This is a genomic window from Paracoccus sp. KR1-242, from assembly GCF_049446195.1.
In the GTDB taxonomy this organism is placed as follows: Bacteria; Pseudomonadota; Alphaproteobacteria; order Rhodobacterales; family Rhodobacteraceae; genus Paracoccus; species Paracoccus broussonetiae.
The window spans coordinates 1-54,181 of sequence record NZ_JBMSED010000004.1 but is presented as its reverse complement, the minus strand read 5'-3'; the positions used below and the strand labels follow the sequence as shown (position 1 = coordinate 54,181).

Genomic DNA, 54,181 nt, shown 5'->3' with positions numbered 1-54,181 from the left:
TTCCTCAAGCCCCTTGTTGACGTCTTCTTCCTTGGGACGGATATCAGCCTGCTTAGCGGCGAACGAACGCAGGCGTTCATCGATCAGCGCCTTTTCGGCCGCGGCGGGTTCAGCGTCCGGCGCACGCAGAAGCTGCATGAATCTCACGCGCTGGTCGATCTCGTAGCGGGTGACGGCCGAGTCGTTGACATAGACAACCGGCTTGAACAGACCGCTGCCCGACTGGGCCGAAGCCGGATGCGTGCCGAAGCCGGGCACGAAGACCGTTCCCGCCAGCATTGCGGCCACGGAGGCCCCCAGAAGAATTCGCCGCATCAGCTCCCTCGCCGTTTGGTTTCGCCGGACCTTATCGCAGGCAGGCGCGACGCGCCACCGTTCCCGGACCGGACTGTTGTTTGCCGAAGCCACCCAGCCGGACGCCAAGGTCAAGGCTGGTATCCTCGCGCAGCGTTTCGGACGAGCTGAAGCGGCGCTTCACCGACATTTCGACCGTGACGCATTCGTTGCGGTATTCCAGCCCCAGCTCGGCCTTCTGGGCGCGGTTCTCGGCAAAATCATATCGCGTTTCCGCGCTGGCCCACCAGCCATCCCGAATCTGCCAGCCCGCGACGGCCGTCAGTTCCGAGACATCTTCCATCCGGTCCTCGCGCGGGTCGGAATCCATCCACAGATACCCGGCTGAAACCTGCAGCCCCGGTTTCAGCCAACCCAGCCGCAATTCGTTCCTGCTCATCGTGAAGCTGTCGTCGAACAGCGCGCGGTTCACCAGCGCCAGCCCGTTCGTGCCGGAATAGTTGGCCGAAAGCAGCCAGTCCGAGCGTTTCCCGCCCAGCGGCCCGGTGCCGTCGAAGGCGCTGTCGGGTTGCGAACGCAGGACGCGTCCCGCCGTCACCCCAAGCTGCCAGCCCGTCGGATCGATCCGCGTCCAGCTGACGCCAAGGTTCGCGCGAAGGCCGGATTCGCGGGCGTCCCAGCCGGGGAAACGGTCCAGCGAATAAAGGTTGCCCTCGTCGAATTCGATCAGGCGGCTGTCCTCGTTCGGAACCTCGTCCTCGGCATCGCGCTCGGGCGACCAGATAAGCTGGGCGACCGGCTCGATGATTTGCGTCACGCCGCCCGCGTGGCGGGCCAGGGGCCAGCGCAGCTCGGCCGCCAGCGTCGGGTCGGCGCGCGCGACGAAGTCTTCGTAGCGGCTGTCCTGGTTGATGGTATAGAAATCCGTGTTCAGCTGCGTCTCGACCGTGCCGACCACGCCGCCCGGCAGGATCTCGTTGCGCTGCCAGTCCAGCATGACCGAGGCGCGCGCCATGTCGCGACCGATGATATCCTCGTTCGATTGGCGGCGATGGGCGTGCATCGACCATTCAAGACTGGCGATGCCGCCGATGCGATCGGGCTGCCAGCGCCGTTCCCACAAGGCATCGGCCACGACCGAGGGGGTGATGTCGTCGGGTTCGTCGTCGCGCAGGGATTCGTAATTGCCGATCCGCGCAATGACCATGCGGTCGCGCTTGACCCGGTCCAGCGTCAGCCCGCTCCACAACCGGTCGGCATCGGTGATGTCGTAATCCAGAAGATAGGCGCGGTTCGTCGCCATCTGCAGTTGCACACCCAGCTGATAGCCGCGCGGCAGTTCGAACCGGGCAGCGCCGAACAGATAGCCGCGGGTTTCGCCAGGCTCGATATCGTCGCGGCTGAGCGCGCCGTTCCACTCCATCTCGCCATTCGAATAGGCCTGACGATAGCGCAGCTCCAGCGTCGTGGTGCGGCTGGCGGCGACATAGGGCGTGACCGTCAGGTCGGCATGGTCGCCCAGCGTGATGAAATAGGGCAGCTTGATCCCGACGCCCAGGCTGGAGGTCGTGCGGAACTGCGGGCGCAGGAAGCCGGTCATCCGCTCAACCGTGGGGTCGGGTGCGGTCAGCGACGGCAGGCTTGCCAAGGGCACGCCAAAGGCGCGGAACTGCGGCTGGTCGAAATGCAGCATCTTGGTTTGCGCATCATGGGTGATGCGGCGCGCGCGGATTTCCCATAGCGGCACCGGGTCCGAGGCGCAGACATTGCAGCTTGAGGCCACGACATTGTCCATCGTGGTGATGCGGCCTTCCTGTTCGCGTCGCATCTCGCGCGAGGCAAGCTGCAACTCTCGGGCCAGGACCAGACGCGCGCCGCGCAGGATCCCGTCCTGAAGATTCGGGTCAAGCTGCGCGCTGTCGGCGATGACGATGGTTTCGTCACGCGTGCCGCGCCGGTCGGGCTGGGTCAGATGGATCGGCCCTTCGATGATGGCCCCGCCGTTCTGGCCGTCATAGATCACGCGCGAAGCGATCAGCCTGGTGCCTTGATACCAGATCACGACCCCACCCGAGGCGGTCAGCTGCTTGTTCCCGTCCAGAGTCACGTTATCCGCCAGCACCGTCGCCGCCGTCCCGCGTTGGGGCGCGTTGACGCTGGGCGCGATCCGCACCTGTTGGCTGGGGCTCGCGACCGAGGAAACCTGCGTCGCCTCGGTCCCGTCGGCCATGCGGGTATTGCCATCGGGCGACTCGGTCGGGGCCAGCGCGGGGCCCTGGTCCTTGTCGGTCCAGAACCCCTCGTTGCCGTCATAGGCGGGCAGGGTCTGGCCATCGGCCATCAGGCTTTGCGCCAGCGCCGGAGCGGTGGTCAGCGTCGGGCCGATGCCCGCACAGGCGGCGACGATCAGGGCCGCGCGCCGGGCGGGATGCGCGCCGCACCCCTTGGAAACCTTACGCGCAGCCATCAGCCATCCTCCAGACGCAGAAGTGCCCCCAGCGCGAAAAGCAGGGCCACTATGGGGGGCGCCCAACCGGCCAAGGCCGCCGGGATTTCGCCGTTCTCGCCCAGCACTTGCGCCAGATTGCGCAGGAAGAACAGCCCGATCCCGCAGCCAAAGGCGCCCAGCACCAGCATCCCCATCTTGCGCCCGCGCATGTGTCGCATGGTGAAGACCGCGGCGATCGCCACCATGGCCGCCATCAGCAGGGGACGGGCCAGTTCCATCTGGAACCAGACCCTGTGCCGCTGGGCGGAAAAGCCCGCGCGTTCAAGCCCGTTGATGAAGGCGGGCAATTGCCAGACCGGCACGGCCTCGGGGCGGCCGAAGCTGTCGCGGATGCGCGCGGCGGTCAGGTCGGTCGGCAGGTTCATGGTCTGGATCGTGCGCGCCGTCGCCTCGGGGTTGGGATCGGTCAGGGGCCATTCCTTGACGTCGTTCAGCAACCAGGCACCGCGCTGCAGATGCGCCTCGGCGGCGTCGATGCGGCGGATCGGGCCTTGATCGGGGGCAAAGACCATGAAGGTCGCGTCGTAAAGCGTCGTCGCCTCGGGGTTGGCGCGAGTAGCGCGGATCACGACCTGGCCCAGTGTCTCGGTCCCGTCGGCGGCACGGCTGCGCAGGGCCTGGCGCAGCCAGACTCCGCTGTCGCCCAGGCTGACCGTCTGGCCGCCGTCGCTGCGGATGCGCGTGACCGCATCGTCATAGCGTTTGGTCGTGGCTGCGACGACCGGGTTCATGATCGCGACCGCAAGGATTCCGGCCAGCGCCGCCGCGACTGCCGGGGCGGCCAGAACGCGGATGCCCGACCGGCCCGACGCGCGGATCGCCACCAGTTCCGAACTGCGCGACAGGTTCAGGAACAGCGCGATCCCCGCCAGCACCGTGATGAGCGGCAGGATCGAATAGAAGCTGGAGGCGATGTTCAGCGCCGACAGGCCCGCGGCGCCGCTCAGCCCGATTCCCTCGCCCGAGAAGCGGCGGATCTGCTCGACGATGTCGATCAGGAACAGGATCGCGGCAAAGATCGCCGCGATCATCAGCAACGTGCGCAGGAAACGGCGGGCGACATAGGCGGACAGGATCACGTCGCGGTCTCCGGCCTTGGGGTTCGGCGCAGGCGGCGCGGCCGGGCCGCGATCCACAGGATGCCCGCGCAGATCAACCCCCCGATCAGCGGCGGCAGATAGATCAGCGGCCAGCGCGAGGCGTCCTGCGCAACCTGGTTTTCGGCCGCGGTGCTAAGGAACTGGACCACGATCAGCGCGACCACCGCCCAGATCACCTGACGCCAGACGCCAAAACGGCTGAAGCCGCCCAGAAGCAGCATGGCAAAGCCCAGCATCGCTGCGATCGGCGATTGCAGCGGCTTTGCCAGGCGTTCATGCGCCTCGGCCAATGCCTTGTCGGCGGTCGATTGCGTATCGGCCAGAAGCTGGGGGTCGGGGTTCAGCAGGCGCATGGTGGAATAGGCCCGCAGGTCGCGCTTGCGCGCCTCGTCGCTTTGGACAAGCGATGCGAGGTCATAGGCCAGCTCGTCGAAGCGGGTAATGGAAAGCTGTTGGCGATCCGCCTGCACGCGCAGCGTCTGGGCCATGCCGTGCATCAGGACCAGTCGCGGGCCGGCTTCGGTCTTCACGACCAGCGCCTCGGTCGCGGTATAGGTGGTCTGGTTCTGGGGATCGCGCGCATCCTCAAGAAAGAAATCCTCAAGCCTGCCATCCGAGGCGATGTCGCGAATATACAGCGTGACACCCTTGACCGGATACTGAAATGCCCCGGCGCGCAGGAATTGCGCGGTGACGTTCTGGGCAATCTCGGCCTGTCGGTCGGCCATCCGTCCCCGCGCCATGGGCACGACGGCGTGGACCAGCAGCGCCACCATCAGCGCGACCAGCACGCCGAAGACCAGGACAGGGCGCGCCAGCCGCCAGGGCGACATGCCCGCGGCCTGCATCGCCACCAGTTCGGATTCCGAAGAAAGGCGGTTCGTACCATAGGCCGATGCAGTGAAGGCCGCAATCGGCAGCACCACCGAAATCACCAGAGGCAGGGTCAGCGCCGTGAACTCCAGCACCACCAGTGCGGTCTGCCCATCCGAGATCAGCTGCTCGAAAAGCGAGACGGCGCGGTTGATCCAGTAGACCGACACGAGCACCAGCGCAAAGAACCCGAAAAGGGTCATGAATTGCGACAGGATATAGCGGTCGATCCGGGCCATGGAACTTTCACTGTAGTGCTGCGGATTTGCTTAACCCTTGGATCGCGTTTGTGAAAGCCCCGGCTCTGGTCAAGGTGCCCCTTGCCGACTAGTTTCCGCTCAGACGGATCAATGCGAGGGAGCAGCCTGATGGCCCAACCGGTCGAAATCTCTTTCACTTCAATGGAGAGCGCGGATCTGGCCGCACATGGGGGGCGCATCGCCATTCTCGTGCCGCCAACCGGAAGATTGCCTGCGGGCCTGCCGCGGATCCTGCGCACGGCCCTGATCCGGGCCATCCAGTCCGAAACGTGGAAAGAGGTGAAACCCGGCGGTTCGCTGGAAATCGCCTTTCCCGCGGGGATTCAGGCCGATGCGATCCAGCTGGTCGCACTGCCCTGGCGCACCGATGCGCTGACCGCGCGCAAGGCGGGTGCCGCCATCGGCGCGAAGCTGGGCAAGAAGGATGCTCTGGTCGTGGCCAGCAACCATCCGCAGGGTGCAGAGATCGCCCTGGGCCTTGCGCTGCGCGCATATGACTTCGACGCCTACAAGACGAAGAAGTCCTCCACGGAGGGCAGCGAGGGCACGGATGTCGATTCGGAGCCGGCGGATGACTCCGTGGCAAAGGGCAAGCGCGGCCGCGTCGCCTTCCTGCATGCCGATCCCGAGACCATTGCGCGCAAGGCGACCGAAGGCGCAGCCCTGGCCGAGGGCGTCCATTTCACCCGCGATCTGGTCAGCGAACCCGCGAACGTCCTGACGACCAGCGATTTCGCGGATCGTCTGCTGGCGATGGGCGAGCTTGGGCTGGACGTCGAGGTTCTGGACGAGCCGGAACTTGAAAGCCTTGGAATGCGCGCGCTTCTGGGCGTCGGGCAGGGGTCGGAAAGCCCCTCGAAGGTGGTGGTGATGCGTTGGAACGGCGGCGGCGACGAAGCGCCGCTGGCGCTGGTTGGCAAGGGCGTCGTCTTCGATACCGGCGGCATCTCGATCAAGCCCGCTGCGGGAATGGAAGAGATGACGATGGACATGGGCGGGGCGGGCGTCGTGGCGGGTGTCATGCGCACGCTGGCCCTGCGCCGTGCCAAGGCGAACGTGGTCGGGCTGGTCGGGCTGGTCGAAAACATGCCCGACGGCAAGGCACAGCGTCCGGGCGACATCGTGAAGTCCATGAAGGGCGACACGATCGAGGTCATCAACACCGACGCCGAGGGGCGTCTCGTGCTGGCCGATGTCCTCTGGTACGCGCAGGAGCGCTTCAAGCCCAAGGCGATGGTCAACCTTGCGACGCTGACCGGGGCCGTCATCGTGGCGCTGGGCCATGAGAACGCCGGAGTCTTCTCGAACAACGACGGTTTCGCCGACCAGCTTCTGGGCGCGGCCAAGGCCGAGGGCGAGGGCGCATGGCGCCTGCCGCTGTCCCCGGCCTATGACGAGCTGATGAACTCGCGTCTGGCCGACATGAAGAACTCGGGCGGACGGGCCGCAGGTTCGATCACGGCGGCGCAGTTCCTGCAGCGCTTCGTGAAAAAGGACGTGCCGTGGATCCATCTGGATATCGCGGGGGTGGCCTTGCCGCCGGCTGCGACGGCGATGGCGCCCAAGGGGGCCAGCGGCTGGGGTGTCGCCACGCTGAACCGTCTGGTCCGCGACCGGTTCGAGGCCAAGGCCTGATGGGCTCGGCCCTGTTCTATCACCTGACCCGTTCGGGGCCCGCGCAACTTTTGCCGATGCTGATCGGCAAGAGTCTGCAGGCCGGGTGGCGGGTCGAGGTGCGGGGCGGGGACCGGGCCCGCCAGGCCGGGCTGGACGAGACCCTGTGGCAGGGCGATGGCTTCCTGCCGCACGGCCTTGCCGGCGGGGTGCATGATCCGCGCCAGCCGGTGCTGCTGACGGTCGCGGGGCAACCTGCGACCAACGCGCCCCGCTGCCTGATCGCGCTGGACGGCGCGCCAGTCGGCGGGCAGGAATGCAACGACCTGGACCGGGTGTGCATCATCTTCGACGGGAACGACCCCGAGGCGCTGGACACCGCGCGCGCCCAGTGGCGCGAGTTCAAGGCCGCAGGCGTCGCCGCCGAATATTGGTCCGAGGCTGATGGCCGATGGGAGCGCAAGCAATAGCGCCGCCCTTGGTCCTTATCGTTCAAGGATCAGCAGGTTTCCCTCGATGCTGACCCTTGCGAAGCGCGACAGGTAGGACATTCCCATCAGCGACTGGTCAAGGTCCGAGCGCAGGACCAGCGCGGGCACGCGCGCGTCGTGGATGCTGCCGATTTCGACCGAATCCAGCATGACGGTCGCTGTCTCGATCACGCCATTCGCGGTCCGCGCCTGACCGGCATAGCCAAGACGCGCGGGATCTATGCCGACCTTGCGGGCGTCGTTCTGTCCCAGCGCCAAAGTCGTCGCGCCGGTATCGACGATAAACCGCAGCGGCGTTCCGTTCACCTGGGCGGTCAGATGGAAATGGCCATCCTCGCTCAGCGGAACCTCGATTCGCTCGTCCCCGACGAAGCGGGCCTCGGACAGGACGCTGCGTCGAATGTCACCCCACAGGCCCGCGACCGCGATCACGCCCAGAAAGATCATGCCCCAGGCCGCCGCCAACCGCAGCGTGCGCCCCGGCCGTGTCCGCAGCTCGACCAGCAGGAAGCCCCCGACCGCGACAAGCAGCAGCATGAGATAGGCAAAGCGCATGAACCCGTCATTCATCAGACCAGACCCGATCCCTTGAGGCCGTCGATCACGAACTGGATCGACAGCGCCGCCAGAAGCATTCCGAACAGCCGCGTCACCACCATCGTGCCCGTCCGCCCCAGCAGCCGGGCGATCGGCGCGGCCAGCGCGAACAGCACCGCGACGATCGCCAGCACCGCCACCATCACCAGAAGGATCGTCAGGGTGTGGGCCGCGCTGGGGTTCTGGTTCACCAGCAGGATCATGCTGGCCAGCGCACCGGGACCGGCCAGCAGCGGCGTCGCCAGCGGAAAGACAGAAGGATCATTATGATCCTCGCGGGCCGGATCTTCGCGCGTCTGCCCTTCGCGCCGTTCGGTCCGGCGCTCGAACAGCATGTCAAGCGCGGTCAGGAACAGCAGCGCGCCACCCGCGATGCGAAACGCGGGCAGCGAGATGCCGATGCCCAACAGGATTGCATCGCCCGCAAGTCCGAAAAGCGTCAGCAGAGACGCGGCGATGGCCAGCGCGCGCCACCCGATTCGCCGCTGTCTTGCGGGGGTCATGCCTTGCGTCAACGCAATGAAAAGCGGCACCAGACCGATCGGGTCGATGACGACGAAAAGGGTCACGAAGGCGCTGATGGTCTGTGTCATGTCCATGGGTTAGCCCAGTATGTCGCGGAAGCACGCGACTGTGAAGCCGGACCCCCGAGGTCCGTGATCACGCGTTTGGGGCTTTCGCGGCGGTTCGGTGCGCCCTATATCAGTGGCAGTCTATGCTATGCACGGCAGCGATATGTCGTGCCACGGAGGTAAACACATGCACGCACCTTCCCCCATGGCGCTGTTGCTCATCGCGATCGTCGTTCTTGTCCTTTTCGGACGTGGCAAAGTCTCGTCCCTTATGGGCGAGGTCGGCAAGGGAATCACGGCCTTCAAGAAAGGCGTCAAGGATGGCGCTGAAGAGGAAAAGGCCGAAGCCAAGGAGCTGGAGCTGAATTCGGTCGACGAGATCGCCCAAGCCCGTGCCGAGCTGGCCGCCGAGCGCGCCAAGCTTGAGGCCGAGCGTGCCCGCATGACCGCTGATGCGGGTCTGCGCGACGTCACGCCCGCCGATCAGACCAAACTCTGATCCGGCGCGATACGAACGGCCATGCTTGATGTCGGCTGGAGCGAGCTTCTGCTGATCAGCGTTGTGGCGCTGATCGTCATTGGTCCCGAGGATCTGCCAAAGCTGTTCCACACGCTGGGACGGCTGACTGCGCGTGCCAGGGGCATGGCGCGGGAATTCACCAGTGCAATGGAGGACGCTGCCAAGTCCTCTGGTCTTGAAGAGGCCAGCAAGGCGCTGAAAGACGTGAATTCGCTGACCTCGAAGCGGGCGCTGGGTCTGGACGCGCTGGAGCGCGCGACCGAGCGTTTCGAAAAATGGGATCCGCTGAACCCGCGGGAGCAGTCGGGCAAGGCCTCGGCCGTTCCCGATCCGTCGGCACCGTCGGCGCCGAAGAACTTCCCCGAAGTTTCGGATCCGGCCAAGGCGGCCACCGCCGAAGCCGCATTGCCCGATCCGCCCGGTGTGAAGGCCCCCCTGCCTGCCGATGATGCGGGCAGCGATACGGCGGGCGGCAAACGGCGCCTGCACGCGGTCCGACGCTCGGATCTCGATCAATAGAACGAAAGGCTGCCGCGTGGCGACGAAATCTGCCAAGCAGGATGATATCGAAGATTCCTCTGCCCCCCTGATCGAACATCTGGCCGAGCTGCGCACGCGGCTGATCTGGTCGGTCCTGGCCTTCGTCGTGGCCATGATCGTCTGCTATTTCGTCTGGAACCCGATCTTCGACTTCCTGACCCAGCCGATCTGCTATGCGCTGGAAAAGCGCGGCCAGACCTGCGGCCTGATCCTGCTGAAACTGCAGGAGGGCTTCTTCGTCGCCATGCGCATCGCCTTTTTCGGCGGCTTCGTGCTGGCTTTCCCGGTGGTGGGCTACCAGCTTTGGCGCTTTGTCGCGCCGGGGCTGTATCGCAAGGAAAAGAATGCGCTGCTGCCTTTCCTGATCGCATCGCCGGTGATGTTCATCATCGGCGCGGCTTTCGCCTATTACGTCATCCTGCCCTGGGCCTTCGACTTCTTCCTGGGCTTCCAGCAGGGGCCTCTGGCATTGCCGGATGACCCGACAGGAGCTGCGGCGACGGCCGCAGGAGCGGCGACACAGGCCAAAGCGGGCGAGCCTTGGGCCGGGATCGTGTTCCAGGGTTCGGTCGAGGAATACCTGACACTGACGACCAAGTTCATCCTGGCCTTCGGTCTGTCCTTCCAGTTGCCGGTCGCCCTGACCCTGATGGGCAAGGCGGGGCTGGTCTCGTCCGAGGGGCTGGCCAGCGTCCGCCGCTATGCGGTGATCGTGATCCTGATCCTCGCGGCGATGGTCACACCGCCCGATGTCATCAGTCAGGTCGTGCTGTTCACCGTGATCTATGGCCTGTACGAAATCTCGATCTACCTAGTCCGTCGCATCGAGAAGAAGCGCGAGCTGGAAGAACAGGAAGCCGATGTCGAGTAATCTTCTGGTTCGCATCGCCGAGGCCTTGGAACGCATGGCCCCGGCGCCTGCACCCGCGCCCAGCTTTTCCGAAGCCACCGCCTATATCTGGCAGCCCGACCCCGACCGGCTGGTTCCGGTGGACGAGGTCAGCCGCGTGGATCTGGTCCAGCTGATCGGCATTGATCGGTCCCGGGACACATTGCTGGCCAACACGCTGCAATTCGCACGGGGTCACGCGGCAAACAACGCGCTGCTTTGGGGCTCGCGCGGGATGGGGAAGTCCTCGCTCGTCAAGGCCGTCCATGCCGAGGCCGTGCGTCAGGGGCTGCCGCTGATCCTGGTCGAGATCGCGCGCGAGGATCTGGGATCGGTCGGGCGGCTGCTCGCGATCCTTGGGCAAGCGCAGGACAAGCGCTTTGTGCTGTTCTCGGATGACTTGTCCTTCAGCCATGACGATACGCAGTACAAATCGCTCAAGGCGGTGCTGGATGGCGGCATTTCCGGGCGGCCGGCGAACGTCATCCTGTATGCGACCTCGAACCGGCGGCACCTGATGCCGCGCGACATGATCGACAACGAGCGCTCGACCGCGATCCATCCGGGCGAGGCGGTCGAGGAGAAGGTCTCGCTGTCGGACCGTTTCGGGCTGTGGCTGGGCTTCCATCCCTGCTCGCAGGACGAATATCTGGCGATGGTACGCGGCTATTGCGACGCTTATGGCGTTTCTGTCGCCGAGGACCAGTTGCGGGCCGAAGCGATCGAGTGGCAGGCCACGCGTGGCTCGCGCTCGGGGCGGGTGGCCTGGCAATTCTTCACCGATCTGGCCGGTCGGCAAGGCATCGCGGTCTGACGAAATCCGTCACGGCGATTCGAAATTGCCTTGGCGAAAGACGCGCTTTCCCTGCTCAATCCGAAAAACAAGCAGAGCCAACGGCTCTGCCCAATTTTCATGCACTGTGCCATAAACCTAATTGTGTCCGACAAATTCAGGATTGGAACAAGCGTTCGATTGAATTGAATTGGTGAAGTTCCGAAGCCAGTCGGCGAATTGACGCCGGCACGCTGCGTAATTATCGACAGCTTGGCGAAGGTCTGGAATATACTTCGAAAATCACGACCGGGTGAGAACCGCTCCCAGCCTCACCCGGTCTGGCCATACAAACAACATGGCAATCGTTACTTGGCGGGATAAAACTGCCCCGAAAGTCGTAATGTTGAAACCTGACTTTTTGGTGAAGTTTTTCAGCGTTTCCTGCATTCGTGGCGCGAGTTCGCCGTGCTTAATGCAAGCTATTGGATGGTGCTCAACTTTGAATTGCAGCCCATTAATAAACTCCATCTATGGGCTTGCAACTCCGGCCTCGATTCGGTGAACTTGCCTTGCGTCGGATTTGTCCGGGCAAGAATGACCGAGGTGATTGAATTGGCTGAGTCGGGCAAAAAGAAAACATCCGGGGACGATAAGGTTCTGCCCCGCGCCAGTGATGCCGAAGACAAGATTGCCAAGCGTCTAGCCCGACAAGCCGAGAAGCGTAGCGAGCGCGAGGCTGAGCGCGCCCAACGTCAGGCGCAACGCCAGGCGGAACGAGAGGCGCGCCGTGCCGCCCGCGCAAAGCCGGAGGCGGCAAGGACCGTTTCCGACGCGCCGACCAAGGCCAGCAAGGCGATCCGTGTCGACGCCGCGACGCGGGATCGGGGCAAGAAGTCCGCGCAGTCAGAGAAGGCTCCGAAAACGGAACCGCTCGCGCCTCAACGCTTCAACATCCTTATTGTCGCGCAGCACGGACGCCTTGCCCGTGAAGCGTCCTTGTTTGCCGCCAGCCTGCGGCGGAACGCGCCGGACTGGAAGGGGCGTCTGATCGTGGCCGAGCCCCGCCCGGAGGGCGCCTGGGCGGGCATGGCGACACTTCTGGATCCGAACGAGCGCAAGGCGCTGGAAGGCTTCGGCGCCGAGATTTTGCCCTTTACCGCCCGGCATTTCGGCGCGGCCTATCCCCATGGCAACAAGATCGAGGCGCTGGAGCTGCTTCCCGCGGGCGAGCCGTTTGTCTTCTTCGACAGTGACACCATCGTCACCGGGCGGCTGGATCGTGTCGGCTTCGACTTCTCGCGCCCGTCCGCGTCGATGCGTCGCACGGGGACATGGCCCGAGCCGCCGCTTTACGGCCCCGATTTCAACGCGATCTGGAAGTCACTCTATGATCGTTTCGGGCTTGAATTTGCGGGTTCGCTGGATCTTGACCACCACGACAACCACTGGGAGCGGTATCTGTATTTCAACGCGGGCTGGTTCTTCGGGCCTGATCCGCAGGAATTCGGTCGGCGTTTCCTGGAATGGTCTCAGCAGGTGCGCGACGCCCCGGGCGAGGCGCTGGCGTGCCAAAGCCTGGACCCCTGGCTGGATCAGGTGGTGCTGCCGCTGGTTATCCATTCGCTTGGGGGCGGCAGGCCGGGTCCCGCACTGGCGGGACTGGATGGCGATGTGACCTGCCATTACCGCAACCTGTCGCTGCTTTACGCGCGTGAGGCCGAGGATACGGTGGCAATGGTCGAGGAGCTGATCGCCGATCCGATGATCGCCCCGCTTTTTGCGCAGGACGACGCCGCGAACCGGCTTGTGCGGGACGGAGAAGGGCGTGGCGTGATCCGGCCGATGTTCCCGCAGGCCGCAGACCAGCCTGAACAGCCGATCCGCCATCAGTTGAAGCGCGCGGGCCTGTGGTTTCGCTGATAGGGGGTGGGTCCCGGCGTAGGCCGGGACCGCTTCACGTCCTGGCCTAGCGGCTCAGGGCTTCGTCGCAGCGGGCGCAGGTGCCCGCGTGCTTGTGGGTTCCGACATCCGGCAGGATCTTCCAGCAACGCTGGCATTTCTCGCCATCTGCGGCCTCGAAGACCACGCCCACACCCGCCACGTCGGGCAGGCGGAAGGCTTCGCCCGGCGCGGGGTCCGCGGTCAGGCTCAGGTCCGAGGTGATGCAGATATCGGTGAAGGCGACCGATTTCAGCGCCTTCAGTTCCTCGGCATCCTCGACATGGACGACCGGCGCGGCTTCAAGGCTGGCCCCGATGGTCTTGTCGCTGCGCTTGATCTCCAGCGCGGCGGTGACGACGCGACGGGTGCGGCGGATCGCCTCCCACTTGCGGGCCAGGGGCTCGTTCAGCCAGTCCGCAGGCGTCACCGGGAAGTCGTGCAGATGCACGCTGTCATCCTCGGACGGGAAGCGGCTCAGCCAGACATCTTCCATGGTGAAGGGCAGGATCGGCGCCAGCCAGGTCACGAGGCGCTGGAACAGGATATCCAGCACGGTGCGGGCCGAACGGCGGCGCAGGCTGTCCGGCGCGTCGCAGTAAAGCGCATCCTTGCGAATGTCGAAATAGAAGCTCGACAGATCCACGGTTGCGAACTGGAACACGGTCTGGAAGACGCCCTGGAAGTCATAGGCGTCATAGCCCTTGCGCAGCTGGTGGTCGATCTGCGCCAGGCGGTGCAGCACCCATTGCTCCAGCTCGGGCATGTCCTTGACCTCGACCCGCTCGGCATCCGAGAAGCCGTCAAGGTTGCCCAGAACGAAGCGCAGGGTGTTGCGCAGGCGACGATAGCTGTCTGCCGTGCCCTTCAGGATCTCTTTCCCGATGCGCAGGTCGGTGGTGTAGTCGGACTGCGCAACCCACAGGCGCAGGATGTCCGCGCCATATTCCTTGATGACATCGGCGGGCGCGACGGTATTCCCCAGCGATTTGGACATTTTCATGCCCTTTTCGTCCAGCGTGAAGCCGTGGGTCAGCACACCCTTGTAGGGGGCGCGGCCCTTGGTCGCGCAGGCCTGCAGCAGCGAGGAATGGAACCAGCCGCGATGCTGGTCGGTGCCTTCCAGATACAGGTCCGCGATTCCGTCGGGCGAGCCATCGGCCCGGTCGCGGATCACGAAAGCATGGGTCGAGCCGGAATCGAACCACACATCCAGCACGTCCATGACCTGATCATAGGCCTCGGGATCGGCCACGCCGTCCAGCATCTTTGCCTTGAAATCGGCGTGATACCAGACGTCTGCGCCGTCCTTCTCGAAAGCTTCGATGACACGGTCATTGACGCGCTGGTCGCGCAGCAGGAAATCGGCATCGTCCGGGCGCGCGCCCTTTTTCACGAAGCAGGTCAGCGGCACGCCCCAGGCGCGTTGACGCGACAGCACCCAGTCCGGGCGGTTCTCGACCATGGAATACAGTCGGTTGCGCCCGGTCTGCGGCGTCCAGCGCACCAGCTTGTCGATCGAGGTCAGCGCGCGCGAGCGGATCGTATCGCCGTACTCGCCCATGCCGTCTTCCAGCTTGCGGTCGATGGCGGCGAACCATTGCGGCGTGTTGCGATAGATCAGCGGCGCCTTGGAGCGCCAGCTATGCGGATAGCTGTGCTTGATCTTGCCCTTGGCGAGCAGCGCGCCGGAATAGGCCAGTTGCTTGATGATGCTGACATTGGCCGGGCCTTCGGCGCCTTCCGGGGTCAGGATCGCCTGACCGCCGAACAGGGGCAGGTCGGGGCGGAAGCTGCCATCCGGCTCGACGTTGTAGGTCATGCGCAGGCCGAATTTCAGGCCAAGCTGATAGTCGTCCTCGCCGTGGCTGGGGGCGGAATGGACAAAGCCCGTGCCTGCGTCATCGGTGACGTAATCGCCGGGCAGCAGGCGGACGTCATAGTCCCATTCGCCATCGCCATTTTCCACAGCGCGGAAGGGGTGGGCCAGCAGCACACCGTCGAGTTCATCGGCGGTCACGCCGCGCAGGCGGGTGAAGCCCTCGACCTTGGCGGATTTCATCACCGCCTCGGCCAGCGCATCGGCAAGGACCAGTTTCTCGCCCGGTTTCGCTGTGGCATTCTCGGCCGCGGTATCGACCGAATAGATGCCATAGGCGATCTCGGGGTTGTAGGCGACGGCCTGGTTCTGCGGGATGGTCCAGGGCGTCGTCGTCCAGATCACCACCGAGGCCCCGTCCAGCGCGCCGCCCAGCACGGGGAAGCGTACCCAGATCGTGTGGCTGGTATGGTCATGATATTCGACCTCGGCCTCAGCCAGAGCGGTCTTTTCGACCGGCGACCACATCACGGGCTTGGAACCCTGATAGAGCGCGCCGTTCATCAGTAGCTTCATGAACTCGGCCGCGATCACCGCCTCGGCGTGGTAGTTCATGGTCAGGTAGGGGTCTTCCCATTTGCCGATGATGCCAAGGCGCTTGAATTCATCGCGCTGGGTCTCGACCCAGCCCTCGGCGAACTTGCGGCATTCCTGACGGAACTCGACGACGTCGACATCGTCCTTGTTCTGCTGCTTTTGGCGATACTGCTCCTCGATTTTCCACTCGATCGGCAGGCCGTGGCAGTCCCAGCCGGGAACATAGCGGGCATCGCGGCCCATCATCTGTTGGCTGCGGGTGATGAAGTCCTTCAGCACCTTGTTCAGCGCGTGGCCGATATGCAGGTGGCCGTTCGCATAGGGCGGGCCATCGTGCAGGATGAAGGGGCTGCGCCCCTCTTTCCGGCGCAGGCGGTCATAGATGCCCATGCGCGCCCAGCGGTCCAGCCATTCCGGCTCGCGCTGGGGCAAGCCCGCGCGCATGGGAAAATCGGTCTGGGGCAGGAAAACGGTGTCGCGATAGTCGGGCGCGGTCGAGGTCGTGTCGCTCATCTGGCGGGGATCCTTCGGGGTAGCAGGGCAGACATGTGTAACCCGGCGGCGAGGAACCCCTACGCCGCCGGGCGGATAATTCGAAAGTCCCGGCCTGCCCAGACCGATCGAAAACTGAACATGGGCGGGTTATAGGAAACGGGTGCGGGTGCTGCAAGCGCGACAAGCTGCCGCCTTGCGCGCGCGCGCAGGCGGACCCATATCGGCGGCATGATCCCCGCTCGATTTCCCGTGACCCCCGAACAGATCGACCGCGTCGTCGCGGTTTTCTATGCCGCCATCCGCCGTCATGAGCTGCTGGGGCCGATCTTCAGCGGCCATGTCACCGACTGGCCCGCGCATGAGGCCAAGATCGCCGCGTTCTGGCGCAACGCGATTCTTTACGAACGTAGCTATGACGGCAGCCCGATGCATGCCCATATGCGTGCGGGCGATGTCGAGCCTGAGCATTTCCCGGTCTGGCTGATGCTTTTTGACGAAACCCTGCGCCGCACGCTGCCCGAGGAAGCCGCCGCCGGCTGGTCGGCGCTGGCCCATCGGATCGGCGCGGGCCTGCGGATGGGGGTTGAGAACATGCAGCCCGTCCGCCGCAACCCTCCGGTCTTGCGTTAAAGGCCGTTTCGCCGTAAACAAAACGGGAACATTGCCCGGAGGTTGCCATGCAGATCGACTATCTGGAATTCAGTTCCCCCGATATCGCTGCGACGAAGGACTTCTTTGGCCGCGCTTTCGGCTGGAGCTTCAATGACTATGGCCCGGAGTATCAGGAACTTGCCGATGCAGGCATATCCGGGGGTATCGCCGCCGCGCCACTGGCACCGCCGTTGGTGATCCTGAAAGCCGAAGACCTGGAATCCGCGCTGGCCCGCGTGACCGCGGCCGGTGCCACGATTACCAAGCCGATATTTGCCTTTCCCGGCGGTCGCCGCTTTCACTTCCGCGAGCCCGGCGGGACCGAGATGGCGGTCTGGTCCGAAGCCTAGTTCCGGGGAGGGCGCGCGCGATAGGTGGGCAGCTTCCAGCCAAAAACCATGCTTCCCGCGCGCAGGCCAAAGACGCTGACCGCACAGGCCGCTAAAGCCCAGATACGCGGGCAGCCGATCTCCATCAGCACCACGGCGACGACGGCCCCGCCGAAGGTCGCGGTGACGTAAAGCTCTCCCTGTTTCAGGACCAGCGGCAGCTCGTTTCCGACCACGTCCCGCAGCAGCCCGCCGAAGGTGCCGGTGACGACGCCCATTGCGACCACGACGATCGGGCTTGCGCCGGTATCCATCGCGACGCCCACCCCCGCCGGGACCGCAATCGCCAGCGCCAGCGCGTCCAGCCACAGCAACACGCTGTACCGGCTTTCCAGCAGGTGGGCGGTGAAAAACACCAGGATCGAGGCCAGCGAAGTCAGGATCAGCAGCCCCGGCCGCTGGACCCAGAAGACCGGATCCTGTCCCAGCAACAAGTCGCGCAGCGTGCCGCCGCCGATCCCCGTCAGCGTGGCAAAGAAGAAGAAGCCGACGATGTCGAGCTGCGCCCGGCTGGCAACCAGCGCGCCGGTCAGGGCAAAGACAAGCACGCTGGCATAGTCGAGGACCGGAACTGTGACTTCCGGCGTCACCCCGCTGCCCTTGCGGGCTTGAAGGGCGCCATGCCTGCACGGGCCAGTTCATCGGCGCGCTCGTTTTCGGGGTGGCCTGCATGGCCCTTGATCCATTCCCAGCTGACCTTGTGGCGGGCCTGTGCTTCGTCCAGGCGCTGCCACAGCTCTGCATTCTTGACCGGCTTGCGGTCGGCGGTGCGCCAGCCGTTGCGTTTCCAGCCGTGGATCCACTGGGTCACGCCGTTCTTCACATAGGCGCTGTCGGTGGTCACGGTGATGGTGCTGGGGCGGCTCAGGATCTCCAATGCCGAGATCGCGGCCATCAGCTCCATGCGGTTGTTGGTCGTCGCGGCCTCGCCACCCGACAACTCGCGTTCTTTCAGGATGCTGTCGCCATCCATCGCGCGCATCAGGACGCCCCAGCCACCCGGGCCGGGATTGCCGCTGCACGCGCCGTCGGTCCATGCGAAAAGGCGGGTCATGCGCGAGCCAAAGCCAGCTTCAGGCCAAGTGCCGCGAACGAGGCCGCAAATGCCCGCCGCAGCCAGGCCATTGCTCGGTCCGAGGCCAGAAGCGCATCGCGTCCGCTGGCCGCCAGCGCGGCATAGCCAAGAAACACCACAAGCGTGACCAGCGAGAAGATGCCTCCCAGTCGGGCCAGTGCGCCAAGGCCCGACCCGGCGGGCATGAACTGGGGCAGGAAGGCCATGAAGAACAGCGGCAGCTTGGGGTTCAGCAGGTTCAGCAGGACGCCGCGCCACAGGATTCGCATGGCTGAGACCGGCGCAGCGGGCCTGACCGCCATGTTGCCGCGATCCTGCAGGACCGCCCATGCCGTCCACAGCAGATAGGCGACGCCCAGCAGCTTGACCGCCTGGAACAGCACCGCGCTGGTGTGCAGCACCGCCGCCAGCCCGGCCATCGCGACCAGCATGTGCAGGATGGTGGCGATCGTGCACCCGACCGAGGCCCATGCCCCGGCGCGCATCCCCCCGCCCAGCGTCGCGGACAGGGTATAGACGACCCCGAGACCGGGCGCGACGCAGACGATCAGGACGGTCAGTAGATAGTCCCAGCTCATCCGTCGAGCCCCTTGTGGCCGGGCAAAGCGGCGACGCGGTCCAGCCAGGCGTTGATTGCCGGGAAGCGGGTCATGTCAAAGCCGCCGCGCGTGCCGGCACTGTGGGTATAGCCGTAAAGGCAGATATCGGCCAGGCTGGCGGCGTCGCCGACCAGCCAGTCGCGCTTCGTCAGTCGGTCTTCCATGATCTGCAGCAGCGCGTGGCCGCGCTCCAGCAGCTCGGCCAGGCGCTCGGGCGTGGCCAGGTGGCGGCGCTGCGGATAGAACAGCAGCGCGGCGCGCACGGCGATGACGCCTTCATGTTGGTTCTGCTCCCAGAACATCCAGCCAAGCATCTCGGCGCGGGTGAACCCGTCGGTGGGGACAAAGGCCGTGCCTTCCCCCAGCCATGTCAGGATCGCGTTCGATTCCGGCAGCAGGCGGCCATCGTCCAGTTCCAGCACGGGGGCCTTGCCAAAGGGCAGGCGCCCTTCGGCCTTGGCCTTGGCCAGCGCATCGGAACTGTCCTCGACATCGATGATCTCGCAGTCGCGGCCCAGAAGCGACAGCAGCAGCCGCACCTTGTAGCTGTTGCCCGAGGAGGGCATGGAATAAAGACGCATTTGCAGATCTCTCGCAAGGTTTGGCCGGGCGCGCTGGGGCCGGGCGGTATGTCGCGGGCACTATAGGCGGGAAGGGCGGAAGCGGCCAGCGCAAGCTGGCCACCTTGCATCACGCAGGATCAAGCGATCAGGCGGGTTTCGGCAGATACTCGATCGCGCCCGCGATGTCGCTGTCATCGATCAGGCGGAAATGGCTGACCGAGCCTTCCTGCCGCGCCTTGCCATAGGGGGCATATTCGGGATCGTTGGCAAAGCCCAAGGCATCTTCGCGCGACGGGAACTGGATCAGGGCGATCAGCGTCTCGTCGGTCTTTTCGCCCTCCAGCGTTTCGATATTGCCGCTCCGCGACAGATAGCGGCCATTATGCTTGGCGGCGATGTCATGGACCTTGGCCGCATAGTCGGGAATCCAGGCGTCGTCGGTGACTTTGACTTCAGCGATCAGAAAGACAGTCATTCTCGGTTCATCCTCCCTCGGGCATGTGCCGCGGCCGGATCGGCGACGGCCAGCGTGCGCAGGATAAGTGCGGAAGCTCTGCCCCGGCAACATGGCATTGGGGCAATGCGTCAGATGCCAGTGGGCTTGCCGAGATAGGGGATGCTGCCCGCGATGTCGGTATCGTCGATCAGGCGGTAATGGCAGATCGAGCCCCTGCGCCGCGCCTCGCGATAGGGGCGGTATTCGGGATCGCCGATCAGGGCCATCACGTCATCGCGCGAGGGAAATTCCAGCAGCGCGATTCCCGTGACATCGCGCGGAACGCCTTCCAGCGTCTCGACATTGGTGCTGCGCGACAAGTAGCGGCCATTGTGCCGCGCGGCGATCCGATGGACATGCGTGACATATTCGGGAAGCCACGCCTCGTCGGTCACCTTGAGTTCTGCGATCAGATAGACGGTCATGTCGGATCACTCCCCCATTGGGGCCGCGACCCGCGTGGTCGCGGACGATGCCGTCAGCATAGCAGAAACGATCTGATCCCGAAATCGCCGTGAAACGCCGGATCAGACGGGTTCGCGAAGGACGCGGGGCACCTTGAATTCGACGTTCTCGCGCGCGGTTTCCACCATCTCGACGGTCACGTCGAAACGGGCGCGGAAGGCATCGACCACCTCGTCGACCAGCACTTCGGGGGCGCTGGCCCCGGCGGTGACGCCGACGGCGCGCACGCCCTCGATGGCGCGCCAGTCGATCTGGTCGGCACGCATGACAAGCTGGGAATAGGCGCAGCCCGCGGCCGAGCCGACCTCGACCAGCCGGCGCGAATTCGAACTGTTCGGCGCGCCGATCACGAACAGCGCGTCGATCTGTCCGGCAATGGCCTTGACCGAGGCCTGACGGTTGGTCGTGGCATAGCAGATGTCTTCCTTGGCCGGTCCGATAATGGCCGGAAAGCGCGCCTGCAGCGCCGCGACGATGGCGGCCGTGTCGTCGACCGACAGCGTCGTCTGCGTGATGAAGGCCAGCCGCGAAGGGTCGCGCGGTTGAATACCGGCCACGTCATCGACGGTTTCGACCAGCAGCACCTCGCCCTCGGGCAATTGGCCCATCGTGCCCAGCACCTCGGGGTGGCCGGCATGGCCGATCATGACCATCTGCAAACCGGCGGCATGGTGGCGTTCGGCCTCGACATGGACCTTGCTGACAAGGGGACAGGTCGCGTCGACATAGACCATCTCGCGCCGCCGCGCCTCGGCCGGGACGGCCTTGGGAACGCCATGCGCGGAAAAGATCACCGGGCGGTCGTCGGGACATTCGTCCAGTTCCTCGACGAAGACCGCGCCCTTGTCGCGCAGGCTGTCGACGACGAACTTGTTGTGGACGATCTCGTGGCGGACATAGACCGGGGCGCCCCATTTCTGCAGCGCCATCTCGACGATCTTGATGGCGCGGTCGACGCCGGCGCAAAAGCCGCGCGGGGCGGCAAGGTACAGGGTCAAAGGCGGTTTCTTGTCCATGCCCATCACCTAGCCTTCCGACCCGCGCACCGCAAGGTCACGCCCCTTCGAACGAGGTCAGGGCATAGACTTCGTGCCCCATGCCTTCCAGCAGCTTCCGTCCACCCAGTTCGGGCAGGTCGATGACGAAGGCGCAGCCGATCACCTCGGCACCCAGTCGCTCGCAAAGCGAAATCCCGGCCGCGGCGGTGCCGCCCGTCGCCAGCAGGTCGTCCACGATCAGTACCCGGTCGCCCGCTTTCAGCGCGTCATCATGGATCTCGACCACGGCTTCGCCATATTCCAGCGCATAGGCCTGGCTGATGACTGCGCCGGGAAGCTTCCCCTTTTTGCGGATTGGCACGAAGCCTACGGAAAGCTGGTGCGCCACCGCGCCCCCCAGGATGAACCCGCGCGCCTCAAGCCCCACAACCTTGTCGATCGCCTCGCCCGCATAGGGGGACAGAAGCTGATCGACCGCCATGCGGAAGCCGCGCGCATCCGCGAAAAGCGTGGTCACGTCGCGGAAGATGATCCCTTCCTTGGGAAAGTCCACGATGGTTCGGATATAGTCCCGGACCTCGCGGGTGTCGCGGCTGCGCTTGGCCGGCTGTTCCATCAGGGTCGCTCCATTTCAAAAGTCTCGGTCGTGACCGTGTAATCCTTGTAGCCGAGGCGCGACAGCCATCCGTTGCGGCGCAGATCGAAACGGCCGTCGATGACGCAATCCGGGCGAAGGTGGATGCCGGTCACGACACCCAGCACCATGACATTGGTCGCACCGGCCAGCCGGATGATCCGCGTCATGCGGCATTCAAGCGAAGCGGCCGCCTGCGCGACGCGGGGACAGTCGATGGTCTCGCATTCGGCGGCCTCGATTTCCGCAGCCTCGAACTCGCTGGTGCCGGCGGGCAGGGCGGCCGAGCTGGCGTTCACCATGTCGCGCATCGCGCCGTCGGCGATATTGACGCAGAAGACGCGGCTTTCGGCGATCTGGGCCACGCTGTCCTTGGTTCCCGGACGGTCGGGCTTGGCCGTGGTCGACGCAAACATCACCTGCGGCGGCACATAGGCCGTCAGGTTGAAGAAGGAATAGGGGGCCAGGTTGTCGCCCTGCGCGCCACGGGTCGAGATCCAGCCGATGGGACGGGGGGCCACGATCGCGTTCAGAGGGTTATGGGGCAGGCCGTGGCCGGCCTCGGGTCGATAGAACATCGGTATCCTCGCGTCCGAATTGCCGGGCGCGACCGGTCCGCGCCGCTTGTCGGGGAACGGTCTGCCCGCGTGGCCGTTTCACGTCAAGCGCCGGTGGGGCGCACGGACCGGAAATTCCTGCGTGCAAAGGGCGGGACGCGGCGTCGGTTGCGATTTTTTTCGGCCCGGTTTCCCATCGGATGTTTTCGTGCGGGAACATGCATGTTAGGGGGCGCGCCCAAGCGGATCAGACCGCAGCCCGCCGCCATGACCGGGAGACTCAATGTACGAACTCTGCCCTGAAACCCCCGAGGACACGCCCGAGGTCGAGGCGTTTCTGGACCTGTGCTTTGCACCGGGACGGACGGCTCTGTCCTCGTATCGGCTGCGCGACGGGGTGCCTGCGGTTTCGGCCCTGTGCCTCGTCCTGCGCGACGCTTCGGGCGTGCTTCTGGGGTCGATCCGCTATTGGCCGGTGCGCGTGGGGGGCAGGCCGGTGCTGCTGCTGGGACCGGTGGCCGTTCACCCGACGACACAGGGTGAGGGACTGGGCGGGCTTCTGATGCAGGAAAGCCTGTCGCGGGCCGGGGCGCTGGGCTGGGCGCGGGTGATGCTGGTCGGTGATCTGCCCTATTACCGGCGCTTCGGTTTCTGGAAGCTGGACGGCGTCGAGATGCCACCACCCACCAACCCCGACCGCGTGCTGGGGCTGGAACTGGTCGAAGGTGCATGGCAGGGCGTGACCGGCGCGGTCACACGCGAAACCGGGGGCGATGTCGCCGCCGGCCTTGCCGAGATGCGCCGGGACCCGCCGAAAAGCCAGACCTGCGTCGAGATCGAATCCGAGCCGGCGCATCCTGCCCACAAGGGCTAGGGCACGTCACTCGGTGCCATAGTCAAAGGATTCGGTGTGATTGGCCAGGCTGCCGGTCAGTGCGGCGAACAGGATCGTGCGCCCGTCGATCGATTCCGCGCCGCCGCCGATATTCAGCCAGCGCAGCGTCTGGACCGGCTCATCCTCGGCCGTTTCCGACAGGACGCCATGCATGGCGCCGGTTTCGGGCGAATAGATGACGGCGATCTGTTGAGAGGCGCAGTCATGCTGCTTGCAGCCCGACATGACCAGCCAGGACTTGCCGTCAAAGCGCGCGGTCTGGGTCGGGGTGACCACGATGCCCTGCTGCACCCAGTCCGGCATCGGGGCTTTCCCCGCCATCCCCTTGAACGCCTTGGAAAGCGCGGCGTTCTGGTCCAGATCGTCCAGCGTCGGTGGTTCCTTGGCATATGCCAGCGGCGCGGCCAGCAGGATCGCCCCCGCAACCATCATGCCCATTGCCTTGTCGATCAGCGCCATTCCGTGCTCCCTCATGTGTCTGGCATCCCGTGTCACAATAAGGACAGTGCCCGCTGAAACGGAACCCCGCGCTTCCTATCTGGTTTCCCTAAGACCGACCGAATGATCAGGTGTCCAAGGGATGACCGAACAAAGCTCGATTTCAACCCGGCAGTCCGTGCTGCCTCCGATCACCGACCCGACCGTCCATGCCGAGCTTGACCGGCTGGCGCGCCGTTACCTGAATGCGGGCGGCATGGCGATGGAGTTGATGAACGCGGTCGGAGGGAAGGCCGAAAACCTGCTCGACCGCTTGCCGAAACCGGTGCGGTCGCGCATGGACCGGATCACGCTGGGGGTCCTTGACCGCTCTTTCAGTGCGGCGTCGCGGTCGCGCGGAGTGCTTGCCGACCGGGGCGACTGGTTCAACCGGATGTTGTCGACCACGTCGGGCGCGGTCGGCGGCCTTGCGGGGATTGCAGGGGCGACGCTGGAGCTTCCGGTGACGATCACCCTGCTTTTGCGGGCGATCATGGACATCGCGGCCGAGCATGGCTTTGATCCCGATAGTGATCTTGCCCGGCGCGAGGCGTTGCATGTCTTCGCCAGCGCCGGTCCGCTTGCCGATGACGAAGGCGCGGACCTTGGCCTGGTTACGGCTCGGATGACGATCACCGGCCAGACGATCCAGGGGTTGATCGCCAAGGTCGCGCCGAAGCTTTCGGCCTCGCTGGCGCAAAAGCTGGCGGCACAGACGGTGCCGATCCTTGGCGCGTTCGCGGGGGCAGCCATCAATTACAACTTCACGCGCTATTACCAGGAGGTCGCGCGAGTCCAGTTCGGCCTGCTGCGGCTGTCGCAGGAAACCGGCCTGCCGCGCGAGGCTCTGGTCGAGGCGCTGCTGCTGCGGATGGAGCAAGTCCGGCCCGGATCGACTGCCAAGACCGCGCGACGGCAGGCGGCGCGTTAGTCCTCGACCGCTTCGGCGGTCAGGGCCAATGGCGCGGGCCCGGTCTCCAGGTGATCGATGCCCAAGGGGGCCGAAGGCCGGGCAAGCCGAGAGCGCACGATCCAGAACAGCCGTTCCTGCGCGCGGGTGATCGCGACATAGGTCAGGCGCTTCCACAAGGGGATCCCGGCCTCGGTCCGGTTCGACCAGGCGGCGGCATTGATATCGGGGCCAAAGACCTGCACGTCTGGCCATTGTGACCCTTGGGCCTTGTGGATCGTCACCGCCGCGCCATGCAGGAAGGTCGCGCCCATGCGGGCGGCAAAGGGAATGAACGGCTCCTCGACGTCCGGCATCTCGATCTTGACGATCGAGGCGGCGGACAGGCGCGGATCCTCGGCCCCCACGACATGCAGGCGGGAAAAGCCGGGTTTGCGGCCCGGACCAAGATAGATCACCTGAGCGCCCTTGATCAGGCCACGCGCCTCAAGGTCGATGCGCTTCTTGCGGTGCTTCAGCGGCAGCTCGATCCCGTCGCAGATCAGCGGTTCGCCCGGCAGCAACGCATCGCCCGGCGCGCCATAGGCGGAACGAAAGGCCTGGATCAGCTTGATCCGCGTGATGTTGCGCCAGACCAGGACGGGGCTTCGCGCCATCAGGTCGCTTTCCACACGCTCGGCCCAGACCACACGGTCATCGCGGCGCGCGGCGTCCTGCACCATGCGTTCGAAAGAAGCGAAATCCAGCTGCGGATCGGCCAGCGCATGGGCAAGGTCAAGGATCGGGCTGTCGCCGGTCTGGCGGTGGATGCGCGACAGTTCCAGCCGCTGCGATTTCGCGAGTCGGTCAAAGACCATTTCGCCGGATTCCCCGACCGGGGCCAGCTGTGCCGGGTCTCCGAAGATGACCAGGATCGGGAAGATCTCGCGCAGGTCGTTGAACTGCCGTTCGTCCAGCATCGAGGCTTCGTCGATCAGGCCGATGTCCAGCCCTTCCTCGCGCCGTTTCCAGCCCTGGATGAAATCCGAACCGCGCAGGCCTGCGGCCGCCAACGCGCCGGGGATCGAGGCATGCTGGTCATAGAAGGCCTTGGCGCGGTCCAGCGCGGCGTCGGTCAGCCCCTCGATCACGCCTTCGACCTGCGGGCGGTCGCCAACGCCGGTCAGCCAATCCGCGATGCGTTCGTAATCGGGGTCGTAGACCGGGGTATACAGGATGCGATGGATGGTCGTCGCGGGAACGCCGCGCATGCGCAGCACGAAGGCGGCCTTGTTCGTCGGGGCAAGAATGGCGGCGGTGCGCCGGTCCTTGCGCTTGCGGCCTTCGTAATCGCCCGAGATGATGTCGACGCCCGCCGCCTTCAGCGTCTTGGTCAGTTCTGCCAGCAGCAGGGTCTTGCCGGAGCCGGCCTTGCCGATCACCGCCATCACCCGTCCCTTGCCGGCGGTCAGGGGCGCGACCTCCTCGGAGAGCAGGTCGACGCCCGCTTCCTGAAGCATCGCAGAAAGGGCGTCCCAGGCGTCGGCCTGATCGGGGGAAAGGGTGGGAAGGGTCATGGAGCCTTGTTAACCATGCCTCGCGCGACCGGAAAGGCCGTTTGTCGCGTCAGCCGTTTTTTGGGTATTTAAGAAACGGTGAAATTCCGGCGGATTCTGGGTTTCACCGTTTTCCAAATACCCCTGCGAGGTGTCGGAGGGGCGCGAAGCCTGGCCCATCAGGCGCGGTCGTCCTTGGGCGAGTTCATCACGACATGGGTGGTAATGGTGGAAATCTGGGGAAATGCGCCCAGCACGTCGCTGTGAAAGCGGCGATAGGCCTCCAGATCGCGAACCTCGACCCGCAGAAGATACTCGATCGAGCCGGTGATGTTGTGGCATTCCCGGACCTGTGGCGCGGCAAGGCAGGCCCGCTCAAAAGCCTGCTGTGCCTCGTTCGAATGCCGCGACAGCCCCACGGTGACATAGGCCGTGAACCCGGCATCGCGCGCCGCAGGATGGATGACGGCGCGATAGCCGGTGATTGCGCCACGGCGCTCCAGCTCTTGCACCCGGCGCAGGCAGGCCGAGGGAGAAAGCCCGATTTCCGCGGCAAGCTGCTGATTCGGGATGCGGCCGTTGCGCGAAAGGATCTGCAATATCCGCGCGGAAGTGTGATCAGATTCGGCGTCTGGTTGCGACATTTCGCCTCATATTGCGATAATAGGTCAGAAATTGCGAGTGATTCAGAATATTATTGCCGCGAAATTCTCAGGTAATCCCTTCATGTCGCACCAAGTCTTCCTGGCGCTTGTCGCCTTTGCCTTTGTCACCTCCATCACCCCTGGACCCAACAACCTGATGCTGATGGCATCGGGAGCGAATTTCGGGATGCGCAGAACGCTTCCGCATATGCTGGGGGTCGCGCTGGGATTCGGAGCCATGGTGGCGGTGCTTGGGCTTGGCCTCGACCGGATCATCGCCAACTCGCCCGTCCTTGCGCAAGGCTTGAAGTGGATCAGTCTCGCATATGTGCTTTGGCTGGCGTGGAAAATCGCCCATTCCGCCCCGCCGGAGGCAAAGGGGGCGTCCTCTTCTTCGCGGCCGATGGGTTTCGTCGCGGCCTGCGCGTTCCAATGGGTCAACCCAAAGGCGTGGATGATGGCGCTGGGCGCGCTTTCGGCCTATGCGGTCGGGACCGGGGGCGCGATCGGGGTCGCGCTGGTCTTCACGCTGGTGAACCTGCCGTCAGTCGCCGTCTGGGCGGCAATGGGGCAGGGGCTGCGGGGCTGGTTGCAGAACCCGAGCCGCCTGCGCATCTTCAACTGGACGATGGCCCTGCTGCTGGTCGGCTCGATGCTGCCGGTGCTCAGCCAGCATTAAGCGCGATCAGCGCGCCGACCCCCAGCACGATCAGCGCCATGCCGAAAAGCTGCCTGCGGCTGGCGCCTTCACGCAGCACCTTGCGCGAGACAAGCTGCGCCATGCCGACCTCGATCAGCGCCAGCGTGCGGACATTGGCAGCCGCGGTCAGCGCGAAGCCCAGGAACCAGAAGAGCGACGCGAAAGAGCCAAGAAACCCGGCCCAAAGCGATCCGCGCCAGTGCCGTGCAATGCCCTGCAGCGCCGGACGGTCGGCCAGGCCCAGCCAGGCCAGCATCACCAGCGTCTGGGCCAGCAGGCCCAGCACCAGAACGGTTCCGGCCCGCGTGACATAGCCGCCATCCGGCAGCGCCAGGATCGCGCCCCGGAATCCGATCGCCGAAAGGCCGAAAAGCCCGCCCGCGATCAGCCCGGTCACGGCGGCGCGCCAGCCACCGCTGCGCCAGTCGGTCCCGGACATCAGGATGACACCCAGCGTGGCGGTGGCGATGGCGGCCAGCCGCCCCGCGCCCATCGGCTCGGCCAACACGACCGCGCCGATCAGGGCAAGGCTGACCGGTTCGGTCTTGATCAGGGCCGTCGTGACGCCGAAGCCCCGGCTTTTCATGATGACCAGCATCAGCGCCGTCGCCGCGATCTGGCTGGAGGCGCCAAGCGCGACCCAGCCCAGCACGGCGGCGTCTGGCATCGGGATCGGAGAGATCAGCGACCACAGCAGCAGGAACGCCGCGGCAAAGGGCAGGCCGAACAGGAAACGCACGGCGGTCGCGCCCATCGTCCCGATTTCGACCGTCAGGTTGCGCTGCGCCGCATTGCGCGCCGTCTGCGCGGCTGAAGCGATGAGCGTCGCAATGATCCACATGGCTCAGCCCCGGATCGCCGCGATCATGCGCGAGACATTGTCCGGATCGGCATCGGGGGTGATGCCATGCCCAAGGTTGAAGATATGCGGCCCGCCGGAAAAGGCCCGGACCACGCGGCGGGTCTCGGTCTCCAGCGCGTCGCCGCCCTGAACCAGCAGGCGGGGGTCAAGGTTCCCCTGCACACAACCATCCTTCTGGACCTCGGCCGCGGCCCAGTCGGCACTGACCGAGTTGTCCAGCGCCACGCAATCGGCGCCAGTCGCGCGGGCGAAGCCGGCATAGCGCGGCCCCGCTTCGCGCGGAAAGGCGATGACGGGCAGGTGCGGGTGCCGGGCCTTCAGCGCCGCGATGATCCTTTGCGCGGGCTTCAGCGCGAAATCGTCGAAGTCCCGTCCGCGCAGCGACCCGGCCCAGCTGTCGAACAGTTTCACGACCTCGGCCCCGGCGGCGACCTGCGCCAGAAGATAGGCGATGGTGGCTTCTGTCACACGGTCGATCAGGGCGGAAAACGCCTCGCGATCGGCATCCTTGAAGGCGTGGGCCGGACCCTGGTCGGGTGTGCCGCGCCCGGCGATCATATAGGTCGCAACCGTCCAGGGCGCGCCCGCAAAACCGATCAGCGTCGTCCTGTCCGGCAGTTCGCGGGACAGGATCCGCACCGTCTCATAGACGGGCGACAGGGTCTCGTGGATGGCGTCGACCGGTTTCAGTGCCGTGACCTCGGCTGCACTGGTGACTGTGGACAGGCGCGGGCCTTCGCCGGTCACGAACCACAGGTCCAGACCCAGCGCCTGCGGGATCAGCAGGATGTCCGCGAACAGGATCGCCGCGTCGAAGTCATAGCGCCGGATCGGCTGCAGTGTGACCTCGGCCGCAAGATCGGGCGTATAGCACAGCGACAGGAAGTCGCCCGCCTGCGCCCGCGTCGCGCGGTATTCGGGAAGGTAACGCCCCGCCTGCCGCATCATCCAGACCGGAGGCACCGGCAGTCGCTCGCCCGCAAGGGCACGCAGAATGGTCTTCTGTGTCATGTTCACCTCGTTCAGGCCTTCATGGCGCGCGCGTCCCCGTTGTCAAGGGCGCGGCCGTTCGGTAATCCCGGTGGCATGACCCAGATGCCCGACCCCCAGACCCCCCTTCGCATCGGCACGCGCGGCTCGGCGCTGGCGCTGGCGCAGGCGCATGAGACCCGCGACCGGCTGATGGCAGCGCATGGCCTGCCTCAGGATGCGTTCCAGATCGTGGTCATCAAGACCACCGGAGATCGCGTGCAGGACCGCCCGCTGAAAGAGATCGGCGGCAAGGGCCTGTTCACCCGCGAGATCGAGGATGCGCTGACCGACGGCGGGATCGACATTGCCGTCCACTCGATGAAGGACATGCCGACGCTTCAACCCCAAGGATTGCTGATCGACTGTTATCTTCCCCGAGAGGATGTGCGGGACGGCTTCGTCTCGTCCCGTTTCGGGTCTGTCGCAGACTTGCCGCAAGGCGCGGTCGTCGGATCGTCCAGCCTGCGCCGTCGCGCGCAGCTTGCGGCGCGGCGGCCCGATCTGCAGCTGGTCGAGTTTCGTGGAAACGTCCAGACGCGCTTGAAAAAGCTTGAAGAAGGCGTCGCGGTTGCGACTTTCCTTGCGATGGCGGGCCTGTCGCGACTGGGCATGGCGCATGTCGCGAAAAGCCCGATCGAGCCGGAAGAAATGCTTCCCGCGGTTGCGCAAGGCTGCATCGGGGTCGAACGGCGGGCGGCGGATGACCGGGTGGCCGCGCTTCTTGCGCCGATCAGCCACGTACCCTCGGCCGTGCGGGTCGCGGCAGAGCGCGCGTTCCTCGCGCGGCTTGACGGGTCGTGCCAGACACCCATCGCGGGGCTGGCCGAGATCAGGTGTGATGAACTGCTTTTGCGGGGAGAGATCCTGCGCCCCGATGGCGGCGAGGTCATCTTCGGCGAACGTCGCGGCACCTTGGCGGACGGTCCGGCGATGGGCACCGACCTGGCCGGGGAATTGCTGGGGCGCGCGCCCGCGGGCTTCTTCGACTGGCGCTAGGCCAGAAGCAGCAGGACCAGCCCCAGCCCTGCCAGCAGCACCATGTGGCGGTAAAGCGTCAACCCGCGCCCAAGATCTGCCGCGTCGGGATCCGACGCGCCGGGGTTCAGCCACGGCTCGACCGACTCGATCCCGTGATAGCTGCGCGGCCCGGACAGGCGGATGTCGAGTGCGCCGGCCATTGCCGCCTCGGGCCAGCCGGCATTGGGTGAGCGGTGGCGGCGGGCATCGCGCCACATCACCCGGAACGCCCGCCGCGAGCCGCTGGCCAGCACGAACAGTGCGCCCGTCAACCGTGAGGCCGGCAGGTTCACCACGTCGTCCAGCCGCGCCGCCACGCGCCCGAACAGGGCGTGGCGCGGGCTCATATGCCCGATCATGGAATCAAGCGTATTGATCGCCTTGTAGGCGGCGATCCCCGGCAATCCCGCCATGGCGGCCCAGAACAGCGGCGCGATGATCCCATCCGAACTGTTCTCGGCCAGGCTTTCCAGCGCCGCCCGCGCGATGGGGGCGGGGTCATCGGACAGGTCGCGCCCGACGATCATCGCGGCGGCCTGACGCGCCTGCGCCATGTCGCCCTGCTGCAGGGGGCGCGCCACTGCGGCAACGTGATCGTGAAGCGAGCGTGCGGCGACCAGCGGCCACGCCAGCACCCCCAGCAGCACCGGCCCAAGGGGGAGGTCGCCCAACAGCCGGACCAGCAGCAGCGTGGGCGCAATCGTGACCCCCAGCGTTACAGCCACGGCCAAGGCGCCGCGCATGATCTTGTGGCCGCCCCGGTTCAGCCGCCGGTCCAGCCACGCGATCAGCGCCCCGATCCAGACCACCGGATGCGAGATGCGACGATACAGCGCATCCGGCCAACCGATGGCGGCATCGATCAGCAGGGCGACCAGCGCCACGGTCAGGGTCTCGGGCGACAGGATCATGGCGCGATCCTGTTCACGGCCTCGACCGCCCAGCCGCCGGACGAATGCGACAGGATGGTCAGGGACAAGGGCGCCACCGCAAAGGACAGGGCCGCTGGTCCCACCGCCAGCGCCAGCGCGGCGCGCACGGTTCCCGCATGGGCGACAATGGCCGTGGTGCCGGTCGCGCGCGCCAGCAGGGGCTGCACTCGCGCGGCCATGTCCAGAAAGCTTTCGCCCTGTGGGGGTTGCTGCGCGGCCAGCCGTTCGGGGGGCAGGATGCCCAGATCGGGAATGCCGTCCTGTTCCCATACCCCGAAATCCTGTTCCCACAGGTCCGGCAGGAATTCTGGCGCGAGCCCCATCGCCGCGCAGGTCTGGCGGCAACGCAATGCGGGGCTGGACCAGATGTGATCGACCCCGCTCAACTGTCCGCGCAGCCAGTCGAGCGCGCCCCGATCCGTGCAATCCGCGGGCACGTCCCGACGCCCCGCAAGCCCGGCAACCGCCAGCGGGGCGTGACGCGCGATGAGCAGGCGGGCAGGGCGGTCCATGCGTTTCCTCGGCGCGAAGCGGGGACGGGGGGCGTTTGCGGGGCATGGATCGCGTGCGGCCTTGCCCATGTCAACCACGCTTCCCGCTTGCCCGACTCGGGCCCTGCCGCCAGCATCGCGGGTGTCGGGGCTTGACGCGCGCGCGGCATGCGACGCATAAACAATAGAAATGAACATTTGTTCAATAATCGGAAGGGAGGCGCCGATGTTCACCACCGGGATGCAGTTCGACCTGGGCGAGGACGTCAATGCCCTGCGCGACATGGTGCATCGCTGGGCGCAGGACCGGCTGAAGCCTATTGCGGCGGATGTCGATCGCACGAACGCCTTTCCGAATGAACTCTGGCACGAGATGGGCGCCCTGGGCCTTCTGGGGATAACCGTCCCCGAGGCTTGGGGCGGCGCGGGCATGGGCTATCTGGCACATGTCGTCGCGACCGAGGAAATCGCCCGCGCCAGCGCCAGCATCAGCCTGTCCTATGGCGCGCATTCGAATCTTTGCGTGAACCAGATCAAGCTGAACGGCACCGATGAACAGCGCGCGAAATACTTGCCAGGCCTGTGCAGCGGCACGGCGGTCGGTGCCCTTGCCATGTCCGAGGAAGGGGCGGGCAGCGACGTCGTCTCGATGAAGCTGCGGGCCGAAAAGCGCAATGACCGCTATGTCCTGAACGGCAACAAATATTGGATAACCAACGCCCCTGATGCAGACACGCTGGTCGTCTATGCCAAGACCGACCCCGAGGCGGGCAGCAAGGGCATCACCGCTTTCATTGTCGAGCGCGGCATGGCGGGGTTCTCGACCAGCCCGCATTTCGACAAGCTGGGGATGCGCGGCTCGAACACGGGCGAACTGATTTTCGAGAATTGCGAAGTGCCGTTCGAGAACGTGCTGGGGGCCGAGGGCAAGGGCGTGCGCGTCCTGATGTCCGGGCTTGATTACGAACGCCTTGTGCTGTCGGGGATCGGCACCGGCATCATGGCAGCCTGTCTGGACGAGGTAATGCCCTATGTCCGCGAACGCCGGCAGTTCGGCCAGCCCATCGGCTCGTTCCAGCTGATGCAGGGCAAGATCGCCGACATGTATGTCGCGCTGAATACCGCCCGCGCCTATGTCTATGAGGTCGCGCGCGCCTGCGATGCGGGCAAGGTCACGCGGCAGGATGCGGCAGGCGCGGTGCTTTACGCCAGCGAACAGGCGATGGTGCAGGCGCATCAGGCCGTGCAGGCGCTGGGCGGGGCGGGCTTCCTGAATGACAGCACCGTCAGCCGCCTGTTCCGCGACGCCAAGTTGATGGAGATTGGCGCCGGAACCTCGGAAATCCGCCGGATGCTGATCGGGCGGCAGTTGATGGAGATTGCGTGATGCGCATTTTGGCCCTTGCCCTGTTGCTGGCAACCCCGGCAGTCGCGGACGAACCCGCCTATGACCCGAACATCCTGACCGCCTGTCTGGACCGCACCGCCGGGGATACCGGGAATGCCCGCGTCTGCATCGGCGAGGCGTCGACCGCCTGCATGGCCAAGCCGGGCGGCGATACGACTGTCGGCATGGGAAATTGCCTTGCGGCCGAGACGAAGGATTGGGACGCGCTTCTGAACCGCGAATACGCCCGCCTGCTGAAGAGGGCCGAGGAGGCCGATGCCGACCTGGTCAAGCTTGGCTCGGCCGCCGATCCCGCCGCGCCGGTCCTGAAGCAGTCGCAGCGCGACTGGATCGCCTTTCGCGATTCGAGCTGCCGCTATGAAGCCGTGCGCTTTCAGGGCGGCACCGCCGGTGGTCCCGCGTCGGCAAATTGCATGATGCAGCTGACGGGGGAACAGGCCCTGCGGCTGCGCGACATGGGCCGGGACAACGAGGGTGCTCAATGATCCGCGCGGGCCTTGTCCTGATGGCGCTGTCTGTTCCTGCTTACGCGGGCGACGCCTCGGGTTTCGACCCCTTGGCGATCGACCAATGCCTGAAGGATGCCGCGACCCAGGGTGCCCGCGCCGATTGCGCCGGAACCGGGATGGAGGCCTGCTTGACCTATGCCAAGGGGAAATATTCGGGCGACGATCCGGATTTCCCGCTGGCGAACTGCCTTGATGCGTCGCATCAGGCTTGGGAGGCGAAGCTGACCGCGACTTATGAAGCCGCGCTTCAGGACCAGTCCGCCAAGGGGATCAAGCCTGCCGAGATGCTGCGCCAGGCCGAACGCAGCTGGATCGCCTTTCGCGACGACCTGTGCAACCAGGCCAGAGATGCCGCGGGTGAGGACAAGGCCAAGCTTGCCGGGGCGCGCTGCATTCGCGACGAAACCGCCCGGCAGGTTGCGCTGCTGCTTTCCCTGGGCGATGCCGAATGACCCGCCCGCGCCGCGCAAGCCCACCCGTCACGAGGATCGCAAGATGAAGCTTGCCACCCAGGCCATCCGCTCATCCGACACGTTCCGCGCCAATCGCGAGGCGCATCTTGCGATGCTGGCCACCGTGCGCGAAGCGGCCCTAGCCGCCGCCGAGGGGGGTGGGCCGAAGGCGATGGAACGGCATGTCGCCCGTGGCAAGATGCCTCCGCGCGAAAGGGTGGCGAACCTGCTGGATCCCGGATCGCCCTTTCTGGAAATCGGGGCGACGGCGGCGCATGAGATGTATGATGGCGCGGCACCCGCAGCGGGCGTCATCGCCGGGATCGGGCGCGTTCACGGACAGGATGTGATGGTCGTCGCCAATGACGCGACCGTCAAGGGCGGCACCTATTATCCGATGACCGTGAAAAAGCACCTGCGCGCCCAGGAGATCGCCGAGGAATGCCACCTTCCCTGCATCTATCTGGTCGACAGCGGCGGGGCGAACCTGCCCAATCAGGACGAGGTCTTTCCCGACCGCGACCATTTCGGCCGCATCTTCTATAATCAGGCCCGCATGTCGGCCAAGGGTATCGCCCAGATCGCGGTGGTGATGGGCAGTTGCACGGCGGGGGGCGCCTATGTCCCGGCGATGTCGGACGTGACCATCATCGTGCGCAACCAGGGCACGATCTTCCTGGCCGGCCCGCCGTTGGTCCGTGCCGCGACCGGTGAGGTCGTCAGCGCCGAGGATCTGGGCGGCGGCGATGTCCATACCCGTCTCTCCGGCGTTGCCGATTACCTGGCCGAGGATGACGCCCATGCCCTTGCCCTGGCCCGCCGCGCAGTCGGCAGCCTGAACCGGGCTTTGCCCCCAGGCGTGCAGTGGCAAGCGGCCGAAGCACCCGCCCATGACCCCGACGATATCCTGGGCGTCGTGCCCGCCGATCTGCGCATCCCCTATGACATTCGCGAAGTCATTGCCCGCGTGGTCGACGGCTCGCGTTTCGATGAATTCAAGGCCCGCTTCGGCGAGACGCTGGTGACCGGCTTCGCCCATGTCGAGGGGTGTCCGGTCGGCATCGTCGCCAATAATGGGGTGATCTTCTCCGAGGCCGCGCAGAAGGGCGCGCATTTCATCGAGCTTTGCTCGATGCGGAACATCCCTCTGGTCTTTCTCCAGAACGTGACCGGCTTCATGGTCGGCCGCAAATACGAGAATGAAGGCATCGCCCGCCACGGCGCCAAGATGGTGACGGCAGTCGCGACGACCAATGTGCCGAAAATTACGATGCTGGTCGGGGGCAGTTTCGGCGCCGGGAATTACGGCATGTCGGGGCGCGCCTATTCGCCGCGCTTCCTGTGGACATGGCCGAATTCCCGCATCTCGGTCATGGGAGGAGAGCAGGCGGCGGGCGTCCTCGCCACTGTCCGTCGCGACGGGATCGAGCGCGCGGGCGGCACCTGGTCGCCCGAGGAAGAGGCCGAGTTCAAGCGCCCCACCATCCAGATGTTCGACCGCCAAAGCCATCCGCTTTATGCCTCGGCCCGGCTTTGGGACGATGGCGTCGTCGATCCGCGAAAGACCCGCGACGTGCTCTCCCTTAGCCTGCGCGCCAGTCTGCACGCTCCGATCCAGCCGACGCGCTTCGGCGTCTTCAGGATGTAGGCGGGATGGAGCGCGAACCCGATCTCCGCGTCTGGCAAGGCGACATCACCACGCTTCGGGTGGATGCCATCGTCAATGCCGCGAACCGCAGTCTGCTGGGCGGGGGTGGCGTCGATGGCGCGATCCACCGCGCCGCAGGTCCCGGCCTGCTGGAGGAATGCCGTGAGCTGGGCGGCTGTCCGACCGGAGAGGCGCGCATCACCGGGGGCTACCATCTGCCCGCGCGCCACGTCATCCATGCTGTCGGTCCGGTCTGGCAAGGCGGCGACAGGGCCGAGGACGCACATCTTGCCTCGGCTTATCGCAGCGCGCTTGACCTGGCCCGCGCCAACGGATTTGCAACCATTGCCTTTCCCGCGATCTCGACCGGCATCTACGGCTTCCCGGCCGAGCGCGCGGCGAATATCGCGGTCGCGACCATCCGCGGGCATGGGGCGGGGCTGTCGGTCACGCTTGTCGCCTTCGATGACGCCACTGCGCGGATCCTGCAGGGGGCGCTTGGATGATTTCACTGTTTGCCAAATACCCCACGGGGGTCCGGGGGTGTGAAACCCCCGGTGCCGCCCCCGCCACCCGAGGTGCCGGATGTTCCGCAAGATCCTGATCGCCAATCGCGGCGAAATCGCCTGCCGCGTCATCGACACCGCCCGCAAGCTTGGCGTCGGCACCGTCGCCGTCTGGTCCGATGCGGACCGTGGCGCGCGCCATGTCGCGCTGGCGGACGAGGCGGTCCATATCGGTGGCCCCGCGCCCCGCGAAAGCTATCTGCGGGGCGACGCGATCATCCGCGCGGCGCTTGAAACCGGCGCGCAGGCGATCCATCCCGGCTATGGCTTCCTCAGCGAGAACCCGGATTTCGTTGATGCGGTGACGGCGGCCGGCCTTGTCTTCATTGGCCCTTCGGCGGCGGCGATCCGCAAGATGGGGCTGAAGGACGCGGCCAAGGTGCTGATGGAGCGCGCGGGCGTCCCGGTCGTGCCGGGTTATCACGGCGCGGATCAGGACAGTGCGCATTTGGCCCGGCAGGCCGACGGCATCGGCTATCCGGTGCTGATCAAGGCCGTCGCCGGCGGTGGCGGCAAGGGGATGCGGCTTGTGGAAAGCCCGGCGGACTTCGCTGCCGCCCTCGCCTCGGCCCAGGGCGAGGCCGCGACCGCATTCGGCAACTCCGCCGTGCTGATCGAGAAGTTCGTCCCCAAGCCTCGCCACATCGAGGTGCAGGTCTTTGGCGACGGTATTCGGGCGGTCCACCTGTTCGAGCGCGACTGCTCGCTGCAGCGCCGCCACCAGAAGGTGATCGAGGAAGCCCCGGCCCCCGGCATGACGCGTGCGATGCGTGCGGCCATGGGCGCGGCGGCGGTGCGCGCGGCCGAGGCGATCGGATATTCCGGGGCGGGAACCATCGAATTCATAGTCGACGGCTCGGACGGGCTGCGCCCTGACCGCTTCTGGTTCATGGAGATGAACACCCGCCTGCAGGTCGAGCATCCCGTTACCGAGGCGATTACCGGCATCGATCTGGTCGAATGGCAATTGCGCGTCGCCAGCGGTGAGAATCTGCCCCTTCGACAGGAAGATCTGCACATCACCGGCCATGCCTTCGAGGCGCGGCTTTACGCCGAGGATGTGCCCGCCGGGTTCCTGCCTGCGACCGGGACGCTGGCCCATCTGCGCTTTCCCGATACCGCGCGGATCGAAACCGGCGTACGCGCGGGGGATACGATCAGCCCCTGGTATGATCCGATGATCGCCAAGGTCGTAACGCATGGTGCGACGCGGGCCATCGCGCTGCGTGCGCTGGAAACCGCACTGGCCGAAACCGAGGTCGCGGGCTCTGTCACCAATGTCGATTTCCTGATCGCCCTGACCCGGCACGAGGGGTTTGGCCGCGGCGAGGTCGATACCGGACTGATCGGCCGCGATCTTGACGATCTGATCCGCGCGGCCGAGCCTGATCCCCGCGCGCGTGCCCTGGCCGTGCTGGGGCTTGCCGGGCTGGACGACCCCATGGTGCGCGGCGGCATCACCCTTTGGCAGCCTTTGCGCCGCACGATCGCGTGGCAAGGCGGCGACGCCGTGCTGGAGGTGCTTGGCCCCGGCGCCGCCCGCGTCACGCTGGACGGCCGCACCCATGAGATCGGATATGAAGGCGGGCGCTGGTGGGTGGATGGCAGCCCCCGCCGCTCTCGCATCGTGACCCACGCGGCGGGAACCAGCGTCTTTGGCGGGCGCTCGCTGACGCTGGTGCCGCTTGATCCGCTGGCGCGCGGCGGGGCAGAGGTGGGCGGGGGCCTGACACTTTCGCCCATGCCGGGGCTGGTCAAGGCGGTTTTCGTGACCGCCGGGCAGGAGGTCGCGAGCGGCGACCGGCTGGCCATCCTTGAGGCGATGAAGATGGAACATACCCTGACCGCCGCCCGCGATGGCCGCGTGGCCGAAGTGCTGGCCCGCGCTGGCGATCAGGTCGAGGCGGGCGCGCCCCTGATCCGGCTGGAGGATGAGGATGGCTGACCTGACGCTGTGGCATGTGCCTCTGTCCCGGTCGATGCGGGCGCTGTGGCTGCTGAACGAGATCGGCTGTCCCTTCACCCTGAAAGAGCTGGATTTCTTCGACGGCTCGATGCGCAAGCCCCCTTATTCCGGGGTCCATCCCGTGGGCCGGGTTCCCGCCCTTCGCGATGGCGGGGTCACGCTTCATGAATCCGGTGCGATTACCGAATGGCTGTGCGAGACCCGCGCCCCGCATCTGGGCCGCGCACCGGGAACCGAGGGACGGGCCGAATGGCTGGACTGGCTGCATTTCGGCGAGACGCTGGGCCAGCATCTGGCGAACCTGACCCAGCATCACATCATGCTGCGCGAGGACTGGCAGCGCTCGCCGACCGTCATGAAGCTGGAGGCGGCGCGGCTTGCGCGCGCACTGGGGCTGGTCGAACAGGCGCTTGAGACCCGCGACTGGCTGCTGGGCGAGTTTTCGGGCGTGGATTGCCAGATCGGCTATTCCGTGTGGCTTTCGACGCGCTTCGTGCGGCTGAACGAGCGTCCGTTGCTTGCGGCCTATGCGACGCGCTGCGCGGCCCGCCCCGCCTTTCGACGCGCTTTGCCGGGGCCGGGAACACGCGTGATCTATGACCGCGATTTCTACGAGGTGCCCGATGTCCAGGGCTGAAATCTTTGAAATGGGACCGCGCGACGGGCTGCAGAACGAAAAGCGTCGCATCCCTGCAGCCGAAAAGATCGCGCTGGTCAACCTGCTGTCGCGCGCCGGCTTTCGCCGGATCGAGGTGACAAGCTTCGTTTCCCCGAAATGGGTGCCGCAGCTGGCCGACGCGGCCGAGGTCATGGCTGGCATCACCCGCGCACCCGGCATCAGCTATGCCGTCCTGACCCCGAACATGAAGGGATACGCGGGCGCGCGGGCCGCCCGCGCCGACGAGGTCGCGATCTTCGCCTCGGCCTCGGAAGGGTTCTCGCGCGCGAACCTGAACGCGGGCATTGCCGAAAGCCTGGAACGCTTTGCGCCGGTGGCGGCGGCGGCGCGGGCCGATGGCATTCCGGTCCGGGGCTATGTCTCGGTCGTGACGGATTGCCCCTATGACGGGCCGACGCCACCCGCGAATGTCGCCCGCGTCGCTGCGGCGCTGCGCGACCTGGGCTGCTATGAGATCAGCCTGGGCGACACGATCGGGCAGGGCCGCCCCGAAACGGTGGACGCGATGCTGTCAGCCGTTCTGCAGGAACTGCCGCCCGAGCGCCTTGCCGGGCATTTCCACGACACGGCGGGCCGCGCGCTTGCGAATGTCGATGCAAGTCTTGCGCGCGGTCTGAGGGTTTTCGACGCTGCGGTGGGCGGGCTTGGCGGTTGCCCCTATGCCCCCGGAGCCAAGGGAAATGTCGCGACCGAGGCCGTGGCCGCCCATCTTGCCGCACGGGGGTATCAGACCGGCCTTGATCCGGCGGTGATCGACAGTGCCGCCATGATGGCCCGCGCCATGCGGGCAGGAGGGGAATGATGCAGACGATCCGGATCGAGGTCGACCCGCGCGGCGTTGCCCATCTGTGGCTGGCCCGTCCCGACAAGCACAATGCCCTGTCGGCCGAGATGATCCACGCGCTGACCGAGGCCGCGGCCCTTCTGGCCGATGACAGCGCGGTCCGCGTGGTGGTGCTGGCGGCCGAGGGGAAAAGCTTCTGCGCGGGTGGCGATCTGGGCTGGATGCAGGACCAGATGCGCGCCAATGCCGATACCCGTCGCGCCGCTGCACGCGAGCTGGCGGGAATGCTGAATGCGCTGAACACCTTGCCGAAGCCGCTGATCGGGCGGGTTCAGGGCAATGCCTTCGGCGGCGGGATCGGCATGATCTCTGTCTGCGACGTGGCGATTTCGGTGCCCGAGGCGCGATTTGCCCTGACCGAGACGCGGCTGGGCCTGATCCCCGCGACCATCGGTCCCTATGTCGTCGCCAGGCTGGGCGAGGCAAGGGCACGCCGCGTCTTCATGTCCGGTCGCGCCTTTGGCGCGGATGAGGCGATGCACCTTGATCTCGTGGCCCGCACTGCCGGGGCAGATCAGCTTGACGCCGCGGTCGAGGCCGAGGTTGCGCCCTATCTGTCCTGCGCGCCCGGCGCGGTTGCCGCGGCCAAGCGTCTTGTCCGCGATCTTGGTCCGCGTCTGGACCAGCAGGTGATCGACCACACGGTCGAAGCACTGGTCCGCGTCTGGGAAGGGGACGAGGCGCCCGAGGGCATTGCCGCCTTTTTCGACAAGCGCAAGCCGCACTGGCAGGTCTAGCCTTGCGCTGAGCGCATGGCCGGACTGTGCTGGGGTGATGCTGACAGGAGAAGGGGCGATCTGTTATCGCCATCACAACTCCCCCTCAGCCCGGAACGTGACGTCATGCCGCCCCCGCCGAACCTCAAACTCGCGATCCTGGCCCTTGGGCTTGGTGCCTTTGCCATCGGAACGTCCGAATTCGCGGCCATGGGGCTGCTGCCCTGGTATGTCAGCGATCTGGGCATCACCGAGCCGCAGGCCGGTCACGTCATCAGCGCCTATGCGCTGGGCGTCGTCGTTGGCGCGCCGATCACGACGCTTCTGGGCGCAAAGCTGCCGCGACGGCGGTATCTGGCGGGGCTGATCGCGGCCTATGGGTTGATGAACCTGCTGGCGGCAGTGCTGCCCGGCTATGGCACGCTGGTCTTCACCCGTTTCCTGGCGGGCCTGCCGCATGGTGGTTTTCTGGGCGTGGCCATGCTGTTCGCCGCCGACGCCCTGCCGAAAGAGCAGCGCGCCAAGGGGGTGACGCAGATCCTGCTGGGCCTGACCATCGCCAATATCGCGGGCGTGCCACTGGCGGGGGTGCTGGGGCAGGGATTGGGCTGGCGCTGGGGCTTTGCTCTGCCGGGCGTGCTGGCGCTGATCGCGGGCTGGCTGATCCTGCGGCTTGCGCCGCGCGTGGGCGCCCCTCCGAACGCAAGGCCGATGGCCGAGTTGCGGGCGCTGAAGAACCCCGCGGTCATCCTGACGCTGCTGGTCGGCGCGGTCGGCTGCGGTGGCGTCTTTGCGGTCTATTCCTATCTGTCGGCCGCGATGCTGGCGACCACCAACCCGCCATCCTGGGCGGTGGCGGCACTGCTGTCGGCCTTTGGCGTCGGGATGACGCTGGGCAGCATCATGTCCGCCCGCCTGACGATCCGGCTGGGAGAATTCCGCGCCTCGTTCGTGCTGATGGTCTTCATGGCGGTGACGCAGGGCTTGGCTTCGCTGGCCGTGGGCAACTGGGTGCTGATGATCGGCTCGTCCTTCATCATCGGGGTCGGCGCCTCGATGGCGGTGCCGTTGCAGACACGGCTGATGGAGGTCGCGGGCGAAGCGCAATCCATGGCCGCCGCGATGAACCATGCCGCCTTCAACGCCGCCAACGCGCTGGGCCCTTGGCTGGCGGGCATGGCGCTGGGGGCTGGCTGGGGCTGGCGTTCCTCGGGTCTGGTCGGGATCGCGCTGTCTATCGCGGGCCTTCTTGTGCTGGCGCTCGCGGCCTGGCAGGCACGCGTGTCAGGGCAGTCGCGCCAGAATTACACGGCGCGAGCCTGAGGCGAATTCCCGGCGGACGGTGACGGCCAGCACCGCGGTCGTCGCCATGAACAGCCAAAGCGGGCCCGCCAGCCATCCCAGCGCCCCAAGCGCGAAATAGACGCAGCGCAGCCCGGAATTGTAGCTTTTCGCGGCGGTGATGTTGATCTCGGCCGCTTGCAGGGCGCGGGGCACGGCATGGGGATCGTCGATCTCGTTCGGGACTGCGGCCATCATGATCGCGCAATAGCCGAACAGGCGATGCGACCAGATGAAGCGCAGCATCGCATTGGCGACGAAGAACAGCGCGACCACGATCTTGATTTCCCACATCAGCGCCGGGACATGGTCCATGTCGAACTGCCGGGCGACCCCGGCCAACTGGTCGGTATTGCCGATCAGCGCCAGCCCGCCCCCGATCGCGATCATGCAGGCGGAGGTCAGGAACGACGTGCCTTCGCGCAGCGAGAACAGGATATTGCCGTCGAAAATGCGGGGCGAGCGCGTCACGAACTGCCGCATCCATTCCCGCCGGTATTCCTTCATCAGCACCGAGACCGAAGGATGGCGGCGCGGCGGATGCTCGGTCAGCCAGCCGATCGCAAGCCAACTGCCGAAGAGCCAGATCACCGCGGCGGCATCGGCCGTGGTGAAACTTTGGGGAAGGGTGACGATGCTGCTTTCCATGCCGCAAGACTAACGGCGGTGCAGGGCGGTTGCCAGAGACTTGCGGCGCGGCTATCCAAGGGGCGTCGTCTTTGCGGTGGAGGAAGCAATGGCAGCAACCCGCATCCTGCAGGGGTCGCACGTCTGATGCAGATGCCCGAGCCCGACCGCCGCGTCATCGCGCGCGCCGCAAGCATCGTCGCGCGCCTGCGCGAAGCCGTTCCCGCGGCTGTGATCGACGATCCCGCCGAAACCCGCGCCTATGAATGCGACGCGCTTTCCGCCTATCGCTGCCCGCCGCTGGCTGTGGTCTTGCCCGCAACGACCGACGAGGTCGCGGCGGTCCTGCGGATCTGCCATGACGAAGGCGTGCCGGTTGTGCCGCGCGGGGCAGGGACCAGTCTTGCAGGTGGCTCGATGCCCACCGCCGACGCGGTGATCGTGGGTCTTGCCCGCATGAATGCCGTGGTCGACACCAATCTGGACGACCGTTTCATCCGGGTCCAGGCGGGGCGCACGAACCTGTCCGTTTCCGGTGCCGTGGACGGCGCTGGCTTTTTCTATGCGCCCGATCCCTCCAGCCAGCTGGCCTGCGCGATCGGCGGCAATATCGGGATGAATTCAGGCGGTGCGCATTGCCTGAAATACGGCGTCACCACCAACAATCTGCTGGGTGTGACCGTCGTCCTGATGGACGGATCGGTGGTCGAGCTTGGCGGCCCGATGGGGGAAGCGGCGGGACTGGATCTGCTGGGCGTCGTCTGCGGGTCCGAGGGCCAGCTTGGCGTCGTGACCGAGGCGACCTTGCGCATCCTGCCGAAACCCGCGGGTGCGCGCCCGGTGCTGGTCGGCTTTGACGCCTCGGAAACCGCGGGTGCCTGCGTCGCCGCCATCATCCGCGCGGGCGTCCTGCCCGTCGCCATCGAGTTCATGGACCGCCCCTGCATCCGCGCGACCGAGGCCTTTGCCGGCGCGGGCTACCCCGATTGCGAGGCGCTGCTGATCATCGAGGTCGAAGGCACCGCGCCCGAGATCGACGAACAGCTGCGCCTGATCCGGGGCATTGCCGAGGCCTTCGATCCGATCGAGTTCCGCGAAAGCAAGTCCGAGGACGAATCCCGCCGCATCTGGCTGGGCCGCAAATCGGCCTTTGGCGCGATGGGACAGATCAACGACTACATGTGCCTTGACGGCACCATCCCCGTCTCGACCCTGCCGCAGGTGCTGGCGGGGATCGCCCGGCTTTCCGGCGAATATGGGTTGGATGTCGCGAACGTCTTTCACGCGGGCGACGGCAACATGCATCCGCTGATCCTTTACAATGCCAACACGCCCGGAGACCTTGAACGCTGCGAGGCGCTGGGGGCCGAGATCCTGAAGCTTTGCGTCGAGGTCGGCGGCTGCCTGACCGGCGAACATGGCGTCGGTGTTGAAAAGCGCGAGCTGATGTCGACGCAATTCACCACCACCGATCTTGAGGCACAGATGCGGGTCAAGGACGTCTTCGATCCCGGCTGGCTGCTGAACGCGGCCAAGGTCTTTCCGCTGGCCGTCTCGGCCCCCCGGCGCGAAGGGATCCGCAATGCGGCCTGAGACCGAGGAAGATGTCGCCCAGCTGATCCGCACCGCGCGCGAACCCCTTTCGCCCGTTGGTGGCGGCACCCGGTTGCGACCGGGCGAGGGGCAGGGAGAGCGGCTGAACGTCTCGGGGCTGGCCGGGGTGACGCTTTACGAACCTGCCGCACTGACGCTGGTGGTCCGCGCCGGCACGCAACTGGACGAGGTCCAGCGCGTTCTGGCCGCCGAAGGTCAGATGCTGGCCTTTGAACCCGATGCCCGGCCCGGCTCGACCATCGGCGGCGTGGTCGCGGCCAACGCCTCGGGCCCGCGCCGGGTCCAGTCGGGGGCCTGCCGCGATGCGCTGATCGGGTTGCGCTATGTCGATGGTCAGGGCGAGATCGTCAGGAATGGCGGACGGGTGATGAAGAACGTCACCGGCTATGATCTGGTGAAGCTGCTGGCCGGATCGCGCGGACGGCTGGGCGTGCTGACCGAACTGTCCTTCAAGACCGCGCCGATCCCGCCCTGTGCCGCGACGCTGGCCCTGCCCGGGCTTGACGCGACGCAGGCAGTCGCGGCACTGACTTCGGCCCTGACCGGTCCCTATGACGTCTCGGGCGCGGCATGGCTGCCGGGGCAGGGCGCGCTGATCCGCATCGAAGGGCTCGAGGGATCGGTCGGTATCCGCCGCCGCGCCCTGAGCGATCGGCTTGCCCCCTTCGGCGAGGTGGCCGATGGCGACGGCGCGTGTTGGTCCGACATGATCCCGCGCGTGGCCGAGGGCGACCTGTGGCGCATCGTCTGCCATCCGTCCGAGGTGGCACGGCTGCTTGCCGCCCTGCCGCAGCCCTTGGCCCTTGACTGGGGCGGCGGGCTGATCTGGGTCGCACTGCCCTCGGGCGAGGTGCCGCGCCTGCCGCAATGGTCGGGCCATGCCGCCCGCGTCACCGGCGAAAGCCCCCTGACCCTGCCTGCGCCCCACCCGGTGGTCGCAAGGCTGAATGCCAGCCTCCGCGAGCGGTTCGATCCTCGCGGCATCTTTGCCAGCGAAAGTTCATGCAAACCAATTTTACAGAAGAACAGCTGAAGGATCCGCTGGTCGCGCGGTCCAACAAGATCCTGCGCGCCTGCGTCCATTGCGGATTCTGCACCGCGACCTGCCCCACCTATCAGGTGCTGGGCGATGAACTGGACAGCCCGCGAGGGCGAATCTACCTGATCAAGGACATGCTGGAAAGCGGGCGGGACGCGGACGAAAAGACCGTCAAGCACCTGGACCGCTGTCTCAGCTGCCTCAGCTGCATGACGACCTGCCCCTCGGGGGTGGATTACATGCACCTGATCGACCATGCGCGCATCCATGTCGAAAAGACCTATCGCCGGCCCTGGCGCGACCGGGCACTGCGCTGGATGCTGGCCAAGGTGCTGCCGCATCAGGGTCGGTTCAGGCTGGCGCTGATGGGGGCAAGGATGGCACGTCCCTTTGCCGGGCTGATGCCCGACCGAAGGCTGCGGGCGATGCTGGACATGGCGCCGAAATCGCTGCCCCGCGCCAGCGCCAATGACCGCGGTCAGGTCTTCGCGCCGATCGGGGAAAAGCGCGCGCGGGTGGCGCTGATGCCGGGCTGCGCGCAGCGGGCGCTGAACACCGACATCAACGACGCGACGATCCGGCTGCTGCGCCGTGCCGGATGCGAGGTGGTGATCCCCGAAAGCTTCGGCTGCTGCGGCGCGCTGACCCATCACATGGGCCGCGAAGAGGACGCGCTGCACTCTGCCCGGGCCACGGTCCGCGGCTTTCTGGCGGCGGATGCCGCCGGCGCACTGGATGCGATCATCATCAACACCTCGGGCTGCGGGACCACGGTCAAGGATTACGGCAAGATCTTCGCGGGCGACACGATGCAGGCCCAGGCCGAACGCGTGGCCAGGCTGGCGCGCGACGTGACCGAATTTCTAGACACGCACGGGCTGCCCGAGTCGACGGGGCAGGCGCTGCGCGTTGCCTATCATTCGGCCTGTTCGCTGCAGCACGGCCAGCAGATCAAAAGCGCGCCGAAATCGCTGCTGACGCGCGCCGGCTTCACCGTTGTCGAGCCGGAAAACGCGCATCTTTGCTGCGGTTCGGCCGGAACCTATAATCTGCTGCAACCGGAACTGTCGGGTGAGTTGAAGCGCCGCAAGGTCGCGACGCTCGAGGCGACGGCACCCCAGGTGATCGCCGCCGGCAATATCGGCTGCATGATGCAGATCGGATCCGGAACCGGCCTGCCGGTGGTTCATACGGTCGAGCTGCTGGACTGGGCAACCGGAGGGCCGGCACCCGGCGCCCTTTCGCGCTGACCTTCGGTTTCACCGTTTTCCAAATACCCCGGCGACGCCGAAGCTGACCACAGGTCGGGCCGGGCTTGAAAAGATCATTGCCCATTCCCAACTGAAGCGATGTCGGAGGGCCAGAAGGCGCCGACGGACCTGCCCGCCCGCAAGGGGGGCAAGCCTTTGTATCGCTTTGAAAAGGATGCGAATATGCGCAATTTCGACTTGACCCCGCTTTATCGTGCCTCGGTGGGCTTCGACCGCATGGCCGATGTGATGGACCGAGCGCTCTCGGCCGATATCGCGAGCTATCCCCCCTATAACATCGAGAAGACTGGCGAGAATGCCTATCGCATCGCGATCGCGGTTGCCGGCTTCGGCGCAGAGGACCTGAATGTCGAGGTCAAGGATGGCGCCGTCATCGTTGCGGGCCGCAAGTCCGCCGAGGATGAGGGCCGGACCTTCCTGCATCGCGGCATCGCGACCCGTGCCTTCGAACGTCGCTTCACCCTGGCCGACCATGTCCGCGTCGTGGGCGCGAGCCATCAGGACGGAATGCTGAACATCGACCTGGCCCGCGAGATCCCCGAGGCGCTGAAACCGCGCCGGATCGAGATCGCCAAGGGCGCGCAGACCGTCGAGAAACTGGACGCCTGACGACAGGAAGCGGGGGCGCTGCCCCCGCTCCCCCGGGGTATTTCCGAAACGATGAAACGGGCGCGGCCGAAAGGTTGCGCCTTTTTTGCTGTCAGAGCCTGCGCCGCGCGCGAAGCGCCGCGGTGATGGTTCCGTCATCGAGATAGTCGAGTTCGCCCCCGACAGGGACGCCCTGCGCAAGGCCGGTCACGGCGACCCCGGTGGGCTCAAGCGCCTCGGCGATGTAATGGGCCGTGGTCTGACCCTCGACCGTTGCGGCAAGGGCCAGGATCACCTCGGTCACGTTTTCATCCGCGATCCGGGCGACGAGTTCAGGGATGCGCAGATCCTCAGGCCCGATTTCGTCCAGCGCCGAAAGGGTGCCGCCGAGGACGTGATAGCGTCCGCGAAAGGCTCGCCCGCGTTCCAGTGCCCAAAGGTCCGCGACCTCGGTCACGACGCAGATCTCGCCCGTGGCGCGTCCGGGATCCTGGCAGATGGGGCAAAGGTCGGACTGGGTGATGTTGCCGCATGTCCGGCATTCCCGCGCGGTTTCGGCGACACTCGACATCAGCGCGGCAAGCTGCGCCATCTGGCCCGCGCGCTTGCGGATCAGGTGCAGCACGATGCGGCGGGCCGAGCGGGGGCCAAGCCCCGGCAGCCGCGCCATCGTCGTGATCAATGTTTCGATGTCGTCGCCAGCAGCGGGGCCGGGGCCCATGTCAGAAGGGCATCTTCAGGTCTGCGGGCAGGCCCATCTCGCGCGTCAGGCGGGCCATTTCCTCGGCCGCCTTGTCGGTGGCGCGGCGCTGCGCGTCCTTGATCGCGGCCAGGATCAGATCCTCGACCACTTCCTTGTCTTCCGAGCGGAATATCGAAGGATCGATGTCCAGCGCGGTCAGTTCGCCCTTGGCGGTGGCGGTTGCCTTGACGAGGCCGCCCCCCGCTTCGCCGGTGACGGACAGGCGCGTCAGCCCGTCCTGCATCTCGGCCATCTTCGTCTGCATCTGCTGGGCAGCCTCCATCATCTTCGACAGATCGCCCATGTCGCCAAGGCCTTTGAACATCGCTTATTCCTCGTCCTCGAAAGGGTCCCATTCCTCGACCTCGGCCACGGGGCCTTCGGTCAGCTCATGCGGGGATGTATCTTCATCGGCGGGCTTTTCAACCGTTGGCGGGACGGGAACCGGGCGGATCGCGGTGATTTTTGCGCCGGGGAAGGTCGCGAAGATCGCCTGCACGGTCGGGTTCTCCATCGCCCTTGCCCGTGCCGCCACCTCGCGCGCGGCGCGCTGTTCGCTGATCGTGGGCTGGCCACCATCCGAAACGACCGTGACCGCCCAGCGTTGCCCGCCGGTCCAGCCGCGCAGGCGTTCGGCCAGACGCTGGGCAAAGTCGCGGGGGGCGTTGCCCGTGGGTTCGAATTCGATCCGGCCGGGGGAATACCGCACGAGCCGCAGGTGATCCTCGACATCGAGAAGCAACTTCATGTCGCGCATCCGGCGAATCAAGTCGATCACCGCTTCGAAATCGGGGAAAGCGGCCAGCGCGTCGGGCGAAACGGCCATTGCCGCCGCGGCACCGTCGGCACGGATGGCGACGGGCGCGCGCGGCGCACTGGCGCGCGGTGCTTCGGCCCGGCTGGGGGCGGGGGCCGAGGCGCGGCTGAACTCACCCGCCGCGGCCGAGGCCTGGACCTTGCGGATCAGTGCCTCGGGGTCGGGAAGGTCGGCGACATGGGTCAGGCGGATGATCGCCATTTCGGCGGCCATCATCGCGTTCGGAGCAGCACCGACCTCTTCCAGCGCCTTCAGCAGCATCTGCCACAGCCGGGTCAGTGCCCGCATCGGGATCCGGGTCGCGATATCCTGGCCCCGCGCGCGTTCGTCCGGGCCGACGGTCGGGTCATCAATCGCCTCGGGCGTGATCTTCACGATCGAGATCCAGTGCGTGATCTCGGCCAGGTCGCGCAATACCGCCATCGGGTCGGCGCCATCGGCATATTGCGCCTGCAACTCGGCCAGAGCCTCGGCCGCCGCGCCGCGCAGGATCATGTCGAAAAGGTCGAGCACCCGGCCGCGATCAGCCAGCCCCAGCATCGCGCGGACCTGCGGAGCAGTGGTCTCTCCGGCGCCGTGGCTGATCGCCTGGTCGAGGATCGAGGTCGCGTCGCGGGCCGAGCCCTCGGCCGCGCGGGTGATCAGCGCCAACGCGTCATCGGTGATCTCGGCCCCCTCGCGCGTTGCGATCTTGCGCAGGAGCGCGATCATCACCTCGGGTTCGATACGGCGCAGGTCGAAGCGCTGGCAGCGGGACAGGACCGTCACGGGAACCTTGCGGATCTCGGTCGTGGCGAAGATGAACTTCACATGCGGCGGCGGTTCCTCAAGCGTCTTCAGCAGCGCGTTGAAGGCACTGGTCGACAGCATGTGGACTTCGTCGATGATGTAGATCTTGTAGCGGGCGGAAGCGGCCCGGTAATGCACGCTTTCGATGATCTCGCGGATGTCGTTCACGCCCGTGCGCGAGGCCGCGTCCATTTCCATCACGTCGACATGGCGACCTTCGGAGATGGCGACGCAATGCTCGCAGACCCCGCAGGGTTCGGTCGTGGGGCCGCCGGCACCGTCGGGGCCGGTGCAGTTCAGGCCCTTGGCGATGATCCGGGCGGTGGTCGTCTTGCCGGTTCCGCGGATGCCGGTCATGATGAAGGCCTGCGCGATGCGGTCGGCGGCGAAGGCGTTCTTCAGCGTCCGCACCATCGCATCCTGGCCAACCAGATCGGCGAAAGTCTCGGGGCGGTATTTCCGCGCCAGCACTTGATAGGTCTTGTCGCTCTCGCTCATCTCTCGGCCTTCTGGGTCAGCGGGCAGATTAGCGGCGAGGGCGGGGGGCGACAACCGTTTCCGGTGCGCCCCCGCAGCTTCAGGCCGGCTGCCAGTCGAAGGCCAGTTCCTCGCGGAAGGCGAAGCGGATGATATGGCTGTCGACGACATCCTGAAGATGGGTCAGCGCCTCGGCGGGCGCGGAAAGCGAGATTTCAAGCGCAGTGGGGGTCGCGGTCATCGTGACCTCGCGATCCTCGGTCATCAGGATGCGGCCCTGTTGCGGATCGAAGCTGACCACGAACTTGTGCGCCCAATGCTTGCAAAGCTGCTGCAGATAGCGGCTGGCATGGTCGGTGGCGACATGGCAGCGGGAACGGGACATCGTCTGGGACATGGGTTTCCTTGTCGTGCTGATGGTCCGGCTGGCTGCGGCTGGCGGACGGAAAGGACGGGGTCACGAAAGGGTGAAGCCCACGCGGCCCGGTCATGCCCCATATAACGATGATGCACCGACGTTCAATCCTGCTGACCGCCGCCGCCCTGCCGCTGCTTGCCTCGCCCCGACTGGCTCGGGGGGCGACTGAAGCGGCCCTTGCCGATGCGGCGATGCTGCCGCAACTGCGCGCCGTCGCCTTGTGGCGCGACGGGGCCGAGATCGCGGCGCAGGGTTATGGCGGCTTTACCCCGGACCGGCCCACCAACATCAAGTCAGCGTCGAAATCTGTCATCTCGGCCCTTGCCGGGATCGCCATTCGGAAGGGCCTGTTTTCGGGTGCGGACCAACCCGTGTCCCAGGTGCTGCGGGACGATCTGCCACCTGACCCTGACCCAAGGATGGGGGACCTGACGCTGGGCAACCTGCTGTCCATGCAGGCGGGGCTTCAGCGCCAGTCCGGGCCGAATTACGGGCGCTGGGTCAGCAGCCGGAACTGGGTCCGCGCCGCGCTGGCGGTGCCATTTGAAACCGAACCCGGCGGCAGGATGCTGTACTCTACGGCGTCAAGCCATCTTGTCTCGGCCATGCTGACGCGGGCATCGGGCCGCTCGACCCTGGCTTTGGCGCGGGACTGGCTGGCGATTCCGGGTTTTGCCATCACCGGATGGGAGCGTGACCCGCAGGGCGTCTATCTGGGCGGGAACCAGATGGCGATGTCGACCCGCAGCCTGCTGGCCTTTGGTGCGGCCTATGCCGCGGGCGGGCAGGGGGTGATCCCGCAGGACTGGATCGCGGAAAGCTGGCGGCCCCGCACGCGCTCGATCTTCAATGGCGAGGAATATGGCTATGGCTGGTTCATCAGCCGGATCGGCGGGCGGGATGTCCGGTATGGCTGGGGTTATGGCGGGCAGATGATCTATGTCTTTCCGGCAGCGGGGCGCAGCCCGGCGGTTGCGATCGCGATGACCTCGGATCCTGACCAGCCCTCGGCCCGGACCGGATACCGGCAGGAACTGCACGCGCTGGCGGGTCAACTGGTCGAACAGCTCTAGCGCCCGTTGACCAAGGCCGCGGGGCATCATATCTCGCGGGTCATGGCACGCGCACCCCTTTTGCAACTTACCGACATTTCCCTGACCTTCGGCGGCAATCCCGTTTTCGACGGTCTGAACCTGACCGTGCAGGCAGGCGACCGGCTGGCGCTGGTCGGCCGCAACGGCTCGGGGAAGTCCACGCTGATGAAGGTCATGGCCGGGTTGGTCGAGCCCGATGCCGGGCAGGTCATCACCCCGGCCGGCGTCAAGGTCGGCTATATGGAGCAGGAACCCGACCTGTCGGGATTTGCCACGCTGGGCGACTTCGCCCGCGCCGGCCTGCATGACGGCGAAGGCTATCGCGTCGAGATGGCGGCCGAGGGGTTGAAATTCGACCCCGACCGCATCGTCGCCACCGCCTCGGGCGGTGAGCGTCGGCGCGCCGCTTTGGCCCGGCTGCTGGCGGAGGCGCCCGAGCTGATGCTGCTGGACGAGCCGACGAACCACCTGGACATCGAGGCGATCGGCTGGCTCGAGGAGCAGCTTTCGACGACCAAGACCGCCTTCGTCCTGATCAGCCACGACCGCGCCTTCCTGCGCGCCCTGACGCGCGCGACTCTGTGGATCGACCGCAGTGAGGTCCGCCGTCAGGAACGCGGCTTCGAACATTTCGAGGATTGGCGCGAAACGGTCTGGGCGGCCGAGGATGACGCCCGCCACAAGCTGGACCGCAAGATCAAGGCCGAGGCCCGTTGGGCGGTCGAGGGGATCAGCGCCCGGCGCAAGCGCAACCAGGGCCGCGTCCGCGCGCTGGCGGCACTGCGCGATGAACGCGCGGGCCAGATCCGCCGTCAGGGCACGGCCCTGATGGAACTGGAATCGGGCCAGCAATCCGGCAAGCGCGTGATCGACGCCAAGGGCATTTCCAAGGCGTTCGGGGACCGCACGATCCTGAAGCCTTTCGACCTGCGCGTGCTGCGCGGCGACCGCGTGGCCTTTGTCGGCCCGAACGGCGTCGGTAAGACCACGCTGATCAAGATGCTGACCGGAGAGATCCCGACCGATACCGGCGAGGTCAAGCATGGCACCAATCTGGACGTCGCGATCTTTGATCAGGCACGCAGCGCCATCGACGAGACGGTCAGCCTGTGGGACGCGCTGACGGGCGATCCGTCGATGCGGGTCTCTGGCCGTTCGGATCAGGTCATGGTGCGCGGCAACCCCAAGCATGTCATCGCTTATCTCAAGGATTTCCTGTTCGACGAGGCGCAGGCACGCGCGCCGGTCGGCAGCCTGTCGGGCGGCGAGAAGGCACGCTTGCTTTTGGCGCGGATCATGGCGCGGCCCTCGAACCTGCTGGTTCTGGACGAACCGACCAACGATCTGGACGTTGAAACGCTGGACCTGCTGCAGGATATTCTGGGCGAATATGACGGCACCGTGCTGCTGGTCAGCCATGACCGCGACTTCATCGACCGCGTGGCCACGACCACCGTGGCGATGGAGGGTGACGGCCGCGCCGTGATCTATCCCGGCGGCTGGTCGGACTACCGCGCGCAGCGCCCCGAGGATGAGATCGCGACCGAGGGGGCGAAGCCCGCCGCCGCGCCATCGGCACCGGGAAAGCCCGAGCCGAAGGCCCAGGTCGCGAAATCCGGCCTGAGCTTTACCGAGAAAAAGCGGCTGGAGGCCCTTCCGGGCGTGATGGAGCGCCTGGAGGCCGAGATCGGCAAGCTGCACGATTTCCTCGCCCAGCCCGACCTGTTCACCTCGGCCCCCGCCAAATTCGCCAAGGCGAGCGAGGGCCTGTCGGAACGCCAGGCGGCACTTGCCGCCGCCGAGGAGGAATGGCTGGAACTGGCGGAAAAGGACGGCTGAGGCGCTACTTCACCGCCGAGTTTCCACCATCTGCAAAAAGCGCCGTGCCGGTCACGAAGCTTGCCATCGGGCTGGCGAGAAACAGCGCGACATTGGCGATCTCGACCGGTTCGGCGATCCGTTTCATGGCGTGCAGCCCTGCGGCCCATTCCTTTTGCTCGCGGTTGCCGGCAGCGGGGGTATCGACCCCGCCCGGCAGGATCGCATTGGCGCGGATGCCTTGCAGCGCGTAATCGGCGGTAATCCCCTTGACGAGGCCCATCAGCCCGGCCTTTGAAGCGCCATAAGCCGTCATGCCGGGCATCCCCACGCTGGTCCCCACAAAGGTCGAGGTAAAGAGGATCGCACCGCCCCCACCGGCGATAATTGCCGGGATCTGGGCGCGCGCGCCCAGATAGGCGCCGGTCAGGTTCGTCCCAAGGACGTGGTTCCAGTCCTCGGGCTCGATCTCGGCGATCGGACCCATAGGCCCGACGATGCCAGCGTTGTTCACCGCGATGTCGAGCCGTCCGTAGCGTTCGATGGCCAGCCTGACCAGTTCCGAATGGGTGGCCGGATCCGCGACATCCCCCGCGAATTGGCAGGCGCGCCCGCCCATATCCGCGATTTCCTCGGCGATTTCGTCAAGCGCGGATGCGCCCCGTGCGTTCAGCACAACGGCCGCACCTTCGGCTGCAAAAAGCAGCGCCGTGGCCCGGCCGATTCCCGATGACGCGCCGGTGACGATTGCCACCTTGTCCTTGAGCAGATCCATGTTCGACATCTCCTGTTGCTGTCATGGATCAGACTAGGGGGCGGCCATGCCCCATACGTCCCGTATGCTGCCTTCAAAGCCCGGGCATGAAAAAGGCCGCCCCTTTCGGGACGGCCCTTCGTCTGTCTTGCGACAAGCGGATGATTACATCATGCCGCCCATGCCGCCCATGTCGGGC

58 protein-coding genes (1 of these 58 cut by a window edge) are annotated in these 54,181 nt (G+C 66.2%); 29 read left to right on the top strand and 29 right to left on the bottom strand.

Translation table 11 applies throughout. The features are described 5' to 3' along the window. The 4 genes in view from ACO2Q4_RS07415 to lptF are tightly spaced (at most 31 nt apart) and all read right to left on the bottom strand, a layout consistent with a single transcriptional unit that may run on beyond the window. On the bottom strand, positions 1-315 hold the 5' end (the start) of the coding sequence (locus tag ACO2Q4_RS07415) for a peptidylprolyl isomerase (protein ID WP_311758699.1). It extends 972 nt beyond the left edge of the window; 315 of the gene's 1,287 nt are visible here — the first part of the coding sequence; it begins with the start codon at positions 313-315; the stop codon falls past the left edge of the window. 31 nt (positions 316-346) lie between these two features. Beyond that, positions 347-2,761: an LPS-assembly protein LptD gene (locus ACO2Q4_RS07410; protein ID WP_423318401.1), complete on the bottom strand. Its 2,415-nt coding sequence runs from the start codon at positions 2,759-2,761 to the stop codon at positions 347-349. Further along, positions 2,761-3,882 (bottom strand): LPS export ABC transporter permease LptG, encoded by a 1,122-nt coding sequence (gene lptG / locus ACO2Q4_RS07405; RefSeq protein WP_311758762.1) that lies wholly within the window; start codon positions 3,880-3,882, stop codon positions 2,761-2,763. The genes ACO2Q4_RS07410 and lptG overlap by 1 nt, the downstream gene beginning before the upstream one ends. Further along, the gene (lptF, locus tag ACO2Q4_RS07400; protein ID WP_423318399.1) at positions 3,879-5,015 is read right to left on the bottom strand and encodes an LPS export ABC transporter permease LptF; all 1,137 of its coding nucleotides are present in this window, start codon (positions 5,013-5,015) and stop codon (positions 3,879-3,881) included. Before lptF ends, lptG begins: the two co-directional genes overlap by 4 nt. A gap of 129 nt (positions 5,016-5,144) precedes the next feature. On the opposite strand from lptF, the gene ACO2Q4_RS07395 reads away from it, so the two are divergent. Next, positions 5,145-6,671, top strand: coding sequence for a leucyl aminopeptidase (locus ACO2Q4_RS07395; RefSeq protein ID WP_423318397.1), 1,527 nt, complete (start codon positions 5,145-5,147; stop codon positions 6,669-6,671). Continuing rightward, complete coding sequence (locus ACO2Q4_RS07390) at positions 6,671-7,120, top strand: DNA polymerase III subunit chi (RefSeq protein WP_423318395.1); 450 nt, start codon at positions 6,671-6,673, stop codon at positions 7,118-7,120. The genes ACO2Q4_RS07395 and ACO2Q4_RS07390 overlap by 1 nt, the downstream gene beginning before the upstream one ends. 15 nt (positions 7,121-7,135) lie before the next feature. Here ACO2Q4_RS07390 and ACO2Q4_RS07385 read toward each other — a convergent pair whose 3' ends face one another. Continuing rightward, positions 7,136-7,711: a retropepsin-like aspartic protease family protein gene (locus ACO2Q4_RS07385; RefSeq protein WP_311758704.1), complete on the bottom strand. Its 576-nt coding sequence runs from the start codon at positions 7,709-7,711 to the stop codon at positions 7,136-7,138. Continuing rightward, positions 7,711-8,337, bottom strand: coding sequence for a MarC family protein (locus tag ACO2Q4_RS07380; protein ID WP_311758705.1), 627 nt, complete (start codon positions 8,335-8,337; stop codon positions 7,711-7,713). Before ACO2Q4_RS07380 ends, ACO2Q4_RS07385 begins: the two co-directional genes overlap by 1 nt. Before the next feature lie 160 nt (positions 8,338-8,497). Between ACO2Q4_RS07380 and ACO2Q4_RS07375 the strand changes: the two genes are divergently transcribed. The 5 genes from ACO2Q4_RS07375 (at position 8,498) to ACO2Q4_RS07355 (ending at position 12,954) form a co-directional block, all read left to right on the top strand. After that, on the top strand, positions 8,498-8,809 hold the full coding sequence (locus ACO2Q4_RS07375; RefSeq protein ID WP_311758706.1) for a twin-arginine translocase TatA/TatE family subunit: 312 nt from the start codon (positions 8,498-8,500) through the stop codon (positions 8,807-8,809). Positions 8,810-8,830: 21 nt separating this feature from the next. After that, positions 8,831-9,349: a Sec-independent protein translocase protein TatB gene (gene tatB / locus ACO2Q4_RS07370; RefSeq protein ID WP_423318393.1), complete on the top strand. Its 519-nt coding sequence runs from the start codon at positions 8,831-8,833 to the stop codon at positions 9,347-9,349. Positions 9,350-9,365: 16 nt separating this feature from the next. Then, entirely contained in the window at positions 9,366-10,241 is an 876-nt protein-coding gene (gene tatC / locus ACO2Q4_RS07365; RefSeq protein WP_311758708.1) for a twin-arginine translocase subunit TatC, read from the top strand. Beyond that, complete coding sequence (locus ACO2Q4_RS07360) at positions 10,231-11,073, top strand: ATP-binding protein (protein WP_311758709.1); 843 nt, start codon at positions 10,231-10,233, stop codon at positions 11,071-11,073. The genes tatC and ACO2Q4_RS07360 overlap by 11 nt, the downstream gene beginning before the upstream one ends. 555 nt (positions 11,074-11,628) lie before the next feature. Next, entirely contained in the window at positions 11,629-12,954 is a 1,326-nt protein-coding gene (locus ACO2Q4_RS07355; RefSeq protein WP_423318391.1) for a hypothetical protein, read from the top strand. A gap of 46 nt (positions 12,955-13,000) precedes the next feature. Here ACO2Q4_RS07355 and ileS read toward each other — a convergent pair whose 3' ends face one another. Continuing rightward, the gene (gene ileS, locus ACO2Q4_RS07350; RefSeq protein ID WP_423318389.1) at positions 13,001-15,901 is read right to left on the bottom strand and encodes an isoleucine--tRNA ligase; all 2,901 of its coding nucleotides are present in this window, start codon (positions 15,899-15,901) and stop codon (positions 13,001-13,003) included. Between the two features lie 210 nt (positions 15,902-16,111). Here ileS and ACO2Q4_RS07345 point away from each other — a divergent pair, with 210 nt between their 5' ends. Both ACO2Q4_RS07345 and ACO2Q4_RS07340 read left to right on the top strand, forming a co-directional pair. Beyond that, positions 16,112-16,513 (top strand): group III truncated hemoglobin, encoded by a 402-nt coding sequence (locus tag ACO2Q4_RS07345; protein ID WP_311758712.1) that lies wholly within the window; start codon positions 16,112-16,114, stop codon positions 16,511-16,513. 47 nt (positions 16,514-16,560) lie between these two features. After that, positions 16,561-16,884 (top strand): VOC family protein, encoded by a 324-nt coding sequence (locus tag ACO2Q4_RS07340; RefSeq protein WP_423318387.1) that lies wholly within the window; start codon positions 16,561-16,563, stop codon positions 16,882-16,884. Here the strand turns inward: ACO2Q4_RS07340 and ACO2Q4_RS07335 are convergent. From ACO2Q4_RS07335 to ACO2Q4_RS07295, 9 genes are all read right to left on the bottom strand, one after another. Beyond that, a complete protein-coding gene (locus tag ACO2Q4_RS07335; protein ID WP_311758714.1) occupies positions 16,881-17,513 on the bottom strand; it encodes a trimeric intracellular cation channel family protein in 633 nt (210 codons plus the stop codon). The genes ACO2Q4_RS07340 and ACO2Q4_RS07335 overlap by 4 nt on opposite strands. Next, complete coding sequence (gene rnhA, locus ACO2Q4_RS07330) at positions 17,510-17,977, bottom strand: ribonuclease HI (protein WP_395132936.1); 468 nt, start codon at positions 17,975-17,977, stop codon at positions 17,510-17,512. Before rnhA ends, ACO2Q4_RS07335 begins: the two co-directional genes overlap by 4 nt. After that, positions 17,974-18,576 carry a LysE family translocator gene (locus tag ACO2Q4_RS07325; RefSeq protein WP_311758716.1) on the bottom strand — a complete coding sequence of 201 codons (603 nt, stop codon included), beginning with the start codon at positions 18,574-18,576 and terminating at the stop codon, positions 17,974-17,976. The genes rnhA and ACO2Q4_RS07325 overlap by 4 nt, the downstream gene beginning before the upstream one ends. Next, positions 18,573-19,178 carry a glutathione S-transferase family protein gene (locus tag ACO2Q4_RS07320; protein WP_423318385.1) on the bottom strand — a complete coding sequence of 202 codons (606 nt, stop codon included), beginning with the start codon at positions 19,176-19,178 and terminating at the stop codon, positions 18,573-18,575. The genes ACO2Q4_RS07325 and ACO2Q4_RS07320 overlap by 4 nt, the downstream gene beginning before the upstream one ends. Positions 19,179-19,305: 127 nt before the next feature. Next, entirely contained in the window at positions 19,306-19,635 is a 330-nt protein-coding gene (locus ACO2Q4_RS07315; protein WP_311758718.1) for a DUF1330 domain-containing protein, read from the bottom strand. Positions 19,636-19,745: 110 nt separating this feature from the next. Beyond that, positions 19,746-20,081 carry a DUF1330 domain-containing protein gene (locus tag ACO2Q4_RS07310; RefSeq protein ID WP_311758719.1) on the bottom strand — a complete coding sequence of 112 codons (336 nt, stop codon included), beginning with the start codon at positions 20,079-20,081 and terminating at the stop codon, positions 19,746-19,748. A gap of 102 nt (positions 20,082-20,183) precedes the next feature. Further along, positions 20,184-21,137, bottom strand: coding sequence for a 4-hydroxy-3-methylbut-2-enyl diphosphate reductase (gene ispH / locus ACO2Q4_RS07305; protein WP_311758720.1), 954 nt, complete (start codon positions 21,135-21,137; stop codon positions 20,184-20,186). Between the two features lie 37 nt (positions 21,138-21,174). Continuing rightward, entirely contained in the window at positions 21,175-21,735 is a 561-nt protein-coding gene (locus ACO2Q4_RS07300; protein ID WP_395132942.1) for an adenine phosphoribosyltransferase, read from the bottom strand. Next, positions 21,735-22,331, bottom strand: coding sequence for a flavin reductase family protein (locus ACO2Q4_RS07295; protein WP_311758722.1), 597 nt, complete (start codon positions 22,329-22,331; stop codon positions 21,735-21,737). Before ACO2Q4_RS07295 ends, ACO2Q4_RS07300 begins: the two co-directional genes overlap by 1 nt. A 262-nt stretch (positions 22,332-22,593) precedes the next feature. Here ACO2Q4_RS07295 and ACO2Q4_RS07290 point away from each other — a divergent pair, with 262 nt between their 5' ends. Further along, entirely contained in the window at positions 22,594-23,184 is a 591-nt protein-coding gene (locus ACO2Q4_RS07290) for a GNAT family N-acetyltransferase (RefSeq protein WP_423318381.1), read from the top strand. A 6-nt stretch (positions 23,185-23,190) separates the two neighbouring features. On the opposite strand, the gene ACO2Q4_RS07285 is transcribed toward ACO2Q4_RS07290, so the two are convergent. Next, positions 23,191-23,664 carry an Ivy family c-type lysozyme inhibitor gene (locus ACO2Q4_RS07285; protein ID WP_395132947.1) on the bottom strand — a complete coding sequence of 158 codons (474 nt, stop codon included), beginning with the start codon at positions 23,662-23,664 and terminating at the stop codon, positions 23,191-23,193. Between the two features lie 121 nt (positions 23,665-23,785). Here ACO2Q4_RS07285 and ACO2Q4_RS07280 point away from each other — a divergent pair, with 121 nt between their 5' ends. Continuing rightward, the gene (locus tag ACO2Q4_RS07280) at positions 23,786-24,613 is read left to right on the top strand and encodes an EcsC family protein (protein WP_311758725.1); all 828 of its coding nucleotides are present in this window, start codon (positions 23,786-23,788) and stop codon (positions 24,611-24,613) included. Here ACO2Q4_RS07280 and ACO2Q4_RS07275 read toward each other — a convergent pair. Then, positions 24,610-26,148 carry an ATP-dependent DNA helicase gene (locus ACO2Q4_RS07275; protein WP_423318379.1) on the bottom strand — a complete coding sequence of 513 codons (1,539 nt, stop codon included), beginning with the start codon at positions 26,146-26,148 and terminating at the stop codon, positions 24,610-24,612. The genes ACO2Q4_RS07280 and ACO2Q4_RS07275 overlap by 4 nt on opposite strands. A gap of 158 nt (positions 26,149-26,306) precedes the next feature. Beyond that, the gene (locus tag ACO2Q4_RS07270; RefSeq protein WP_395132951.1) at positions 26,307-26,771 is read right to left on the bottom strand and encodes an Lrp/AsnC family transcriptional regulator; all 465 of its coding nucleotides are present in this window, start codon (positions 26,769-26,771) and stop codon (positions 26,307-26,309) included. 82 nt (positions 26,772-26,853) lie between these two features. Between ACO2Q4_RS07270 and ACO2Q4_RS07265 the strand changes: the two genes are divergently transcribed. Continuing rightward, entirely contained in the window at positions 26,854-27,450 is a 597-nt protein-coding gene (locus tag ACO2Q4_RS07265) for a LysE family translocator (RefSeq protein WP_311758728.1), read from the top strand. On the opposite strand, the gene ACO2Q4_RS07260 is transcribed toward ACO2Q4_RS07265, so the two are convergent. Together ACO2Q4_RS07260 and hemE are read right to left on the bottom strand one after the other, a co-directional pair. After that, a complete protein-coding gene (locus ACO2Q4_RS07260; RefSeq protein ID WP_423318377.1) occupies positions 27,437-28,312 on the bottom strand; it encodes an EamA/RhaT family transporter in 876 nt (291 codons plus the stop codon). The genes ACO2Q4_RS07265 and ACO2Q4_RS07260 overlap by 14 nt on opposite strands. 3 nt (positions 28,313-28,315) lie before the next feature. Continuing rightward, positions 28,316-29,344, bottom strand: a complete 1,029-nt coding sequence (gene hemE, locus ACO2Q4_RS07255) for a uroporphyrinogen decarboxylase (RefSeq protein ID WP_423318375.1) — start codon at positions 29,342-29,344, stop codon at positions 28,316-28,318. A 75-nt stretch (positions 29,345-29,419) separates the two neighbouring features. Here hemE and hemC point away from each other — a divergent pair, with 75 nt between their 5' ends. Then, positions 29,420-30,361, top strand: coding sequence for a hydroxymethylbilane synthase (gene hemC, locus ACO2Q4_RS07250; RefSeq protein ID WP_423318373.1), 942 nt, complete (start codon positions 29,420-29,422; stop codon positions 30,359-30,361). Here the strand turns inward: hemC and cbiB are convergent. Together cbiB and ACO2Q4_RS07240 are read right to left on the bottom strand one after the other, a co-directional pair. Beyond that, positions 30,358-31,293 carry an adenosylcobinamide-phosphate synthase CbiB gene (gene cbiB / locus ACO2Q4_RS07245; protein WP_423318372.1) on the bottom strand — a complete coding sequence of 312 codons (936 nt, stop codon included), beginning with the start codon at positions 31,291-31,293 and terminating at the stop codon, positions 30,358-30,360. The genes hemC and cbiB overlap by 4 nt on opposite strands. Then, on the bottom strand, positions 31,290-31,826 hold the full coding sequence (locus ACO2Q4_RS07240) for a histidine phosphatase family protein (protein ID WP_423318370.1): 537 nt from the start codon (positions 31,824-31,826) through the stop codon (positions 31,290-31,292). Before ACO2Q4_RS07240 ends, cbiB begins: the two co-directional genes overlap by 4 nt. Positions 31,827-32,031: 205 nt before the next feature. Here ACO2Q4_RS07240 and ACO2Q4_RS07235 point away from each other — a divergent pair, with 205 nt between their 5' ends. The 10 genes from ACO2Q4_RS07235 to ACO2Q4_RS07190 all read left to right on the top strand — a co-directional run bounded on the left by ACO2Q4_RS07235 (position 32,032) and on the right by ACO2Q4_RS07190 (position 41,916). Then, positions 32,032-33,192, top strand: coding sequence for an isovaleryl-CoA dehydrogenase (locus ACO2Q4_RS07235; RefSeq protein WP_423318368.1), 1,161 nt, complete (start codon positions 32,032-32,034; stop codon positions 33,190-33,192). After that, entirely contained in the window at positions 33,192-33,698 is a 507-nt protein-coding gene (locus ACO2Q4_RS07230; protein WP_423318366.1) for a lysozyme inhibitor LprI family protein, read from the top strand. Before ACO2Q4_RS07235 ends, ACO2Q4_RS07230 begins: the two co-directional genes overlap by 1 nt. Further along, positions 33,695-34,174: a lysozyme inhibitor LprI family protein gene (locus ACO2Q4_RS07225; RefSeq protein ID WP_423318364.1), complete on the top strand. Its 480-nt coding sequence runs from the start codon at positions 33,695-33,697 to the stop codon at positions 34,172-34,174. Before ACO2Q4_RS07230 ends, ACO2Q4_RS07225 begins: the two co-directional genes overlap by 4 nt. Before the next feature lie 43 nt (positions 34,175-34,217). Then, positions 34,218-35,822, top strand: coding sequence for a carboxyl transferase domain-containing protein (locus ACO2Q4_RS07220; RefSeq protein ID WP_423318362.1), 1,605 nt, complete (start codon positions 34,218-34,220; stop codon positions 35,820-35,822). A gap of 5 nt (positions 35,823-35,827) precedes the next feature. Next, positions 35,828-36,328: an O-acetyl-ADP-ribose deacetylase gene (locus ACO2Q4_RS07215; RefSeq protein WP_423318360.1), complete on the top strand. Its 501-nt coding sequence runs from the start codon at positions 35,828-35,830 to the stop codon at positions 36,326-36,328. Between the two features lie 79 nt (positions 36,329-36,407). Next, positions 36,408-38,333, top strand: a complete 1,926-nt coding sequence (locus tag ACO2Q4_RS07210; RefSeq protein WP_423318358.1) for a biotin carboxylase N-terminal domain-containing protein — start codon at positions 36,408-36,410, stop codon at positions 38,331-38,333. Further along, complete coding sequence (locus tag ACO2Q4_RS07205; RefSeq protein WP_423318356.1) at positions 38,326-38,991, top strand: glutathione S-transferase family protein; 666 nt, start codon at positions 38,326-38,328, stop codon at positions 38,989-38,991. Before ACO2Q4_RS07210 ends, ACO2Q4_RS07205 begins: the two co-directional genes overlap by 8 nt. Beyond that, positions 38,978-39,835: a hydroxymethylglutaryl-CoA lyase gene (locus ACO2Q4_RS07200; RefSeq protein ID WP_423318354.1), complete on the top strand. Its 858-nt coding sequence runs from the start codon at positions 38,978-38,980 to the stop codon at positions 39,833-39,835. Before ACO2Q4_RS07205 ends, ACO2Q4_RS07200 begins: the two co-directional genes overlap by 14 nt. Beyond that, positions 39,832-40,614 (top strand): crotonase/enoyl-CoA hydratase family protein, encoded by a 783-nt coding sequence (locus ACO2Q4_RS07195; protein WP_423318352.1) that lies wholly within the window; start codon positions 39,832-39,834, stop codon positions 40,612-40,614. Before ACO2Q4_RS07200 ends, ACO2Q4_RS07195 begins: the two co-directional genes overlap by 4 nt. 105 nt (positions 40,615-40,719) lie before the next feature. Then, positions 40,720-41,916: an MFS transporter gene (locus tag ACO2Q4_RS07190; RefSeq protein ID WP_311758743.1), complete on the top strand. Its 1,197-nt coding sequence runs from the start codon at positions 40,720-40,722 to the stop codon at positions 41,914-41,916. On the opposite strand, the gene ACO2Q4_RS07185 is transcribed toward ACO2Q4_RS07190, so the two are convergent. Continuing rightward, positions 41,878-42,582, bottom strand: a complete 705-nt coding sequence (locus tag ACO2Q4_RS07185; protein WP_311758744.1) for a DUF599 domain-containing protein — start codon at positions 42,580-42,582, stop codon at positions 41,878-41,880. The genes ACO2Q4_RS07190 and ACO2Q4_RS07185 overlap by 39 nt on opposite strands. A 126-nt stretch (positions 42,583-42,708) precedes the next feature. Between ACO2Q4_RS07185 and ACO2Q4_RS07180 the strand changes: the two genes are divergently transcribed. From ACO2Q4_RS07180 to ACO2Q4_RS07165, 4 genes are all read left to right on the top strand, one after another. After that, positions 42,709-44,154, top strand: coding sequence for an FAD-linked oxidase C-terminal domain-containing protein (locus ACO2Q4_RS07180; RefSeq protein WP_423318350.1), 1,446 nt, complete (start codon positions 42,709-42,711; stop codon positions 44,152-44,154). Beyond that, positions 44,144-45,208: an FAD-binding protein gene (locus ACO2Q4_RS07175; protein WP_423318348.1), complete on the top strand. Its 1,065-nt coding sequence runs from the start codon at positions 44,144-44,146 to the stop codon at positions 45,206-45,208. The genes ACO2Q4_RS07180 and ACO2Q4_RS07175 overlap by 11 nt, the downstream gene beginning before the upstream one ends. Further along, positions 45,178-46,464 (top strand): glycolate oxidase subunit GlcF, encoded by a 1,287-nt coding sequence (gene glcF / locus ACO2Q4_RS07170; RefSeq protein ID WP_423318346.1) that lies wholly within the window; start codon positions 45,178-45,180, stop codon positions 46,462-46,464. Before ACO2Q4_RS07175 ends, glcF begins: the two co-directional genes overlap by 31 nt. A gap of 183 nt (positions 46,465-46,647) precedes the next feature. After that, positions 46,648-47,094, top strand: a complete 447-nt coding sequence (locus ACO2Q4_RS07165) for an Hsp20 family protein (protein ID WP_311758748.1) — start codon at positions 46,648-46,650, stop codon at positions 47,092-47,094. Between the two features lie 91 nt (positions 47,095-47,185). On the opposite strand, the gene recR is transcribed toward ACO2Q4_RS07165, so the two are convergent. The 4 genes from recR to ACO2Q4_RS07145 all read right to left on the bottom strand — a co-directional run bounded on the left by recR (position 47,186) and on the right by ACO2Q4_RS07145 (position 50,295). Continuing rightward, entirely contained in the window at positions 47,186-47,794 is a 609-nt protein-coding gene (gene recR / locus ACO2Q4_RS07160; protein ID WP_311758749.1) for a recombination mediator RecR, read from the bottom strand. A 1-nt stretch (position 47,795) separates the two neighbouring features. Next, positions 47,796-48,140, bottom strand: a complete 345-nt coding sequence (locus ACO2Q4_RS07155) for a YbaB/EbfC family nucleoid-associated protein (protein WP_311758750.1) — start codon at positions 48,138-48,140, stop codon at positions 47,796-47,798. Between the two features lie 3 nt (positions 48,141-48,143). Continuing rightward, positions 48,144-49,919, bottom strand: a complete 1,776-nt coding sequence (locus ACO2Q4_RS07150) for a DNA polymerase III subunit gamma/tau (RefSeq protein WP_423318343.1) — start codon at positions 49,917-49,919, stop codon at positions 48,144-48,146. 79 nt (positions 49,920-49,998) lie between these two features. Then, on the bottom strand, positions 49,999-50,295 hold the full coding sequence (locus tag ACO2Q4_RS07145; protein WP_423318341.1) for a DUF2218 domain-containing protein: 297 nt from the start codon (positions 50,293-50,295) through the stop codon (positions 49,999-50,001). A 110-nt stretch (positions 50,296-50,405) separates the two neighbouring features. Here ACO2Q4_RS07145 and ACO2Q4_RS07140 point away from each other — a divergent pair, with 110 nt between their 5' ends. Together ACO2Q4_RS07140 and ACO2Q4_RS07135 are read left to right on the top strand one after the other, a co-directional pair. After that, complete coding sequence (locus tag ACO2Q4_RS07140; RefSeq protein WP_423318339.1) at positions 50,406-51,389, top strand: serine hydrolase domain-containing protein; 984 nt, start codon at positions 50,406-50,408, stop codon at positions 51,387-51,389. A 42-nt stretch (positions 51,390-51,431) separates the two neighbouring features. Then, positions 51,432-53,249 (top strand): ABC-F family ATP-binding cassette domain-containing protein, encoded by a 1,818-nt coding sequence (locus ACO2Q4_RS07135; RefSeq protein WP_423318337.1) that lies wholly within the window; start codon positions 51,432-51,434, stop codon positions 53,247-53,249. A 4-nt stretch (positions 53,250-53,253) separates the two neighbouring features. Here the strand turns inward: ACO2Q4_RS07135 and ACO2Q4_RS07130 are convergent, their stop codons facing one another. Continuing rightward, on the bottom strand, positions 53,254-54,003 hold the full coding sequence (locus ACO2Q4_RS07130; protein WP_423318335.1) for an SDR family oxidoreductase: 750 nt from the start codon (positions 54,001-54,003) through the stop codon (positions 53,254-53,256). Positions 54,004-54,181: the final 178 nt, after the last annotated feature.

Coding starts and splice junctions, on each gene's coding strand:
- ACO2Q4_RS07140 (WP_423318339.1), top strand. CDS start 50,406: ATGCACCGACGTTCAATCCTGCTGACCGCCGCCGCCCTGCCGCTGCTT.
- ACO2Q4_RS07225 (WP_423318364.1), top strand. CDS start 33,695: ATGATCCGCGCGGGCCTTGTCCTGATGGCGCTGTCTGTTCCTGCTTAC.
- ACO2Q4_RS07240 (WP_423318370.1), bottom strand. CDS start 31,826: ATGGACCGCCCTGCCCGCCTGCTCATCGCGCGTCACGCCCCGCTGGCG.
- ACO2Q4_RS07280 (WP_311758725.1), top strand. CDS start 23,786: ATGACCGAACAAAGCTCGATTTCAACCCGGCAGTCCGTGCTGCCTCCG.
- ACO2Q4_RS07395 (WP_423318397.1), top strand. CDS start 5,145: ATGGCCCAACCGGTCGAAATCTCTTTCACTTCAATGGAGAGCGCGGAT.
- ACO2Q4_RS07300 (WP_395132942.1), bottom strand. CDS start 21,735: ATGGAACAGCCGGCCAAGCGCAGCCGCGACACCCGCGAGGTCCGGGAC.
- ACO2Q4_RS07145 (WP_423318341.1), bottom strand. CDS start 50,295: ATGTCCCAGACGATGTCCCGTTCCCGCTGCCATGTCGCCACCGACCAT.
- ACO2Q4_RS07345 (WP_311758712.1), top strand. CDS start 16,112: ATGATCCCCGCTCGATTTCCCGTGACCCCCGAACAGATCGACCGCGTC.
- ACO2Q4_RS07320 (WP_423318385.1), bottom strand. CDS start 19,178: ATGCGTCTTTATTCCATGCCCTCCTCGGGCAACAGCTACAAGGTGCGG.
- ispH (WP_311758720.1), bottom strand. CDS start 21,137: ATGGACAAGAAACCGCCTTTGACCCTGTACCTTGCCGCCCCGCGCGGC.
- ACO2Q4_RS07130 (WP_423318335.1), bottom strand. CDS start 54,003: ATGGATCTGCTCAAGGACAAGGTGGCAATCGTCACCGGCGCGTCATCG.
- ACO2Q4_RS07355 (WP_423318391.1), top strand. CDS start 11,629: ATGACCGAGGTGATTGAATTGGCTGAGTCGGGCAAAAAGAAAACATCC.
- ACO2Q4_RS07295 (WP_311758722.1), bottom strand. CDS start 22,331: ATGTTCTATCGACCCGAGGCCGGCCACGGCCTGCCCCATAACCCTCTG.
- ACO2Q4_RS07210 (WP_423318358.1), top strand. CDS start 36,408: ATGTTCCGCAAGATCCTGATCGCCAATCGCGGCGAAATCGCCTGCCGC.
- ACO2Q4_RS07235 (WP_423318368.1), top strand. CDS start 32,032: ATGTTCACCACCGGGATGCAGTTCGACCTGGGCGAGGACGTCAATGCC.
- ACO2Q4_RS07185 (WP_311758744.1), bottom strand. CDS start 42,582: ATGGAAAGCAGCATCGTCACCCTTCCCCAAAGTTTCACCACGGCCGAT.
- ACO2Q4_RS07150 (WP_423318343.1), bottom strand. CDS start 49,919: ATGAGCGAGAGCGACAAGACCTATCAAGTGCTGGCGCGGAAATACCGC.
- ACO2Q4_RS07385 (WP_311758704.1), bottom strand. CDS start 7,711: ATGAATGACGGGTTCATGCGCTTTGCCTATCTCATGCTGCTGCTTGTC.
- ACO2Q4_RS07290 (WP_423318381.1), top strand. CDS start 22,594: ATGTACGAACTCTGCCCTGAAACCCCCGAGGACACGCCCGAGGTCGAG.
- ACO2Q4_RS07200 (WP_423318354.1), top strand. CDS start 38,978: ATGTCCAGGGCTGAAATCTTTGAAATGGGACCGCGCGACGGGCTGCAG.
- ileS (WP_423318389.1), bottom strand. CDS start 15,901: ATGAGCGACACGACCTCGACCGCGCCCGACTATCGCGACACCGTTTTC.
- ACO2Q4_RS07375 (WP_311758706.1), top strand. CDS start 8,498: ATGCACGCACCTTCCCCCATGGCGCTGTTGCTCATCGCGATCGTCGTT.
- ACO2Q4_RS07190 (WP_311758743.1), top strand. CDS start 40,720: ATGCCGCCCCCGCCGAACCTCAAACTCGCGATCCTGGCCCTTGGGCTT.
- ACO2Q4_RS07390 (WP_423318395.1), top strand. CDS start 6,671: ATGGGCTCGGCCCTGTTCTATCACCTGACCCGTTCGGGGCCCGCGCAA.
- glcF (WP_423318346.1), top strand. CDS start 45,178: ATGCAAACCAATTTTACAGAAGAACAGCTGAAGGATCCGCTGGTCGCG.
- tatB (WP_423318393.1), top strand. CDS start 8,831: ATGCTTGATGTCGGCTGGAGCGAGCTTCTGCTGATCAGCGTTGTGGCG.
- ACO2Q4_RS07155 (WP_311758750.1), bottom strand. CDS start 48,140: ATGTTCAAAGGCCTTGGCGACATGGGCGATCTGTCGAAGATGATGGAG.
- ACO2Q4_RS07230 (WP_423318366.1), top strand. CDS start 33,192: ATGCGCATTTTGGCCCTTGCCCTGTTGCTGGCAACCCCGGCAGTCGCG.
- ACO2Q4_RS07220 (WP_423318362.1), top strand. CDS start 34,218: ATGAAGCTTGCCACCCAGGCCATCCGCTCATCCGACACGTTCCGCGCC.
- ACO2Q4_RS07275 (WP_423318379.1), bottom strand. CDS start 26,148: ATGACCCTTCCCACCCTTTCCCCCGATCAGGCCGACGCCTGGGACGCC.
- ACO2Q4_RS07410 (WP_423318401.1), bottom strand. CDS start 2,761: ATGGCTGCGCGTAAGGTTTCCAAGGGGTGCGGCGCGCATCCCGCCCGG.
- ACO2Q4_RS07315 (WP_311758718.1), bottom strand. CDS start 19,635: ATGACTGTCTTTCTGATCGCTGAAGTCAAAGTCACCGACGACGCCTGG.
- ACO2Q4_RS07265 (WP_311758728.1), top strand. CDS start 26,854: ATGTCGCACCAAGTCTTCCTGGCGCTTGTCGCCTTTGCCTTTGTCACC.
- ACO2Q4_RS07195 (WP_423318352.1), top strand. CDS start 39,832: ATGATGCAGACGATCCGGATCGAGGTCGACCCGCGCGGCGTTGCCCAT.
- ACO2Q4_RS07215 (WP_423318360.1), top strand. CDS start 35,828: ATGGAGCGCGAACCCGATCTCCGCGTCTGGCAAGGCGACATCACCACG.
- ACO2Q4_RS07165 (WP_311758748.1), top strand. CDS start 46,648: ATGCGCAATTTCGACTTGACCCCGCTTTATCGTGCCTCGGTGGGCTTC.
- ACO2Q4_RS07205 (WP_423318356.1), top strand. CDS start 38,326: ATGGCTGACCTGACGCTGTGGCATGTGCCTCTGTCCCGGTCGATGCGG.
- ACO2Q4_RS07360 (WP_311758709.1), top strand. CDS start 10,231: ATGTCGAGTAATCTTCTGGTTCGCATCGCCGAGGCCTTGGAACGCATG.
- hemE (WP_423318375.1), bottom strand. CDS start 29,344: ATGACACAGAAGACCATTCTGCGTGCCCTTGCGGGCGAGCGACTGCCG.
- ACO2Q4_RS07135 (WP_423318337.1), top strand. CDS start 51,432: ATGGCACGCGCACCCCTTTTGCAACTTACCGACATTTCCCTGACCTTC.
- ACO2Q4_RS07260 (WP_423318377.1), bottom strand. CDS start 28,312: ATGTGGATCATTGCGACGCTCATCGCTTCAGCCGCGCAGACGGCGCGC.
- lptF (WP_423318399.1), bottom strand. CDS start 5,015: ATGGCCCGGATCGACCGCTATATCCTGTCGCAATTCATGACCCTTTTC.
- ACO2Q4_RS07325 (WP_311758716.1), bottom strand. CDS start 18,576: ATGAGCTGGGACTATCTACTGACCGTCCTGATCGTCTGCGTCGCGCCC.
- ACO2Q4_RS07180 (WP_423318350.1), top strand. CDS start 42,709: ATGCAGATGCCCGAGCCCGACCGCCGCGTCATCGCGCGCGCCGCAAGC.
- cbiB (WP_423318372.1), bottom strand. CDS start 31,293: ATGATCCTGTCGCCCGAGACCCTGACCGTGGCGCTGGTCGCCCTGCTG.
- ACO2Q4_RS07175 (WP_423318348.1), top strand. CDS start 44,144: ATGCGGCCTGAGACCGAGGAAGATGTCGCCCAGCTGATCCGCACCGCG.
- ACO2Q4_RS07270 (WP_395132951.1), bottom strand. CDS start 26,771: ATGTCGCAACCAGACGCCGAATCTGATCACACTTCCGCGCGGATATTG.
- recR (WP_311758749.1), bottom strand. CDS start 47,794: ATGGGCCCCGGCCCCGCTGCTGGCGACGACATCGAAACATTGATCACG.
- ACO2Q4_RS07340 (WP_423318387.1), top strand. CDS start 16,561: ATGCAGATCGACTATCTGGAATTCAGTTCCCCCGATATCGCTGCGACG.
- hemC (WP_423318373.1), top strand. CDS start 29,420: ATGACCCAGATGCCCGACCCCCAGACCCCCCTTCGCATCGGCACGCGC.
- ACO2Q4_RS07310 (WP_311758719.1), bottom strand. CDS start 20,081: ATGACCGTCTATCTGATCGCAGAACTCAAGGTGACCGACGAGGCGTGG.
- ACO2Q4_RS07380 (WP_311758705.1), bottom strand. CDS start 8,337: ATGGACATGACACAGACCATCAGCGCCTTCGTGACCCTTTTCGTCGTC.
- rnhA (WP_395132936.1), bottom strand. CDS start 17,977: ATGACCCGCCTTTTCGCATGGACCGACGGCGCGTGCAGCGGCAATCCC.
- ACO2Q4_RS07285 (WP_395132947.1), bottom strand. CDS start 23,664: ATGGCGCTGATCGACAAGGCAATGGGCATGATGGTTGCGGGGGCGATC.